The following is a 57,671-nucleotide window of genomic DNA, read 5'->3' as shown; positions in this document are numbered from 1 at the left end:
TTACGAATATCAGTGAAAATATCCTCTAGTGTTGGCTTTGTCATATTGGAAGCCGTATGTAAATACGTATGAATGCCTAACTCCTCAAGCTCTTCCGGTGTTCCAACACCCTTTTCACCAAAGCCACTCTTCCAGCCTGCATATAAGAAATCAGCCTCGGCATCAATTACTTGCTCCTTCGTTGGGTATTGATCAGAAAGCACAGGCACTTTATCGTATGCTTCTTGTAGGGGCTCGTAGATTTTATCATCTAAGTAAGCTGTGCCTACCATGGAATCCTCTAAGCCTAGCGCTAGCATAATCTCTGTCACATGCTGATTTAAACTAATCGCTTTTGTAGGTGCTTCCTTATATGTTTGAGTTGTTTCATTATTGTCAATGGTTACTTCCGTTGCTGCCTCAGATGGCTCAACCTTCTCATCTTGCGCTGCTGATTCAGATTTGTCCTTTGCATTACAAGCCCCTAAAACAGCGACCAAGGCAATGACCATCACCAGCCATAAACTTTTCCATTTCTTCATGTCCTTTTCTCCTTTGTTGTTCATCTATAGAAAGAAATCAAAGACTTCTTTGCTACCAGGATTCGTGGGAAGGGCATAAAAAAACCCTCTTGTCGCCAAGAGAGTAGCATAGTGAAAAAACGGTACATTACCTTTATCACTATCCCCATCCTCGTGGTTCTTAGTCAAAAAACACATACTGGCAGGTATCCTGGCTTAGGTTCATCATCTATACGCCTTCCCATAGTTAAACTACAGTGGCATGCTGTACAGACTCCCCATTTACAGTTGCGGGACAGCATCGGAATTGCACCGATTTCCCTTTTAAGCAAATGACAAATGCCATTTGCACCAATACGTTCTATAATGGTTAATACTATTGATAGACTAGCAGAAGAAAATTTGTAGCTCAATCAGTAGTATGTTGCTAAATATATAATCATCATTATATTAGCACTATTTCGACAAAAATACGAACTATTTTACAAGAAATATATAGGCTAGTATTCTGTTACAATGAAAAGATAGCTATAGATAGAAACGAGGATATGTTATGTACAAAACAATTGGTGTACTTGCGCATGTGGATGCAGGTAAAACAACCTTCTCTGAGCAAGTACTTTTTCATACACAAAGCATTCAAGCTCGTGGTCGAGTGGATCATCAGGATACCTTTCTCGATCATCATGAGCTAGAGCGCAAGCGTGGTATTACCATTTTTGCCGAGCAAGGTCGCATGAACATAGTCGACGATACATACACGTTGATTGATACACCAGGGCATGTCGACTTCTCCCCTGAGATGGAGCGCGCCATTCGTGTGATGGATTATGCCATTATTATCATTAGTGCGGTCGAGGGCGTACAGGGTCATACGGAAACCGTGTGGCAGCTTTTACGCAAATACCATGTCCCAACATTCTTCTTTATCAATAAAATTGATCGCGAAGGAGCCAATGTGGAGGCCGTTATGACACAGCTCCGCAAGGATTGTTCCCAGCAGGTGCTGTTCGTCGATGAACCGCTTCGTACTGATTATGTTTCAAGCAGCATCATGGAATGGTTGGCTGAGCGTAATGAAGAGCTGCTCGATGCCTTTTTGAATGAGTCATTGGAGCATGAGCAATGTCTTACTCAGCTACAGACCATGATTCAAAAGGAATGTGCCTTCCTCTGCTTTACAGGGTCTGCCCTAAAGGATGAGGGCATCAAGGAATTGCTTGCCCAGCTCCCTCTATTAACAGACACCCATTTTGAAGTGAATGCACCGTTTGAGGGGGAGGTTTTTAAAATTCGTCATGACGGCCACCAGCGTTTAACATTTATGAAGGCTATCAAGGGCGTTTTACATGTTCGGGATGAATTTTCGTTTGAAGAAGTGACAGAAAAAGTGACTGAAATTCGCCTCTATAATGGCAGTCGCTTTGATACCGTCCAAAAGGTTGAAGCGGGAGAGATTTTTGCTGTTAAAGGACTTAGTCAGGCCAATATTGGAGACCGCATCGGCACTACTATGCTGTCACAGCCCTATGAGCTTGTCCCAACGCTACAGGCAAAGGTTCAATATGAGGGCCATCAGCATATCAAGGAAGTGTTACAAATTTTCCGTTTACTAGAAGCAGAGGAGCCTTCCTTACGTGTGGTTTGGCAGGAAAAGTTCCAGGAAATCCATGTGCACATTATGGGCGTTATTCAGTTGGAGGTACTGACAGAGGTGTTAATGAAGCGTTTTTCATTAACGGTCTCCTTTGGCGAGCCCCAAATTTTATATATGGAAACCATTGTGACGACGGTGACAGGCTATGGTCATTTTGAGCCCCTCAAGCATTATGCAGAAGTTCATTTACTAATGGAGCCCAATCCGCGAGGAGTAGGTAATACATTTAGCAATGCCTGCCATGCGGATCATTTATCGGTAGGCAACCAACGCCTTGTTGAAAAGCACCTGTTTGAGCGTGATCACCATGGCTTACTCACAGGCTTCCCTCTGACAGATGTTCATTTTACACTGCTAACAGGTCGCGGACATAATGAACATACATCGGGCGGCGATTTCCGAGAAGCTAGTTTCCGTGCGCTACGTCAAGGACTTGAGCAAGCACAGAACATCCTGCTTGAACCTTATTATCGCTTTAAAATGAAGGCTTCGAACGACTTTATCGGCCGCATGATGAGCGACATACAGCAAGCTGCTGGTACATTCGATGACCCCATCTTATCCGAAACAGATGTTGTGCTAACGGGACGAGCGCCCGTCGCCACCCTAATGAGCTATAGCACAACCTTTGCGGCCTATACCAATGGTAAGGGCGCACTCACACTCCAATTTGATGGCTATGATGTATGCCATAATGCAGAGGAAATTATTTCGCACATGGGCTACGATAAAAATGCCGACCCAGAATACAGCTCCTCCAGCATCTTTTGTGCGAAGGGCAAAGGATATTCTGTTCCTTGGCACGAAGCACAAGCAGCCATGCATTGTCTGTAAGTAGGTGATCCTGCCCGCGCGAAGCCGTTTGCTTGCGCGGGTGTTTACTTGCTTTGAGCGAGAATATTTACCCTGTTTGCGCGAGTATTCCTTGCTGGAGCGAGAGTATTTCATCTCCTTCCGCGAGTATTCCCCGCTCGAACGAGAGTATTTCATCTCCTTCCGCGAGTATTCGCTGCTCGAACGAGAGTATTTACCCCCTCCCTTCAAATAAATAAAAACAAGCCCTCCGTTTGATGGAGGGCTTGAGTTTATAATGCACCTACTGCTTTCTTTGTAGGACTGTGCACAAGGTATGCAGGCTCGACAATCACGTAGTCATGCGTGTTTGTGAAATCAACTAGCACTTTACCAGGATAACTTTTTAAAATTTGCAGTTGATCAATTAATTGCAGCAATAGCTCGTGACCGTTGCCGCGTGGATGCCAGTTGAAATGGTAATCATTTAATGCCTGAACCGCTTCAATAAATTGGGCATATTCCTGCTGCACAAAGGCTATTAACTTATCATGTTGAGGCGCTAAATCGTGGATATATGTTTCATAAAAACGCATCACAATCGAGCATAATACATCATTGACACGCGCTGCACTTAAAACAGGCTTTGGCTCCAGTGACAGGCGGTCAAGGTTGGGCTTGGCACGTGTGGAATCAATGCGTGTAATTAAATGGTATGACTCCCCGTTAACCTCATAGACAATCGGGTTAGTCGGCATATACATCATAAAGCTATTGGTCTTCGTTTTCAGTTGATCGGTTACCGCTGCCTTCGCGAAAAGATGCCCGTCCACATCCCCATTTTGTATCCAAATAATTTCTTTATTATATAAAATTTGGTCAAAGAAGCGATCATTGCGGATCAGCTTCGTTGCTAATAATTGGTCAATCAATGATTCGACCGCCATTCTTGTTTTCGCTTTCTTGGCAACTTCTGTGCGTGGCTGCTTACAAATGTTCATATCTAAAGAAGTCATACATGCATCCCCTTTGCGTACATAATGTCAAAACAAAAAGGACTTCCTACCATTTTTGAGGAAATCCTTCGCTTATCTTCGTTCATCACCCAATGCCAAACAAACCCTAAGTATGTGTAAATGAGCCCGATTGCGAACCCCTTCATTTACTTTGGGCGTTTGACGTACCGTGACGAACAGAGCATTCTGTTTTGTCAACATGCCACCTCCTATTCCTCGTAGGTTACTGGTGTGTACTCGTAACAGGCAGGTATCCTGACTCATGGTCATTGCCACTTTTCTCCTTCCCATCATTTGACAGTGGTTGCTGAAAAGTCGCTCACATTTACAGTTGCGGGACAGTGTCGGATTCGCACCGACTTCCCTTTTAAGCAAATTGCACGCAATTTACACCTATTACTACACGCTATTCAGTTGGTAAGGAAATTTGCGAAAATTCTCTATTCCTTAGCTAATCATTGTAAAGTATTGTATGTCCAAAGTCAATTTATGCTAAAAAATACTAATTATTTCAAAATAATTCCATGTAAAATGGATGCATAGAATACTAGGTTTTCCTCATGTCACACTGAGCATCACTTTAATTGCTTTCTGTAAAATGATAATAAAGTTATTTCTAATCAAAAAATACAAAAATTATATTATAAGAAGGCTCTTTAAAGTTGTTTAAATCTTGTTCAACTAGCCCCGTTATTTCAACAACTTCTTGAAATCAATTCTTGTGTAGGTTTTATTATAGGTAAGAGATAGGTTCGTAACCGTGTTTGCTAATTAACTTTATCATGTTGGAATTTTCTATCGGGTCAACACTCACAAATATTTCAGAATGTCCTAAACTCTTTGCAATATTTTCTCTATACCTCATTAAGTCTGAACCTATACCATTACCACGATAATCCTCTTTTACATATAGGTCACTTAATTTAGGAAGCAAAGTACCTTTTAATTTAAGAACTCCAAAACCTAATATAAGTGCGTCTTGTTCAGCAATTACCAAATATAATTCCTTTTTTGCAAATTGCTTTAAATAATTCGTGAATAGATCTTTATTATTTCTACTATCATAAACCCGATAAGTCGTTTTCATTCGCTAATCTGATTATGTAGTTCATGGTTACTGCCACTTCCCTATTCTTTAATAAATCACTATTATAAAATTTCTTCTTCAACAATATGCACCGTTCGTTAAATAAACAAAAGGACGGTCAAGCACCTTTTATTTTAGAATTTTCTCTAGCTATTCTTAATCCCTCTCTACCATTTAGATATTGAAAGTTAAACTATTTAACAAAGTGGGTAAATTTAAGCCCCATTATTTATTCTTCACATATATATGTATTGAACTGACCTCGATGTTATTGAAAAGCGACTGCTCTATTGAACGATTGCCCCCTGTCAGTCCAATAACAAGTTTTAGGTGTGACGTATAGTAACTTTCCCTTCTTTATTTTCTTCGTGGTTCCATTCAACTTGAATCTCAAATGTTCCATCTTGAAAAAATAAAGGAAATCTTCTCCGTATCGATGGCTGCATAGGAAGTTTATATGCGTTCTCTATATCTACCCAAACCGCTTTCCCCTCTGGAGCATCTTTCAAGAGTTCACCCTCGAAATCCTTTGTTATGTAATTAAATATCATATATCTATCTTTTGCGACTGGATTAACATATTCATAAAGCCCTTTATAAATAAGGTTTCTAACTTCTAACCCCGTTTCTTCTTTTACTTCTCTGATAGCACTTTCTACAATACTTTCAGGAAATTCAACTTTACCACCCGGTGGAATAAAACCTTTGAAATGGTCGTGCTGTCTATCCAGAAGTAAAACCTTCTCTTCACTTTGAATCATACACACCGTCCATATTTTATAATTAATAGAATTACTCATAATTCACTCCATCTTTTTTAAATAAATATTACCATATATGTGTCCTTCTTAGTTAAACAACTTCATTATCTCTTAACACCTTCTCTACATTATGTGCCTGTTTCGTAATCGGAACTGGAATCCCTTACACCCTTCACAAGGTAATTTCCTCATCTATATCATCCTTTCTTTGCACAACAAAAAAGCCTCGCATAAATGCGGGCTTTTAGTACCATACATTACGTCCCCAAAACATACTGCGCTAAAACACTTTGCACTTTGTAAATATTCGTCGCCTTGTTGAAGTTTTTTTGAATCGGTAACGAACTGCCTGACACCCATATTTTGAGCTCTGCATCTAAATCAAATGTCCCGGCTGTTTCTACTGAAAAATGAACGATATTTTTATAGGGGATGGAATGATATTCGGTTTTCTTGCCAGTCACCCCTTGCTTATCGATAAGGATTAATCGTTTATTCGTAAAAATAAACGTGTCTCTTATAATTTTATAGGCATTTTTGATTGTTTCGTTTGGAATCAATAAATCACGGACCTCCTCCTGTAATTTTTCTAAATTCACCTCGCTCGCATTGCCGATTAATCCATCAAATAAGCCCATCTCCTGGCCCCTTTCATTGTCATTTATTTAATGTATTACAAAGAAGATAGCGCTACGACAGGAAATAATGGTTTTATTGAGTCTATAGAGGCGAAGCATTGCACGTAATCATAGGCTCTCTACTAGCATTTGTTTAGGCTGTGATGAAGATAGGAAGCTGATTAAGGTTAGCATCTCTTTTGGTAAGGTAAATAGCGATTTTTTTAAAGAGTATGGGAATGAAGAATCACTCAAATTATTCCAAGAAGCGATGGCAACAGCTGCCAAAATGAAGGTGTTGTCAATATGGTGTAAATAGAGGATACGGCTAGAAACAAATATGGCTATCACCTTTGGTAAGGTGAAAAAGGACAAATCAGTAGCTGAATGTAGGTTAAGGTTACGCATACAATCTACGTGATCTCTAAGGATTTCACTAAGAAATTAATTACGTTGGTCCGCCAATAAAAAACACTTCCCATTCTAATGACAGGAAGTGCATTTCAAATTACTTATCTATCGCCTGAAACCACCTTTGTGCATAGCTATCTGTGGAGGCAAAATCATCTTGTTCTTAGATAACTATTCAGGGCTAAAAAACCTTGAAAATATGTTTTTCTTGCTTAAACCTGAAATTGATTTGTTAGCTTTTGTAAATTATCAGCTTGTACGCTTAAATCCTGTGTCACATGATTGACAGCTTGCATTGAGGCTGTTTGCTCATCCATTGAATGTAAAACAGCCTCTGTATAATGCGATAGCTTACCCATACCATTAGCAATCGTTGTCACAGTGGAAGCTACTTCATTGGCACTGCTAGAAAGCTGTTCAGCTGTTGTTGAAATATCCTCAAGCTGGCTCGTCATTTGACTAACATGCTGTGAAATCGTGCCAAAGGATTTTGTTGCTTCATCAATGACATAGACACCCTGCTGAACATTTTTTAAATCCTCCTCCACTGAGGATGCTACCTGTTTCGTGTCAGTTTCAATGCCCACTACTAAGTCCACGATTTGTGTAGCAGAATGCTTGGATTGCTCTGCTAATTGACGCACTTCCTCTGCCACAACTGCGAAGCCTTTCCCATGTTCTCCAGCTCGAGCTGCTTCAATGGCGGCATTCAATGCCAATAAATTCGTTTGGTCCGTAATAGCTGTAATCATCTCAGTCATCGATTTAATATCTGTCATTTTATTGGATAATTGCTGCATGAGTCCGCTCGTTTTTTCGGTTGAAGAAGAAATAAATTTCATTTGTTCCTTCGCCACATGTAAAATATTCGCTCCATTTCCTGCAATCTCATTGGCATCTTTTGCATGATCAAACACATCCTGAGTGGCTTCCGTAATTCGTCCGATTCCATCGACAGTTTCTTGCATAGCATTAGCACTATCATTGGCAGATTGTGCCGCTTGCTTCAAGCCCTCTGACGTTTTCTCCATTTGTTGATCGACTTCTTCCACAGCTACCGTAATTTCATTCGTACTTGCGGATAATTCTTCGATGCTTGCTGATAAATCTGTAGAGCTGTGCGCAATTTTTTGTGTCATTGTGCGTAATTGTTCCTGCATCTCTAAAAAGGATTGCGCTAGCTGAGAAATCTCACTCTTGTCACGAACCTCGATGACAACTGTATCTAATTGGCCTGCCGTAATACCCTGTGCAGCCTCTGTTAATTGTTTGATAGGCTGTATCACTTTGTAATGAACATATACGGTGTAAGCTAATGTAATGGCTATTCCTACGATGGTTAATACAGTCGAAAGCCATTCTAATGTCGTTACATTGGCTAAATCAATAAAGAGAATAATAATCATTAAGACATTTAAAACTGCAAAGCCAAGTAAACTCTTTTTTCGTAAACTCATTCCAAATTCCCCCAACTAAAATATGTCTTCCATACCATTATTATAGTTGAAAAATCCTAAAAATCATAAGGATACGCTCTCTTTTATAAGAACAAAGACACAAGCCTATTGATGACTGCATAAAAAAAGACTATAGACAGCTCGTAAAGCATGTCTACAGTCTTGATGTTGGAATTATTTTAAATTCATGATACTAGAGCCAGCAATACCTGGGTGTGTCATTTCATATGGATCTAATATTAAGTCTAATTGTTCGTTTGTTAAGACACCTTCTTCAATGCAAAGCTCACGAATAGAACGACCTGTTAGAATTGCTTCACGCGCAAGACGTGCTGCTACTTCATAGCCAATATGTGGGTTGACAGCCGTTAGTACCCCTACACTTTTCTCTACGTATTCTTTCATGCGTTCTTCATTTGCTTCGATGTCTTTTAAGCAATTTTCCGTAAACGCACGGAAAACATTATTCATAATGCTAATGGACTGAATTAAGTTAAACACTAAAACAGGCTCCATTACGTTTAATTCTAATTGTCCAGCTTCAGATGCTAGTGAAATCGTATGGTCATTACCAATCACTTGGAAGGCAACTTGGTTCAGTACCTCTGGCATAACTGGGTTGACTTTACCTGGCATAATCGAAGATCCTGGTTGACGAGCTGGTAAAAGGATTTCTCCTAAGCCTGCACGAGGACCTGAAGCCATTAAACGTAAGTCATTAGCGATTTTAGACATATTAATCATACAGATTTTTAAAGCGCCTGATACTTCTGTATAAGCATCTGTATTTTGTGTTGCATCCACTAAATGTGTCGCACCTTTTAATGGTAAACCAGAAATTTCAGCAAGATGCTCATCAACGGATTTAATGTAATCTGGGAAGGCATTTAAACCTGTTCCAACAGCCGTTGCACCCATGTTCACGTCATATAAATTTGGACGTGTTTGACGAATGCGTACGATATCACGGTTAATCACGCGGCAATATGCTTCAAACTCTTGTCCTAAGCGAATTGGCACGGCATCCTGTAAATGCGTACGACCCATTTTAATGACATGTGCAAATTGCTCTGCTTTTTGATGGAAAACCGATTGCATATAATCCATCGTTACTAATAATTCATCTATTAAATTTAAAACAGCGATATGAATAGCTGTTGGGAACGCATCATTTGTTGATTGGGACATATTAACATGACTGTTTGGGCTTACTGTGTGATAGTCACCTTTTTCTTTCCCTAAGATTTCTAGGGCACGGTTGGCGATGACTTCATTAGCATTCATATTGATGGATGTACCTGCTCCACCTTGGATTGGGTCTACAAGAAATTCTGCATCCCATTTGCCATCAATTACTTCTTGTGCTGCTTCGACAATTGCCTCACCAATTTCTTTTGATAATAGGTGTACTTCCATATTACTTAAAGCCGCTGCTTTCTTCACAATCCCCATCGCCTTAATAAGTGAAGAGTGAATTGTGTAGCCTGTAATTGGGAAGTTTTCCGTTGCACGTAATGTTTGAATTCCGTAATAAGCCTCTGCTGGTAATACGCGCTCACCTAAAAAATCTTTTTCTATACGTTGTGTTGACATCATTGTCGTCTCCTTTTATGTAATACTCACACTTGATAGTAGCTAATAAAAGTCGTATTGTAAACAGTCATTTTTCTGTAAACGAAAAAAACCCTTCAAAAAAGCAAAGAAATCGCTAAAAACCGAGCGCATTTCCTACGCTCGGTTGCCTTTATTATTTATTCGATGTCACTGTAAAACGGCTATTTACATGCTGTGGATTTTCTAATTCATCTACGACAGCAACCGCATAATCAGCATAGCTGACATAGCTTTCACCCGCGTCATTGATTAATAAATGGTCAACACCTGCTGTGTAGTGACCTGTACGTGGTCCTTCTGGATCAAAAAATGCTGATGGACTGATAAATGTCCACGTAATAGAGGATTGTTGTAAATCCTCTAGATTTTGTCCTTGATTTTGCGCTGTCGCTAAGTACATTGCTGGGAAATCTGGTGTTTCCATCACACGCACTTTTTTCTCTGGGTCCACAAATAAACTACCTGCACCACCTACAACAACTAATTTTGTAGCAATCCCTTTGAAAATCGAAATCAAATGACGGCCCACTTTTACATGTAACTGTTCTTGTCCTGCTGGCGCACCAAATGCATTCACAACGACATCAAAGCCCTTCACATCTTCTGCTGTTATATCCAAGACATCTTTTTCAAGCACTGGAATAGCGGCTGTCACTTTAGCTGCTGAACGAACGATAGCTGTTACGTCATGACCTCGTTGTAACGCTTCCTCTACTATTTTTTGTCCCGCTTTCCCTGTTGCACCAATTACGGCAATTTTCATTATTTATTCCTCCTCAAATTTAGTTGTAACTATTTTAGTTACAGGTTGGATACAAAAAGACCATCTCCGTCTAAGCACGAAGTTGATCCAGCACATCCTGTAGCGTCTGTGCTTGTAATTGCTCCTCCATTGCCTGCCAAACAGATGTATAGACACCTTCCAATGTATGTTGGATTTTCCGCCCTACTGCACACGCTGGGTTTGGCTCATCATGAATCGCAAAAAGCTGCTCTGGCCCATTCATCGCCTGATAAATAGCTAAAAGTGTTAAATCCTTTGGCTCGACTAATAGCTCATAGCCAGCCATGCCCGAATGTGATGACAGTAAGCCAGCCTTTTTTAGAACGCCAATCATACGTCTTACAACAACGGGATTAGTATTCACGCTCCCAGCCATATAGTCGGACGTGAGTAAGCTTTTATCAGATGTTGTAGCAATGAGAGAAAGAATATGGATCGCCACCGAAAATCGACTGTTCACCATATGTATCACCACCTGTTGTAACCATTATAGTTACAGGTGCAAAAAAAAGCAAGCCCTTTTTGTCACCTGTATTTATTTTCTCCGTTTTGTTACATCAAATACGCCGTCTATATTTTCTTCACATATATCACTAATTCCTGACGTATTTGTCCATTGTCATCATAAAAATCTAAGTTATGAAATTCATATTTGAAATGACCGACTGGAAATGTCACACTTTCTCCCTGAGTTGCAGCCAATATACCTGCCACATCATGTGACACCGTATGTAATAACTCTTCTCCAGAAAATGAATCGACAAAAATTACATTCATAAAAAAACACCTCCATAGCCATTATAGCTTAGAAGGCGCTTACATTTATAGTGTTTCTTTATAGCCTTTCAAACGAATTTCTTCGATGATTTGCATCATTTCGTGAATTTGCTGCTGTGATAATTTCGTCGTGTTACAAGAACACACCTGTTGTGTAGCACCCTGTTTTTGCCGTTGATGACTCGGCTGCCGCTCACATTCATCTGCTTGAAGTACTATTGTATTTTTCACAACTTTCACCTCTACACGATAATGGACTGACTCGCTCCAAATAATGCTAGTAATCCCATAATTACTATAATCAACTACTATTCGTCCAGTCATCCAACTGCTTACCTATTTAGTAAAACAAATCGTTAGACCTAGTGCTTCGTTCGAAAAAAACAGCAACCAAGACGGCTGCTGCTAGGATTATACGGCAATCGGTGCTTTAATAGCTGGATGCGGATCATATCCTTCAATGGATAAATCCTCAAGCTCTATATCAAAGATCGATGTTTTAGTTGGATTGATGTGCAATGTCGGTAGGTCCTTTGGCTCCCGTGATAGCTGTTCTTTCACTTGCTCCACATGGTTCGCATAAATATGAGCATCCCCAATGCTGTGAATAAATTCGCCAACCTCTAGTCCACACTCATGTGCAATTAAATGCGTTAATAAAGCGTAAGAAGCAATATTGAACGGACAGCCTAATAATGTATCTAAGCTTCGTTGCATTAATTGACAGCTTAATTTACCATTCGCCACATAGAACTGGAACATCACATGACATGGCGGTAATGCCGCTTTACTGCCCTTTGCCCCCGCATTGATAACATCCTCAGGATTCCACGCATTGACAATCATACGTCGTGAGTCAGGATTATGCTTAATTTGATCAATAACATCCTGTAGCTGGTCAAGGCTCTGGCCATCAGATGTAGTCCAATGACGCCATTGCTTGCCATAGACATTACCGAGATCGCCGTATTGCTGCGCAAAGTCGTCATCCGTTAAGACACGCTCACAAAATGAAGCCAGCTCTTTTTGATACAAGGCATTAAACGACTCATCCACTAAACAGCGGCGGCCAAAATCGGTCATATCAGGTCCTGTATAGGCATCTGATTCCACCCATTTTTTAAATGCCCATTCATCCCATATATGATTATTATGTTGCAATAAATAACGGATATTCGTATCCCCTTTAATGAACCACAATAATTCACTCGCTACCAGCTTAAAAGGGACACGCTTTGTCGTTAAAAGTGGGAAACCTTTGCTTAAATCAAAGCGCATTTGATAACCAAAGACACTGTATGTACCTGTCCCTGTCCGATCTTCTTTTTTCGTGCCATTTTCTAATATATGTTGTAGTAAATTTAAGTACGCCATTTCTGGATGCATCATTTTTGTTCAACAACTCCTCACTTTTGCTGTTGACCATTATACCATTACATGGCGGATTTTCGTATGTCAAATGTTGAATAAAGCTGTCATCAGCCCGAATGATAGGAATTGTTATTGAGCTCCCGTGAAATTTCACTCTCGGTTGTGACGAAAAAAGTGGGCAGTAAGATAATATTCAATAAAATCGGTCCAACGATGACTAATAAATCAATGCCAGGGCTAAAGTAAAGCCCGAATGCTGTAATCAAGCCCGATAACACGAGGAATACGATTTGGGCAACTATAATCAAAATCGGTAACAATTGATACAGATAATTAAGTTTACGGAACTGGTGCATATTGTCTGGATTTTCGATGATTTTTCTTTTTAAACGCCTAGACAAAATCATGCAAGCAAGCAGTTGGACTGCCATAAAGCAAAAATAAATGATGCTGTATAATAGCAATTGACTTTTTTGTATCGTGCCATCAAAATGACCAACCCTCTGGTTTAATAAATCATTAACTGCTCCCTCATAAACATATTCACGCTCACTTAAAACAGTAAAAGGCTCCATAAAGCCAAACGCTGTCCAGTCCTTTGTATTGACAGTCCAACTCGATAATTTACTCGCTAAAATACGCAATTGAATGGGATCTTGCTCCCCAAACATTCCTACTAAATTACGATATGGGATTGCTACTTTTAGCTGGCCATCTCGCTTTTCTTGAAATAAATCCTGAATATAAAAGGTATAGGCAACATCCGACTTATTGGCTTCGTAACGGGCCTCTTCAATGTTCCAATGACTAGCTAAGGAAGCTTGAATACCGTTTTTCATGTCTGTATAGGGCATATCCTTATGTAAATGCTTCGGAATCTTATAGACAAAATGATGATCACTACCAATGAGACCGATTTCTACCTCGACTTTATCTTGATTCACCATTTTGGCCTTCGTGGTCAATGGAATGGTAATCATAGCGATGAGGAAAAAAAGAATAAATGTACAAATGCCTTTTTTCACGCAATAGACCCCCTGTTCGTCACAATAATTAAATTCACCGTATCATAGCCATGTCCGAAAACACTATTTCGTTATTCCGAAAAGGCAATAGTGGTTTTCCGAAACACGTTATTTCGGTATTCCAAATTTATCAATAATTAGCGATAATATATAGGAGATTATTATCATACACAAATTTGAGGTTTCCCAATGAAAAAATGGACATATTTTATTTTTCTTACATATTTAATACTTGGCATTTATGTATTAGGCGTTACTATCAAAACACCCTTTATTAGCCTCACTCTCGATACGACAAACGGTCAACCAGTCATTATAGATAGCTACTATCCTCACTGGGCTGCGCAAAAAAATATTGAAAAAGGCGATATCGTTGTGGCCATTGATGGACAACCAGCCATGGAGAATCGCTTTGTTCAGTTATATGCCATCATTCGAAGTGCCAATACCTTAACGATTCAAAAGTCTGATGGGACCATTGAAAGCATTGCTGTGAAGCACAGTGATATGCCAGAAGAATTATATTTGCAAATTCTCTTTCCGATCTTTTATTTTCTTTTAGCTTTCAGCGTTGCACTTTATGTCTGGCGACGCAATCAAGATAACATCCCGACATTTTTATTGGTCTTATTTTTATTAACCTGCTCCATGGGCTATATAAGCACTGGCGCTTCGGCAAGAGGCAATCTGATTGGAATGATTACCATTGGCATTAGTATTGTGCTATGTTTAGTGCTCTTCATCCATTTTTTACAGCATTTTTTCCGTTACTTACAAATCAGATGGACCTATCCTCACAGCAAATGGCTTTATGTTCTACCGTTTATCATTCCTGGCTGTTCTCTTATTGAAAGCTACGTGCCAGCTTTACGTGAAATAATGCCTATCTTGAACTTAAGCTTATTTGCGGTTCTTGTGCTTTATGCTATTTATATTTTATTAACGAGTTATTTACGCACGAAATTGGCGAAAATTCGCTTGATTGCCATTGCTTTTATTGTACCATTTTTACCCTTTTTATTATTTTTCGTCACACCTGAAATTTTAGGGCATAGGCCATTACTACATGCCGAAATTGCTGCGTTATTTCTATTATTTATACCGTTCTCGTTTCTGTTCATTCAGGTAAACGAACGATTATTTGATATTGAATACCAATTATCACGTTTGCGCTATTATTCCACACTGGCCTTTTTCAGCGCTTTGTTATCGACTGCGGGGATTGCCCTCTTATTCTTAGGTCAATTATCCATCGTCCATGTCACAAGTATATTTTTACTAATTTTCATGGTGATCATTGCTAGCTTCTATATTAAAGAACGCATCGATTTTAAGTATAGAAAAATTATCTTTTCTTCTACTGGAAATTATGTACATAATCTATATGCAGCAGTGCAACGTATGGGCAAAGCCAAAAACCAACAAGAGTTATTGGATCGTTTTAAATATGAAATTACCGAGAAGCTAGGCACAACTGCCTTCCATATCTGTACGATAACAGAAGAAACCCCTTCTCCAAAGTTTGGTAGCAACTATACCCAATTGTTGTTGCACGATGCTGGGGATGAAAAAATTTTACTAGAAATACGACATGCCCTTCAAAAGGAAGAGCTTCTTTGGTTAGAATTGCTGGCACTGTATGTATCGATGTTTATTAATAATTTACAGCAAATTGAAGATTTAGTACGCGAAATTCAGCATATGAAAAACACCAGTGATACGCCGCTTCCTTGGCTCGATAAATTGCTATGGAATATTATTGAAAAGGAAAAGAGTATTTTAGCACAAGAATTACACGATACCATTTTGCAGGAGCAACTGCATTTAGCTAGAGAACTCGATGTTCTTGCTAGCTCTCCTACTATTCAAAAGGAGACCGTACTAGCTATTCGGGAACAGCTATTAAATGCAACAAAGGACTTACGGGAATATTGCGAGAACTTAAGTCCCCCACTCCTGGATACCTTTGGCTTACAAATGGCATTAAAAAAACTTATTCAAAAGGTAAAAATACGTGCTGACTTTTTATTAGACGCTCAAATTGACCGGGTGCACTTCCAGGATGTCACGCTCCACCTTGTGGTTTATCGCCTCGTTCAGGAGCTTTTCAATAATGCAATCAAGCATGCCGAGGCAACCGAGGTTTCACTAAAATTACAGGCGATGCCTCATGGCTTTATCCTTCAATATGATGATAATGGAATTGGCTGTGACATTGACGATTTAATTCAGTCCTCTGCTTCAATGGGCATTAATGGCATTCGTGAACGTGTCCGTGCTTTTAATGGTGACATCACCATCCAATCGAGCCACAAGGAAGGCATGCATATTTTTATACAAATACAAGAGGACGGTGATTCATATGATGAACATACTTATTATAGATGACCATCCTGTCGTTTTAGATGGTACGAAAACATTGCTACAGGATTTAGTCAATGTTCAAATCAAAACGGAGCAGGATAGTGCCGCCGTTTTACCAAGAATGGAGACGGAAAGTTTTCAATTATTTCTTATCGATATTAATATGAAGCCTATTAATGGCATTCAACTATCAGAAATGATTAGGAAAAAGCAACCTGAGGCACTTATTATTCTTTATACAGGCTACGAGCTTTCTGATTACTATGAGCTGTTAATTGAAAAAAAGATTGATGGTCTATTATCAAAATTGGCGACAAAGGAGCAGGTCATCCAAACGATTCAGGCAGCGCTAAGAGGCGAAATATTACTGGCAGCTGATTTCTTAGACTTTGTCCAGCAACGAGCCAACCTACCTAATGTTCAACAGGAGGTATTACTGAGCGACAAAGAACAGGAAATTTTACAGCTCGTTGCCCAAGGCTGTACGAATAAAGCCATCGCCTCTGCTATCGGCGTCACCCAGCGCACTGTAGAAAATTATTTATCAAAGCTATTTGTGAAACTAAGTGTAGAATCACGCGCAGAGGCTGTGATTGTTGCCAAAGAAAAAGCATGGATAGATTAGTGAGACGCTATCGTTATATTACTAATAGATGACAAATGTAAATTTTTTCTTACTAAAAACGGAATTTACTGGATATACAAACAATTCTGTACTATAATATAGTTAATAATTACATTACTTCATTGCGATGATTAAAAACGCAGATTCAACTGGTATAAAAGCTTTTGAAAACGTTTTTATATGTGATGGAAGCAATTGATTGTTGAATTTTTTTGGGAGGGTGTTTACATGACACAAGGTACAGTAAAATGGTTTAACGCAGAAAAAGGTTTTGGCTTCATCGCAGTTGAAGGTGGCAATGATGTATTCGTACATTTCTCAGCGATTCAAACAGATGGCTTCAAAACTTTAGAAGAGGGCCAAAAAGTTGAATTCGGAGTAGAAGAAGGCAGCCGCGGACCTCAAGCAACGAATGTAGTGAAACTATAATCTTCACTTAACATAGACGTGCGTATAAAAAGAGACATCCATTTTCGGATGTCTCTTTTTTGTTTGTCTTATGATTGCACAGGTACAGACATTTCTCCCTGATGGGCAATTGGAAACTGCCTAGCAAACAGCACCGTATCTACGGCAGTGCCCTAAACAAAACGACAATGCCCAACCATGAAACCACCAGTTTATAAAATAAGCACTGTTCCACCAAAAGTGCCATTCACTGAACAACAAGCAAGAAATTATCCACTATGCCTCTTGAGCAGCCGATCTAATGGAACTGTCAACTCCACGGCAATAAAAAACAGCGGACATGACATATATAACTAACCATATTCAATTTTAGAAAATAGGACACGGTTCCCTCATTAGTCTATACTTTTGGAGCAGTTCTTCTAAGCGCTTTCATACACTTTGGAGTGGCTCTGGGTACTTGATACACTCTTTAGAGCGATTCCCTCATAACTAGGATCATTTCATTCCCACAACGAGAATCATGTCACCCAAAACCCCTCCATAAAATCACATGAAAGGCTCAGCTCACCCCTGCCTACGCATAAGAATGTAAGCCGGCAATCACTAAATTGACAAACACTTGGTTGAACACAATAATGCCGAAGCCGATAATGGCTAACCAAGCCGTTTTCTCCCCTTCCCAGCCTTTGGATAGGCGGAAATGAAGAAAGGCTGCGTAGAACAAAAATGTAATCAATGCCCAAACCTCTTTAGGGTCCCAGCCCCAATAGCGACTCCAGGCAATTTGGGCCCAGATCATGGCGAATAAAAGACCACCTAATGCAAATAATGGGAAGCCGATGACGACAGCGCGATAGGATATTTCGTCCATCAATTGTGGCTGTACACGGCTTGTCCATGGTTTTAATACGGCACTGATCGATTTTCTTGTAATCAATCGAATCACACCATATAAAATCGTGCCGACGATAAATGCCCAGACAATTGAATTTAATTTCTTGGCATCTATTTTATTCGTTATTTCTACTATGCCTATTCCTTCACCATTTTTTGTGACCGCACCCTTGTTAACAATCAAGGGCATCATGGAGTAGGTGGCTTTTTCTTGCTGTCCTTGTGAATTGTCAAATTGAACTTGCACCTCTTCTGCGGCAACGCTGAAAACCGTTGATACACCAATAAAGCCAATTACGACAACTAAACAATACAAGACAAATTCTAGACTATATGTACTGATGGATTTTTTGGAAACATCCAACGTTCTTAGTAAATAAATCAAACCTGTGGCAAAGGATACCGATAAAATGGCACTGGAAAAAGCTACCGTCATAACATGAATGGTTAACCAGTGACTTTGTAGGGATGGCACAAGCGGTGATACCTCTTTTGCGAAAACGCTTCCATAGCCAAGGATGATTAATGACACAGGAATGGTAAATAAGCCGACGACGAGCTGCTTATATAAAAAGTGGATAATCAAATAACTTCCTGTGAGCATAATGCCAAAGAATGTCATAAATTCATACATATTACTCACGGGTGCGTGGTCCACCGCCACCCACCTCACAACAAAGTACACAAGCTGTAAGGCAAAGGCTACAGAAGTGAGAAGCAGACCTAGCCTGCCGAACATTTTCCTCTTTGATTTGACAGCAAGCCCTAATGGCACAATTGCTATAAGCAAGAGAATAAAGGCAATAAATAAGGCATTGCTACTAATGGATAATAAGCTTTCTTGATTCAATCGAATCCCTCCAACGTCTCTATTTCGGAATTTGCTTCCAACTATTAAGAACGTTATAGATTGCAAGAAGTGTCATCTTTTCCCTTTAAATCATTTTTTTGAATTGTTACATTTTTATGACATTAAAGGAAAACAAATCTATCCATAGAAGGTATGAAATCAGCCTGTCATATGCTGGACTTCACTCCCATTCGCAAATGGACATTGGTGGATACTATAAACAGAAGTAGTGACTCGGTTGCTGCAAAGAATAGTGATAGTGAAGAAAAAAATGATGTAGGAAGCTTGGAGAAACTGCTCGACTTAGTTAGACTGGAAATCAATTAATTTTCATTAGTGCTCTCTAAAAAAATAAACCATCTAATTTGTAAATAGATGGGAATTAACTGTTATCAAAAAATGATATGTCTCTATCTACATCTTACAAAAAATTGTAATAAAAGTCTATATCTTTTTATTGCCACATGAGACAATTATAATGCGCACACTTGACATAACGTTATGTTTCACAAAATGGAGGTTATTAATGAAACAAAATATCTATGATAATCCTATTTTTTTCAACCAATACAAGGCTTTACGAGAAAAAACGTATAACTATAATGGTCTTTTGGAACAACCCACTATGAAGTCCTTACTACCACCATTAACGAATTTACAAATACTTGATATTGGCTGTGGTATGGGTGAATTCGCACAATATTGTCTGGAGCATCACGCTAAGCATGTGACAGCCTTAGACGTTTCGAGCAATATGTTAGCTATTGCCAAACAGAAGCATGCTCATCCACACATTGACTATCAGCTGCAAGCCATAGAGGATTATGAAGCGCCTTCAAATAGCTTTGATTGTATAACCAGCTCCCTTTCTCTTCATTATGTCCAAGATTTCGATAAGGTAATTAGTCAAATTGCGCAAATGCTTCGGCCAAATGGGGTATTTATTTTCTCTGTGGAGCATCCTATTGCTACGGCTCGTCACACTATGGAAGATAATTGGATTTATGACGAAAGCCATAACCGTTTGCATTACGCAGTGGATCATTACCATGAAGAGGGCTTACGTCAGCAAACATGGTTGGTGGATGGCGTTGTCAAATATCATCGCACGATAGCAACGATGATGAATACCTTAATTACGCACGGGTTATCCATTGACAAAATCGTTGAACCTATCCCAAGCAAAGAGGCCATTCAACAGCTTCCTTCTATTGAAAAGGAGCTACGCAGACCATCCTTTTTATTTATTAAAGTCAAAAAATAAACAAAAGCCTCACCCTATGCTTGTGGTGAGGCTTGTTTCATATAAATAATTTCTGGGTCTCCCTCATCCAAGTTGTCGATAACACCACTTTTGACAAAGCCTAAATTGTGAAAAAGTTGTTGCATCCGCTTATTGGACTGATTTGTAGAGGAGAAAACTTTTGACGTTTTAGCCATTTGCATATAAGCCTTCATTAAGGCAGACGCGACGCCTTTTCTACGCTCTGACGGCTTAACAATGACTAAGGAAATAAAGCTATAGCCAAAAAAGTCATTGGTGAATAGCAGAAACCCCGCAATATTATCGGTGGATTGGTATAGCAGACAGCGTTTCTCTTCGATTGCTTGCTGAATTTCTTCCGTTCTGGATGCATCTCCAATCACTTCTTGATCGATTGTGCAAAGTACTTGTAAATGCTCCATTCTTGCCTCTTTTATATGGCTCAATTTTGAGTCTCCTTCATATAATAGCTCATTACTTTTAGCTCCTCTCGAATCCCCTTTGCCTGTCTGCCTTCATCCACAAAACCACACCTCTTATAAAGTTTCTGAGCTGCTATATTTGGCACATTTACACCTAGTACTAGCTCATTGATATGTGGAAAATGCTTGCGAACAAAATCAGGTAATAATTGGAGTGCCCTCTTAGCATAGCCTTTGCCCTGCTCATAATAATCCGTAGAAAAGGAGCGAATTAACAACGCCTGTTCATTGGAGGAATAAGGCTTCACTCCTTCTTTTTCATGTAAGACAAAAAAAGTGACTAGCTTGTTACTGACCAGCGCTAAAATGGCATGTCGACTATTATCCTGCTTCGCAAGTTCAATGCTATCTTTTGGGGAATTTGTATAACGCAGCTGTTCTTCTGTTAGGGTGTATTGTTCTACTAAAGTTTGTGCTTTGTCCTCATGGAACATGAGCAGCATGGTCATTCGAATTCCTCCTCGTAAATAGCAGTGAATTCATAACCTCCCTCTACAAGTTGCTGTAAATAATCTTCAAAGGAAGCGGCAATTACCTCAAAACTATCAGGATCATGCACATAACGGACCACTTGCCCAACTTGTCCGCCTTCCTTTGGTGAAAAATCAATATACAGGCTAGAGGTTCCACCATTATTCATGCAATCAGCAAAGCATAAACGTTCATTTATCGGCACATGCATATTAATCTTGTCATTCACTTCGACATAATCTAAAAAATCTTGATAACGTTCATAAATCGTTTCACGCTTGTCATGATAGTCTGCCACGATTTGCTCCACTGACTTTAAATAATACGGATAATCCCCTAAATCAGAGCCTAGCACAAGGGCACAGATTGTTTCTTGACCATGCCGACAATAATAAGTACCATTGACATCCCGTAATAGCTCCAGCAATGATTGCGGGCAAAGCGGAAATATCTCTAGCAATGATTCAATATGGGCGTCAGTTGCACCATTTGCCTGTTGCAATTGTTGTTGTTCTTCTTCAGGTAAGTGCTGTAATAAATTTTTAAAATAAGTGGTACGCATGGTAATCCCTCTCTCTCGTAATCTATGACATATTTTAGCATAAACATTTACCATTCTCTAAACGCTACCTGCTATTATGTAAGTATTCATGAAGAAGGCATTGTGCCGATGAGTGCAAAAACGCAGTAGACGGGAAGTTACCAACACGAGGTTCTTCCACAAACTCGAACATTATTAGCAATATTTCCTCTGGTGAAAAGGTTTACTCTCCCATCATTTAGAAACCCATCATAGCGCTCCCTATTGTCCAAGGATACATCCGCTACACAGCTATATCTTCTGAATGCCATACACAATGATCGGTTCCTGTGAAGGCTCCTCTCTTTTACATACGGCTAGTAAACTTGAAAAAATACGATATAAACGTGTTTTTCACCATACTCCTCATCACCTCAAGCCTCTCATTTATTATTCCATTAATTTCAAAAATTCTCAACATTTCACCATACAAAATGAAATGTCCACATTTCTAAACAACATCAAAGGGAATTTGCTAAAATGTGACAAGATATGAATAACACGCTGAATTATCGGAAAATTCGATCTCTAACAGCAACTTTTTGCATAGTATAAAAGGTTTAAAGTTTCTCATTTTTTCTCTTAATACTTTCTAAATTACAGCAAGCTAAAAACCCCACCATTTTCCGCCGATAGGGTTTTAAGTCTCATATTCAATTCAATAAAGGGAGGAATTATTAGTATATTTTATCTATTATAGATAAATTTTTTCTTTAAAATCAAATAGGATGAAGGTTCTTATCTATGACTAAATTACGAATTTGAGAAATGATACACAATATGACATTTTTTTTAATATAAGTGATATACAATGAGAAAGTTGAATCGAGGTCATAAAAAATGTATTTCAAGAATATGGATAAAAAAATTAGGAGGAAAATATCTTGGTAAACTTATTACTTAAACAATTCTTGAAGGCGGAAATTGAGATCAAACGTAGAATTATGTATAAAAAAGCAAAGGATCTTGGTTTCACCCACCCTACCGTAGTAGATTACAGTCAAGAATTGGATGTCCTACTTAATAGATATTTAAAACAAGCACAAGCTTCCTAATCATAACGAGGCATATATATAGAAGAAAGAATAGATAGTGATAAAGCCAGACCAACTTTCTTTGGCTGGTTTTATCCAGGATGATACATGCATTCCCTCTAGCCAGCGTTTTTATGTATAGAGTAAGAAAAACTAGGCGATGTTTTTGATAAGAAAACATTTGGAGGTTGAACGATGCACGTATTTTTCTTAACTTTTATGGTTGTTTCCAAAATAATATTGCCACCTCAACATTCAGTAGACCATACAACACCCACACTTTGCACACCAACTGAAATAAACACACTATATCAATATCCAAACAACCAATTTCAATCGTTTCGTGATGAGGACGAATTTTATCAGCAGCTTAATCGTGCAATTTATGAGGAATATACCAATGCTTCATTGAATATTCGTCAAAAGATGGCTTTTAAAGATGTAGCAAATGCGACACAGAGCTTTTATTTACAAACAGATGGTAAACAGGAAACAATAGACCTCTCTCAACATACTTTTATTCATCCCAATCGACAAGTTTATTTTTTAGCATCCTTTCAGCACAATACCGATGAGACCTATCGCAAATTTCTTGTCATCGACGCTGAAACCCAGGAAATTTTACTGGGACATTCGCATTTTCAAGAAAGTACCAAGCACCTTTAATTCATTGTATGCACATCATGTAGATTCTAGTAGTCATTTCAAAAAATAGAAATAAATAATTTTAATAATTGAAAAGCTTGCTTCGAATGTTCTTCATTCAAAGCAAGCTTTCTTTTCTATAGCTGACTATTAAGATAAACTTTTTTGTTGGATGGCTGTCTTTATTTCATCTCGTAACTGCTGTAGTGTTTTGTCAGTGGAATCTTGCTGACCATGTCTACGTACAGCTACACTTTGATTGGCAACCTCTCGATCACCAATAACAATAATATACGGTATTTTTTGCAATTGGGCTTCGCGTATCTTTTTACCGAGCTTTTCTTGACGATCATCTAATTGCACACGAATTTGTTCCTGTTGTAAAGCTTCTACTACTTGCTTAGCATAAGCTTGATGCACGTCTGCTACACCAATCACTAGTACTTGCTGTGGTGCAAGCCAAGTCGGAAATGCTCCGCTGAAATGTTCAATTAAAATACCTAAGAAGCGGTCAATCGAGCCAAACACTGCCCGATGAATAACAACAGGTCTTACTTTTTCATTATTTTCATTAATATACGTTAAATCAAATTTCTCCGGTAGCTGGAAATCAAGCTGAACCGTTGCACACTGATGACTGCGCTGGATGGCATCCTTAATATGGATGTCAATCTTCGGTCCATAGAATGCCCCATCGCCCTCATTAATCGTATAGGCAATACCTAAATTCTTGAGGACATTTTCCAGTGCCCCCTCCGCTTGATCCCACAAAGCCAAATCACCCATATAATCATCTGGTCGTGTCGATAATTCAATCGTATACTCGAAGCCAAAGACGTTGTACACTTCATCAATAATGTTTAATGCCAAGGCAATTTCATCTTCAATTTGCTGTGGTGTTACGAAAATATGGGCATCATCCTGACAAAATGAACGTACACGTAATAGACCATTCAAGGCTCCACTAAATTCATGTCGGTGCACTTGCCCAAATTCCGCCATACGAATGGGTAAATCTCTATAAGAGTGTAAGGAATTTTTAAAAATCAGCATATGACCAGGGCAGTTCATAGGCTTTAAGGCAAAGCTCTGATCATCGACCTGTGTAAAATACATATTATCCTTATAGTGGTCCCAATGTCCCGACTGCTCCCAAAGACGTTGGTTCATCATCAGTGGAGTCCGTACTTCTCTATAGTCATACTTCGCTTGTAGATTGCGCAAATACGATTCCAGCTCATTGCGTAAAATTTGACCGTTTGCTAAATAAAAAGGCATGCCAGGTGCTTCCTCTGAAAACATAAATAACGATAGTTCTTTGCCTAGCTTGCGATGATTCCGTTTTTCCGCTTCCTCCAAAAATACAAAATGATTGTGCAATTCTTCTTTTGTGGCAAAAGCTACTCCATAAATACGCTGGAGCATTTGATTGTTGCTATCGCCACGCCAATACGCACCTGACACCTGCATTAATTTAAAGTGCTGCAACTTACCTGTGGCTGAAACATGAGGGCCGCGACATAAATCGTAAAACTCTCCTTGCTCATAAATCGTTACTGTCTCATTCGCAGGTATTGCCTCCAACAGTTCTAGCTTTAACGCATCATGCACAAATAATTGTTTGGCTTCTTGTCGTGACACTTCGCGCCTGTGAATCGGGACATTTTCCTGCACAATTTGTTTCATCTTTTTCTCAATTCGCTGCAAATCACTCGGTGTTAGCGTATCTGCAATCTCTATATCATAATAAAAACCATTTTCAATCACTGGTCCTACCCCAAATTGGGCATGGGGGTAAAGTCGTTTAATCGCCTGAGCTAATAGATGAGCTGTTGAATGGCGAATAACCTCGATCCCTTCCTTCGAGCTTGCATCGTACAATGAAATTTGAGCATCTGCTGTAATCGGGTGCGTCAAATCAACGATGGTTCCATTAACACTTCCTGCTACTGCCTTTTTGCGAAGCTCAGGACGAATAGCTTGCGCAATATCGGTTAGTGTCACGCCTTTTGTAAAAGTTTGCTGTTGACCATCTGGAAATTGAATGTGAATATCTTGATTTGACATGTTCTCTACTCCTTTTTTGTTATAAAATCATTTACGCCTCGGGGTAATTGTGTCCTGATTTTTTTCAAGCAAGCTCGAAAAGCTACTCTTCAAAATCTAGGACATCCGCCAGAGGCTTTTATCTTGATTCCGTTCCCCTTCGGAAAGGGCCTTCTATATCTGCCGCTATGCTTTCGATACAAAAAATATTTGCTGAATCAAAATAAAAAAAACACATAACCGCCCCTAAGAAGGGACGAGTATGTGTTATTACCCGTGGTTCCACCCAAATTCCCACTAGTTTATGTGCTAGTGGCTCATTGACTTTGCTGTAACGTAGCAAAAGACGGTGCAAGTTTCCAAGCACAGCTCCAAGGTAGTAAGATGGGATCACAACATTAGGAAGCTTGCAGCCAGTACTTCCCTCTCTGAAAATGGTTAATCGAATCTCTTATCCTTATCATTGCTTATTTCATTTTTGTATGAAATTGTTAATTACTATAACGAATCATGGATTTTTTGTCAAACATGAAAATAAAAAAATTTAGCGATTGTCTGACAATGGGGAGTCTGGTCGTTGGACGCAGTAGGTGCAATGCGGATCTTCACATGCCTCCTCAAGCCACTCATTACAGCTTGCACAAAAATAACTATCGAACGTGTCATCATAAATAATCTGACTTTGGCATGTGGTGCATTTTTTGTTTTTTTGAATAGATCCACTAATCTCCAATCCATTTATGATGACTACATCCTCGCGTTGTTCAATTCGCATATTTTTATTATCTCCTAATGATTTTTCACTTCTAAAGTCTCGCTATCAGATTGCCATTGCACATGAACCATTGGCTTTGTCTCTCGTTTAAAAATTTTCTCACTTTCTTTCTTTGTGAAGGAATAATAGCCATCTTTATTTAACTGAACATCGCTTAAACTTTGGGATTCTTTTGTCCCCTCAATCGTGATTTCTAAGGGTCCTAGATCATCATGATTCCCTAGATAAAATAAGCGTAAACCCTCATCACCATTACTGTGATAGATCGCTTTCCAATGCTCACTTTTGGCAATATAGTGCACCTCTTGCTCAGGGCTTTGACAGGCCGCTACTAGAATGACTACGATGACCAATGGAAAAAGCCATTTTTTCATTGAACATTCCTCCTAACCATGTATGGTGACAGCCCATCCTGTAGGTTTTTCCTCAAAAACATCTTCGTATTGTGTAAAAACAAAATCAAATCCTTGGATATCTTCTGGCAAGGGTGGTGTCACAATAAATGTACTGCTTTCATGCCCATTCGAGCCTCTTGTACCTCTAATTTGGCATTCATAGGACTCATCAATGAGTTGAATCGTTTGCTCTGGTTCTTGCTGCTCATCCCAATCAACTAATAACTGCACAATACTGGCATTTTCATATTGACGAATAGAAGAAAGCGTATACAATCGCCCTCCCTTTTCTACCGTTTGTAACACAGGGATATAGTGACGGAAGCCTGCTGGTTCTACTTTTGGATTATAGTATTTTTCTCTTCTCATTAAGTGAAAGAACATAGCTAAAAAAAGTGTGATCGAAACCCTATTGCTGTGCCCATTCCGAAATGATTTCATCTGAGGGAAAATCTGAGGTATGACTGCATACCTCTTTACGTTGCTGTAAAAGTGCATATATTTGCTCATCGATTGCGACTAGCTTTAAGTCATAGCTATTGCTTGAACATTTGGACATCCATATCCTCCTTCACCCTACAAGTCCTTCCTCTTTCTATACGATATTCCCACCATTTGGTTCCATAAACGGCCTAAATTTACTTTTAAGCACCAAAAAAGCTATCCAATAAATTGGATAGCTAATGGACCACCACATCATTGTGCCAGCTGGTTGAGTCTGCTAATTGATAGGTAACCATATTGGCAGTGACAGCTAGTACAACACCTGCTCTGGACATATGAGAAGGATTCGGCTTTTCCAGTACAAGGACAACATAGCCCTCTCCTCGACCTTGTTCATCAATAGCATTCATCGCATTGATTTCAAAGGTAGAATAAGACTGCTCGTTCGTTGCATAGAGAAGTTTTTCCTCACGATAAACACCATGCTCTTTTAAGTTATAGCTGACAGGCATCCACCCTTCAGACCACTCAATACTACCTATGATATCTCGTTTCCTTGTGACAAGACGGCCAATGGAATACGTAAAATATATTTTCATAATTGCTTGATTGTCTTCATTTCTCCCTTCACAGGTGGCTGTCACGTCAAGCATAATATCATTTTTTGAAAACTTTTTCCTAAACACTAAAGCCACAGTGATAACACAGATAAATAGTACTATACTACAAATGATAAATGCCATTAGGTCCCTCCTAGTATCACAATTGCTGTTACTATAAGATTACCATGATTTAGGAGGGATAGGTGCTTTTCATCAAACAATCTTAGGAATTGACACAGGCATAAAGGATAAGACAAAATTTGCTCTGCAATTGGTTATTTGTTTGCTTGTAGCTCGGCAGTTAGCGTAAAGGGTATTTTTAAATATTCATATTGAATCGTTATTTTCCTGATATCAGGAGCTTGGACTTGAACCGCATAATGCTGAGGCTCCTTGCCAATGGCTTGTGGATCTATGTATTGCCGAGGTAAAATCGTACGCTGTGATAACTTATGAAAGGATAGATGCTCATTTCCCTCTAGCTTAGTTTCCGCCTCGAATGGTTCTGACTTACTAATGACAAGCTCTGTACTCTCAGGAAGCCGGTCATTGACAAGTAGCTGTGTTAGCTTGATATCACGCAAGCCCTTATTCTCAAGTGCAATGATTTTGACTGCCTCATTCCCCTGCTTACTTGTATAGCTTTCGATGGCGAGTGGTGGATTACTTTTGAGATAAATCATAAAAACAGCTCCGACCACAAGCACACTCAGTACTAAAATAAATAGTATTTTTTTCATGCTTTCCCTCTCTTTCCTCATCCACAGTATAACAAAAAACAACCTGACTTATTGGAAGTCAAGTTGTTTTTGTAAACGTATTTCATCTCGTATCGGAATGCCGTCATCGCCGAGTAATGGGATAGAAGGCTTATAGACCCTCGCTTTTTCAACTGCATTACGCAGTATTTCTATTAAACAATACCCTCGTTTTTGATAGAACTTTAAGGCATGCAAATTATCATTTGTGGTAATTAAAGAAATGCTTGCACAGTTTTGTTCCACCGCTGTCTGTTCGACGGCTTTCACAAGAGCTGTCCCAATGCCTTTGCCCTCGACTGTACTATCTAATGAAATGATTTCACAGTCCCTTTCTCGTATAATGTAGGTGATCAAACCAATCATTGCTTGTTGCTCATTTACAAAAACAAAGCCATCTAATTCACTACAGTTATAGATACCACTGGAAATGACCATCTCGGTCGAACCCCAATGCTCCTGAAAAAATTGGTTTACCTCTTGTTTTGGCACTTGATGAATCGCCATAATTGTCATATAAAATTCCCCCTTTTACATTGAAATATGAAAAACACCTGCAATGGCCTTTTGTATGCTTAGGAACACAGCCCATGACAGCACACCGAGACCAATCGCGAGTACAATATGCATCGAGGATTTCATCGCCATATAAATAACAAAAAGCATACACATCGTTGCTGGTAAACCAACGATGACACCCACTGTAAAGCGCTGAATATGCTCACTTGGCTCACTTTGCACCGTTAGCCAAATAATACTTAAAATACTGACCAATGGTAATGCGGCAATAATTCCGCCATAGGTAGGAAACCTTCGTGCCACCTCTGTCACAATACCAATGATGGCTGCTGAGCTCAGGATTTTAAAAAATGTATACATTATTTTGCCACCTCACTTAGACGTCGAAATGCCTGGAGGATGGCTTGCTGTTCTTGTTCAGTTAGCTGATGAAGGGCTTGCTGTAGCTTAGCATCATCTAACTCCGAGTTTTTCTTCAGCACCTGTAGACCTTGTGCTGTTAAATGAAGTATCACTTTACGCTGATCGTCACGCCCCCGTTCTTTCGTCACCCAGCCATGACGCTCTAGCTTTTTCACATGCTCTGATGCTGTATTATGAGAAATATTTAATAATCCTGCAATATCACGCACCGTGACTTCCTCTTCCTTTTGAATCATCTGTAAAATACGTACGCTTTGATGGGAAATAACATCCTCATGTGTTGTATGTAGATGATAGAATATCGTTGTAAAATAGTCATTTATCTCTTTAATCATCATGCTAACTCCTTTGATATATCGCTTTATGCGATTATATCGTATAAAGCGATATATTAAAAGATAGCTTATTAAAGTTTATATTTTCAGATATTTCTTTTGAATAGATTGAGTGAGACACGCCTTCTCAGAAATAGTCTCTCTATTTTTTGTCCCCACCTATCTTTCTGCATATTTTGCTAAATAGGATGAAGAGGTAATTGTACACAAGCATTTTCCACAGTATCATTACTTTCTTCTGATTCTATTCTTTAGTAGGTGTCACCATTATGGTGTTAGCGCTACTACTAAGCCAATCTAAGTTTTGATTTTGTCAGGCATCATTACAGCCTTGCCCATTCTCATGCTTATTAATATGGGCATGCAAATGAAAAATGGGAAGGAAGATACCTTTCATATCATCTTACAAAACACCGTTTTTGGAGCGGTGGGTATGCTGTTATTTACTATGCTAGCCTTTCTCTTAACAAGCTGGTTTAAACCAAGCATTTTCTGTCATGAGCGCCCCCGCTGTCTATGCTATCTGGCAAATATATTTTGTCGATGTTTGCTTAACAGATAAAAGGAGCTATCCATTCGATAGCTCCTTTTATGTGGAGAAGAACTGTCATTTTATCTCGTAATAGCTTTTATCACAAAAACCCCACCACAATGCGATAGCGGATAAAATCTAAGCTGACAAATATCCTGTAACGAGGCTTTTAGCTCCTCATGGACAAAATAAAATTCATCATCATCCCAGTAACCTTTGCTGTCTTGACGGCATTGTTCCAGCTGCGCTCTTGTTTCAAAGGCAACATCGCCAATTAATATTTTACCAGTTGGCGTTAGCTGCCGTAGTAATTGTGTGATATACGTAATCTTCTGCTCATCTGTAAAATGATGAAGCGCATACGTACTAACAATGGCATCGTATGATTGCTGTAATAGCGCTGGTGGCAAGCCTTTCGTTAAGTCCCACTCGATTAAGTTGGCCTGTGGCATTTTTTCCTTCGCAATGGCGATCATATTGGATGAGAAATCGAGGCCATTGATGGCGTGCCCATGTTCATAAAGCTTCGCTGTTAATACACCTGTCCCAAAGCCAATATCTAAAACCGTGGAAGCAGGAACCTCCATTACTTCATTAAAAATTTTATTTAAAATCACTTTATAGCCTGCAAATGGATATTGATTATTTTCTTCACTTAGTTGCACGGTTTGATCATACCCGTCCGCCCATAAATCAAAGCCTTGTTTATTGAGTATCATAATGCCTCCTACAATTGATAAATTCTCCAAGTAAGCGTTGTTTTCCATGCAGTCATCTGTTTCATAAAAAGTCCCCCTCTGTCAACCAATTTAGACCATTATACCAATTTTCCACCTATCAAACAATTCAGAAAATAAGTAGAGCTTTAGCATTTATCAAAATGTCAAAAGATGTTATAATAATCGTAGTTTTCTTTCAAGGAGGAATCGACATGAACGCATTCACTTGTAATGCTTGCTCTAGAACGTCTTCTTTAGGTCAAAGAGGTCTAGATTAAGTTATACAAATAACCTAAAATTGAATGATCTCTTTAGGCCAAAAGTTTATAAAATAGCCTACTAAACAGGAGAGATTTCAAATGGAACAACAAACAATTCAGCCGTTTTTAACGGTCGCTAATTATCATTTACTAGAACAGCAATTAAATAAAATTTTACATGCTCTTACGACAACGAACGATAAAAACGTCATCCTAGCCGTTCGGGGCCTTGTGGATACAGAGGTAACGACAAAATTAGAGTTATCAGCAACGGAAACAAAGCTGATTGAACAACTTTTTGCTATAACAGATCGGGCGCAAGGGGATGCCTTTTTAGAACAATTAAAGCCATATGTCATCCCGTTCAAGCCAGTGACAGCCAGTACGCTTAAAACCTTATTTAAAAAGGAGAAAAAGCTAAAGCTACCAAATCTAGAAGCACTCGATTTCCAGCGAATTTGTTATCTTGCATGGGATGACCCTGGCACACATCGAAAATACGTTGTCCTTGATCAAAATGGACAGTTAGCAGGTATTAAAGGCACATTTGCCAACAGCACTGTACGCGGCATTTGCGCCATCTGTAATCGCCATGCAGATGTTGGCTTGTTTACTACCTCGATCAAAGGACAGGTCGTTGGCACATTTACCTCCCATAGCAATTACATTTGTGCGGATAGTAAGACGTGCAATGAACATGTTACAGATATGAATAAAACCGTCGAATTTTTTGAGCGCATTACGAAAAAATAGCGATTGATTAAGGGCAGAAGTGTTGTGCCAGCAACATTTCTGCCCTTCCTTATGCCACAAGATAGCTATGAGTCTACACTCACATTCACCTGAAAATCCACCTTCAAGTAAGGATAAAAGCCTTCTCTCCAGTTCCTTAGTTCTTGATAGGAGAGCTGATCACGAAAGAGTTGTCCAAATCCGAAAATCTCCACCCCATTTGCTTGGGCTTGTTCAAACATATCATAAAACCGTTTTTCCATAAGCTTTGTTAGCTCTTTCATAATTTGGTCATTTGACACATCTTTTTTTCTCTCTAAAATATCGATTTTTAATTTTAAATGACTTGCCACAACGGGTTTATTGTTCTTCAAAGAGGCTTTATTTTTAAGGGAACTGTTGACCACCATAATACTCGCTAAATCAAGGCTTTCGATTTTCCCCTTTGCATTCGCGTTTTGAAATAGCTTACTTAGCTGGCTTTCATCTGAATTAATTCTTGCCATTAATTCACCATTTTTCAACACCATAGAGCCTTCATAGACTAACACTGTATCATTTCCAGCACGAACAACTGGAACTGTAATATCTTTTGTATAAGAAAATAGACTTCGGTATACTTCCCAAATATGAATGCTTGTTATCTCAGGTGCCCACCCTGCCCCTTTGTTAAAGTAATTGTAAATGGAAGTCGCATTCACCCCTAATTTATCGTTAATGTTGGAAAGGACTTTGTCGATTTTATCATCAGTTATGGTTAACAATGCTCTCGAAGGGATTTCTTCCGAATCCATTAAAAATTTTATGAGCTCCCTTAATTCCGCTTGATCGGCCGCCAAGTTGCTTTGAATGACAATTAATTCTATATGGGAGTAATCCACTGCTTCTTCAGAGTTTGTACGAACTTCCCCTAGCACCTTTAAAACCGTATCTGCTTTGCCTGTTACAATTCTTGATACTTCATTTTCCTTTTGTGTAATGGGGATTTGCAGCGTCACATGATAGTCCTCATTCTCCTTAGCAATACCTATAACCAAAGGTAATAATCTTTTATCGATATCTTTCACATCCCAGCATCCGCCAAGAAAAGGTAATAGCAAAAACATACATATAATGAGCATGCTACAAGGATGATTTTCTTTCATCGTTCGTCACCTTTCTCTTTATCACAATGCCATAGATATATACCGTTACAGGGATCATAAGCATAAAATAAACTTGAGCCCCTCTATTCAACAAAATCAATGTATTTGTCCAAACTTGATTCGGAATAAATAATCCTGCAGTATATCCAATAAGTGAAAAGATCATAATCCACCATGCTGATTTTACGTGAAGCCTGCTGAATAATTTCTGCATAATTTGACTAATCATCCAAAGCATCACAGCATTAAAAATTAACATAAAGCCAATTGAAGAAATACCAAAGAACATCGTTTGGCGGTTAAAAGCTAGCCAACGAATATCAACTGAGTCCACCGCTACTACAAAGGGTAAGGACATGGTAACAACTGTTTCTTGTCCAAAAATAAAAAGTGGTATATAAACAAAGGCTAAGTAAACCATGATGACAGAAAACCAGGCTATAAAAATATCTCGAAATACCAATGGTTTTTTAGAAACCATAAATCCTAAAAATAAAAATGCTGAAAATCCAATGAGATAGTAAAAATGGATATCTAGTAAGAACTCAAACGATGAATTTCGTATTGGGAATCCATTATGAAAATCAAAATTTACTATGGAAGAGACAATGATAAACAGTATGAAAGGAGTAATCATAAAAAAAATAAATACGGAAGATCGCAATATTGTCCCTAAGCCTTTTGTTGCCGTATAAGCCGATATAAAATAAAGCAATAAGGCTATTGGCCAATGCGGTGTTCGTAATAAAAATAAAGAATTAATTACCTCTGTATAGGTACGGATATTAAGCGCAACAAGTACCGTTAAATTCAGGACAAATGGTAGCAGGATGATGAATGCAACCAACCGTCCCATTTTTAAATAAATATCAATAATATCTTGATTAGGAAAAAAATTCAAACCTTTAATGTAGAGTGAAATTAACATTAATTGCAATACACCCTGACACAAAATGACTAACCAATGCCCCGCATCTGTCAACGAATAGATGAGATCAGGGTAAAGCAGAAAACCAAAGCTTAAATGGATAATAAAAAAAACTATACCAATTTGAAACCTATGGGTCACTTAGTATCTCCTTCTCTTTTCAAGCGAAATGTCGTATACGGAATATTAAATGAAGTTAAACTCGCCAAATAAATGCCAGTAAGTGCTAAACCAGTAAATATACCAAGAATGCCGAAAATAGATGCTAAAATTAAAATAGGATATTTTAATAAACGAATGTATAACGAATTTTGAATACCTGCTACGACCGAGCTTGAAATAACAATGGCTGTAATGACAATTACTAATAAGGTACTGACTAATTTCGCTTCAACCATTGCTTGGCCTAATATAACGCCTCCTACCATTGAAATGGTCGGTCCAATACTTTTCGGCAGTCTTACAATCGCTTCTAATATTAAATCAATTAATACGACCATGATGATCGTTTCAAGCAAAGCAGGAACAGGAATCCCTTCTCTGCTTTTTGCCACAAATAATGCAAGATCAAATTTGAATATCTCAGGATTGACAGATACTAACGCGACATACAATGCAGGCAGAATGAGTGTCAGTATAGCGCCTACGACCCGAAGAACGCGAAGCATAACTGATAGCACATACGGGAAGTTTCGATCATTCACAATACTAAACATATCTGGCAATAGATGTGGAAAAACTAGGGCGAAAGGGTAATTGTCTAAGAAAAGGACAATTCTATTCTTTTTTAATGCATGAATGGCTTGTATCGGCACTTCTGTCGGGAAAAAATGACTAACAGGACTCCCTCTCCGAACACCAAAATACTTGTTCAAATCATCAATGGATTCAATATCCGTGTCAATTTCTTTTAACTGCTGATTGACTTTTTCAATAAGATCACTTGATGCTCTTCCATTGATATATAACATGGACAAATTACGTTTTTCTAGCTCGCCCACTTGAAAGGTACAATGAGAGAGCCTTGCCGTTTTTAGCCTTTTTCGAATAAGTCCAACATTTACATGAATCTCTTCAACAAATGCATCCATAGAAGCTTGAATAGGGCTTTCATTTTTCGGTTCTTCAATACTTCTTGTTAAATTGATGGAAATAGGATCAACTATCGCATTTTGGCGTCCTCCTTGAGATAAGACGATCAATTTCCCCTCCAAAACAGCATTGACAATTTGTTCAATATCCATATCAAGTTGATCACTAAGGTTTGTAAAAAGCTCTCCTACTGAGGCAGATGAAGCAGCCATTTGCCGAATGTATAGATTGGACTTGGCAAAATCAATCAATGTTTTAAATCCCATAAGATAGATGGTTGTTTGATCTATTAGCTCCTCCTCCACGAAAAAATCATCATGATCTGCAAACTTAGAGCTCAGTTCCATCATCATATTCTCCATTAGAGTACCCCACGATCAATCAAATTTTCTTTTATTTTGAGAGTTAAACGATATTTTTATACAAAAACTTATTTCTACATTCAATATACAGAAAGCGCCTATTAGGTCGGAAACAACAAAAAACCACTCTTCAAGGAGTGGTTGTCATCGCGAGACTAACGGTTAGGATTTCAATCTATAAATTCCTTAATATCATCCGCTAATCTGTATACAAAGTTTGTCTGTCAATACACCATTTTGCATTTCGTCATAATGAAATGGATAATAATATCCTTCTATATCTCTTCTGGCAATTCCCGTGTAAAGGCGATGTGGGCTTATTAGTTATGTAAAACAAAATGTAGCAGAATCACATTCACACATATTTTCAATTCTGCCTCTCTATCCATTACTTGTGCTTGTCTAAAATCGTTGAGTTCCTTTTCTTCTACATGAATTATTTTTGCGATACTTGCTGTTGAAAACATGTAATCCTTAACGAGATCATTCAAGAGCAATGTTGCTCTTTCTTTTGCATCAAAACCTTGAAAACCAAAACATAACTTGGCTAATTTATGCTCTATTATTTCCTGCTGGTCAGTCGTAATATTCCCCTTACCATTTAGCAAACTTTCCAGCTCATTTATCGGTAAATCAACTATTTTGGAAAGCTGAAGATGATTGAAATTAAATTTTCCAGCTACTTCTTGTAGTTGTTCTTTCAGGTAATCAAATCGGGATATATTCGTGATAAAAGATACTTCTGCCCTCTTCTTAAATTCTGGCATCGTCCTAACTCCTTTACTTTTAGTCATATCCATTATATACCACGTAAAAGTGGGGCAATGCATAAAATCAAGACGCTATTTAATCGAGAGCAACAGCGGAAGTATTAATAGAAAAATAGAGCCAGTAACTAAAATGTAAGTTATTTTTCTAGGTAGTTTTTGTTGCTTTGGGCCATCATAAAAACCTGAAAATTGTAGTTTATTACGATAGAGGACAAACAATAAAAAATATATGGCGATTCCTCCTAGCCAGCCTCCGTAAGTACCATCGACATTTATTCGTAAAGTAGTATAAATAAGCCTTACGCCTCCCCACAGCAAGCATCCAAAAATGAGAAAAATCAAAACAATTCTTATTAATTCTAACAATACTTTTATTGTGGTTAACCATAATCCCCTTACTTTCATCACGACCTTTCTACATAAAGCTGTAATGTAAAATGCAAATAATATTTCCTGAATTAGTAATTGCAACGCCCTATTAATTTGGCCATGGATAGACGAAAAAGACCAACTTTATGAGAAAAAGCTGGTCTGGTCATTATGCTTTGTTTGGACTTTTCATATAAAGCCAGCAAAGATTAGCGATTTCTTCCGCTTCATATTTATAAATTGTGTCAGAAAAAGAACTACGAAATGGTTGGATAATGAGTTCTAAAACGCTTATGCGCGGCTTTTCTCTACTCATTTCATCCAAAAGCAACGTCGTTAGTTCCGTTGATTTTGGATGAAGCTCAACCGTCGATATTTTTTTATAAAACAGTTCTAGTTTCTTTTGAATTTGATCGTTTGTGATCGGCTTGTACGCTGAATCCATTTCAAGCAAATACATATCATTTGGCTCTAATAATATTTCTCCACTCTCAATCATTTCTGGAAGAAAACTTTCTACATACTTTATCGATCTGTAGACTACCTTTTTTATATCAATTGTTGTCTTAGTTGCTAAATTCCAATAAAAGGATATATACTGGAACGTACCAAAAAATATGATTGCACACTCATAATAATAAGGCTTTCCATCCTCCCCATAAATATCATAAAATCTATTTTTTAGCCATGTGATTTCATAAAAACGGTGTTCAGCAAGAATTTTTTGCAACTCTTCATCATGCAAAAAAGAGATTTCTCGAAATAAAGGCATTAAGTTATATTTTTCTTTAATCCTTAAGGAAGCGATTAATTGTTCAACTAAAACTTCTATATCATCTATTTTCTTGCCGACTAGAATTTCCTCTTTTAAAACATTTCTTTCTAGACGATTTTGTTCGAGCACAGCTGAAAGACATTCATTTTTGGATGAAAAATAGTTATAAAATGTCCCCTTTGAAATATTGGCTTTATCTAAAATATCTTGAACTGATGTGTGCTGATACCCTTTTTCAGTAAATAATTGCAATGTTGCTTCGATGACCACTTGCTTACGATCTTTCATACATTTCTCCCATCTCAAAACACAATAACGAATATATTCCAATTATACTAGTAAAACAAAATTTCTCAAAATCTAGCATAAGCTCTAACATGAATGCTACTAGGAGACAATCTGCGAAATCAAGGAACTGACTAACAGTATGAGTTGCATAAGTGGGATCATGGATGCATCTTTTGTACTCTGCAATCGCTTGCTCGTATGCCTTCATTTTATAATTTTGACCACTAAATAAGCTGCTGTAATTAACACTTGATTACTTGCATCCCTCTTGATTTCGTACATGGCTATCTTTGCATGAATATAGCTACTATTATCACCCATAAATGATCTGTAGTAGCTACCTGTTATCCTTTTAACACCATTTTGCTCTCCAGTATGTTATAATGCTATATGACTAAACCAACAAAGAGCATTAACCGATTTGAGCTGTAGCGTGTAACAACGCTACAGCTTTTTAATTTTAGACAGATTTTTTACTCATCATTGGCTCACCACCTGTAATACTAAATACTTTTAAATGCACATTCTGTTCAAAGTAGTTCACTCAATCATTTCTTTCAACTTCCTCTCTAAACAAGAATCATCAAGGACAGTGAAGAAGTAATAAACGAATAAAAAATTCATAGTATAGTAATAATGCCAAAATATAACAAGGGGTAAGGCTATGAGTATTGAATTCATCACACTAGCACCAACATTATTGCATGTGTTTAAAGCGGGAGAGTCGAATCCCAAAAAAGAAAGGCGCATTGTTTATGGGCAAGCTACATCAGACGCAAATGGTATAGCTACGTTTTATTTTACAGACAATGCATTAGCTAATGGCAATCCACTATTATCAACGATTGACTATGCCGTGGCAAGCGTATATTCTACAAATTCATCGATCAATGCAAGACCAAGAGTACAAATGAGAGAAAAGAATAGTACTGGAAAATATGTCTCTGCTAATATTACAAATATTAGTGGTGTCACAGTATTAGGAATTAGTGTATTAGGTTCAGAAAATCCAGTAAGTGGCGTTATTGTAGATTTTATGGTTTTAGGTAGTTTTGAAAGTTAGGAGAATGCGATGAGTTTGTAAGACTTCAAGCTGTAGCCTTTGCAAAAGCTATAGCTTTTTTCACGTTATTATTTACATCTACTACACAATGAGATGATATTATGGAAAATAATAAATTAGTCTGTAGAGCTTGTAGTAGTAACTCTTTTGCAACTGGTCAGCTTGGTCATGAAAATTATCTTGCGATAGAAATGTTAGACCTGTAAGATCTTTAATTGCTTCAGGCTCCCCACTTATTTTGTTGTTTTGCAAAAATTGTGGTGAAGTGTCTTGATTTAAAGTAGCCAAACCTGAAATTCAGCTAGCAAACCTTAAGCATTAGCAATTCCAACAGAGGCAGCTTCAACCGAATTTAAACATTAGGTATGATGCAGCATTTAAAGTAAACCTCCCTCCCCCTCCGTTTACACTAATTCTCAAACCAGATGAAGACTAAGTATACTGTTATTACAAATTAGACGCTCAAAATTCATATAGTAGTTTAATCCATTACTGAACATTTGGAGGACTATCAAGAATTAATTTTCAAAAGATAGAAAAATTAGTGGATGGAAAAAATATGAATGTTTTGATTCAAGGACAAGGCACAGAAACAGTCGTGCTACTACCAGGTTTTGGGACAGGAACACCAGCACTTGATTTTAAGCCGCTAGTAGAAGAGTTATCGCCATTTTACAAAGTTGTAATGATTGAGCCTTTTGGTTCTACTTAAAACGAATAGTTTTATACCAAAAATAACCAAATGAAGTAATGTTATGTTTGATAATAAACGATGTAGATATTCCTCAAAAAACCAGGTACACAAGTAGTCCCTGGTTTTTATTTAAAGCTAAATTGAATTTGCCATTTCAACAAGTAACTCTGGTTTGATGGAATCGGCACCTTTTTTATGAATGCCAAACATATACTGCAAATTATTTTTTTCAAAGACAAAGAACTTATATATTTGATGTTCAAAATAAACTCCTTTACTACCATCTTTGAGTGGATAACTTTCACCTTCAAAGTCCAATTTATGTTTTAAAGACCGAATATCAATTTTAAATATATTCTCTTTTATATGTTCATTTACAAAAATTAAGTTTAAAGTGGTATTCAGATTATATTCAGAATCTACATAAAATTTACCAAATTTGTGTGTAAATGAAATGGTAGAAGGAATTGTTGGTAACTTTACTTCAGTTTTGTAGTATTTTTCAAACGCATGAACAGCACTGTCAAGGGATTTATATCCTCCTTCAGAATATTTATCCACTAAAGAGGACGATTGAGTATTTGCATAAACATTAACACTAAAGGTAAAAATAAAAATGCAACTAATTATAAATAAAATATTACAAACTATTTTAACCATTTTGCTACACCCCAATCAATAAAATAAAGCATTAATCTCTGAACTGTTTTCAATAAACCTCCCTTCGATATTTAGTATTTCAATAAAAGTATGAATTATTTAGCTGTATTACAAAATATAATTGAAAAAGGATCTAAGTTCACTAACACTCGAACTTAGATCCTTACTCTTTATATTTATTGGGAGACTGAACCTCTTCCAGTACATCTTTCCTTAATTGATGTATCACTACAATATACTTTCACCCTGTAATTACCAGAACTTGGTACAGTCCTATATTGAGTATCAGTGAAATATACTTCATCTCCTATATTATTATTATTAGAATCTACCAATTGAGTAATAAAGTTAAATTGACCTGTAGATTCATTATTAACTGCTAATTTTTGTCCTTTCTGAGCATAAACATACTCTGAAAAGTCAACTGCTTTAATTTTTCAAATTGGTATGTATGCTCTTTTTTCTACTTTTTTTCAGAGATGTTTACACATGTAGAAACAAGCTACTTTATTTTAATAATCCTTTGACATCTATCACTCTATTAAATCTTAAATTCTAATAAAAACACTCCTTTTCTCAAAAAACTAGACTTTGACTCTTCTTGTCTACTTTTAATTTTACTACCTGCTTATGTAAAACAGAAACTTTATGTTACACATATTTAATAGAAGAGAATAAACTTCATAATATAAAAGAAAAACATTTGGAATTTATATAGAAAACATTCATTTTAATGTTAAAATTTTCTATGAATGGTTTATGTGTATAAACTGTTCCCGAAATATCAGAAAAGAATGGGGGTCTTAAATGAAAAAATCAGTCCTACTTAGAGTATTGGCATTGATAGCCGTATTACTAATCCTTTTTTCAGATGGGATACAAACCTATGATTTTCTCATCCTATTGTTTGCTGTTTTCTTTATAGGTATGCCGTGGTACAAATTTTTCAAAAAGTAAATTTAAAGTTAGAAGGAGTAGTAAATGAAGTAAAAATTAATCCTTTTTGTAATGATTATACTTTTAGCATTTCAACCCCTATCTGTAAATTTAGGTGCTTTGGCTAAAGAAACAAATGAACATAATGATTGTAAGTTGTTCACAACAAGCACCTTTGCAAATTGAAAAGAATGGTTTTCTTAATAACTTAGTAGTCGTAAATGAAGTAAAAGAGGATTTAGATATTGCAGAGAAGTTCACACATAGTGAATACAGTAGAGAAGACTTTGATTGGCAAAATATTGAATATATGGATTACGGTAAGAATAAAGATGGTTTGATGATTCCTTATAAAAAGAACAATGAAAGTTTTGATATACGATTACTGACTACTTATGATAAAACAACTGGTGAAGTCGGTGAATTTATCATAATGAAATCAACTCTAGATGTAGAGAATGATGAAATCAATGTTACTTATGCAACATTAAATAACGAAGACATGCTTGGTATGACTCTTGAAGCAAGTACAAATAAGGTAATTGATAAACATGTTTATTTCGATGAAAATTCAGAAGTTTCCCTTTTATCAACTAATAGTGCTAAAGCAGGTTATTGGAGTGATTCATGGGAATGCTTAAAAAACTATTGGTATGATGCTCCTGAACTAACAAAACAAATATGTAGTGCTGCATGTGCGTCAGTAATATTTGGTGGAAATGTTGTAGGTGCTGTTGCTTGTGCTAGTTGTTTAGGTTCTCATGTTATGGTATGTCTAATCCACTAATAATTTAATAAATGTAAAATCCCTTCTAAGGACGTTTAAAACGTATTAGTGGGGATTTTTTTATATAGAGTTCTAAATAGTGCCAATAAAACAGAGTGCTGGTTTTTATAATAATGTTCCATTTGCTATCCTTCATCCTCAAAGTGCGACATTAAACTATTCAAATTCATTTACTCCTATTGGCAACACAATTCTCCTAGAATGCGTAACTTAATTAGAGACGTCGCTGTCTAAAGGTGTTCTACCATACGGTGGTTCTACTATAGGGAAACTCCACCAGAGACACCTCCATCATCTTTGCACCATTCTTTATTTAGTTTTGACTCATTTGCACCTTCTAATTCTCCCAACCTTTTAACAGCTTTGCAATAAGCAAAGAAAGTATTATAATCATTGAATTCATTCGATTTATGTTTAGAGTTTTTCAGTCGTATTTAAAATTACCTACTGATTTCTCAGTCAATCTTTCGTCCAATTATTTACACCTCACTATGTCACATTTTCTTTCGATTGATCATTCCAAATATTTAATTCTCCAGCCATATACTTCTTGAACTATGAAATAAAGTATTTTTATAATTTCTAAAAAGCCTTCTTATCAATTCATTTATAATAAACATATTAATAAGTGAAAGGATGTATTTATTTGCTGCTTCCATATCGTAATGATCTTAGAAAAATTTTGATACCTTACCTAAACAATCTTGATGAGGAATTTTGGTTTAAGAAACCAGATTTCTATCCAAATAATCTAGCTTGGTTAATTTCTCATATATCAAGTAGTGAAGACTATTGGGTGAATGAAATTGGACTTAAAAAAAGTTGTATTTTAAATCTTAACGATGCTTGTTCACCTAAAGATATATTAGATAGCTATATTCAAATTAGAGACATACTGATGACATATTACATATATTAGGAGATTTGCAACTCAATAAATTAGTCGAAATTCCTAAATTTTCAGATGGATGGATGCCACCTTCAGTACCTACACTAAATTGGCTGTTTAATCATGTGTATACGCATGAAGCATATCATGTTGGACAAATCTCGCTTATCGCCCGCATTAATGGATTTCAAAAGGCATTATTTTAACGATGAAATCATCACTTTAGATTTCATTTAAATCTAAGGAAATCAAAAAATGATGATTTTAGGGTACATATATTTCATTACCTCCCCCACTCTGTATATCTCTAAAAGACTATGACAAAAACATTTACTACAAACGTTGATATATCAATGTTTCCAAATAAAAAAAACACTCGCATTGTAAACGAGTGTTTCACATCTTCTATGACAACCACTTTGGTGGTGTGTTTTTTTCCCAATAGATATCGCCAAGGTTGTGGTGTACCATGAATTCGTCCTCGGCACTGTGATAGTGGAAGTTATAGTAGTAGCCTTCCTGTGGTCTTTTTTCTGTACGCACATGGAAACGGATTACATCTGCTCCGGTTTCATTGTTAATGACATTGAAAATTTTTTCACCATAATGACCACTTGGCTTTTCAGAGATTGTTAATGATGCAGCGCTTTGATCGCCAAGATTAGCCACTGTCATCGCAATTGCTTCCTCCATTTTTGGGAAGATGATGCTGTCGAATTCATTGCTAATTTTCGGACCGACTTTTGTGCCAAATTTTATGTACGATTGCTCTCTTGCTGCATCTAGGAGTAAGGCATTATAATCGATCTCTTCTTCTTGAATTTGTATCTGTTCGTCTTGATAATCATCATGCTCAGCAGCAACAGCAGTGCTTGTCCTCGGTTCAGGGCCGATGGATGCACGGTTCGAAGGATTGTGATCAAATGCTTCCCAAATTTCATGTGTAGGCGTTATTAAACCAAATGTTAAAAACGCAACCATGATAACTATACTTTTTTTAACCCACGTTTTCATTTTTTGTCACCTACTCTTTATGTACAAATTGGTAATTCTCCTATTATTATATACGTTCTCGCCATTAAAAGGTTTCATATTTCTATAATTCATTGTACAATATTTATGAATAATGTGTCGGTTTTTTAAAGGAGGTACAAATCATGAGCATCGTAATGGGTATTGGTCTTTTATTAATGTTAGGTTACTTATCATCTTTATGCTTCACGGACTAATTTTTTTATTTTGTAATATGTACCCTACAAAGCCCTAAAAGCCTGTTATATGCAGTCTTTTGGGGTTTTTCATTTTTCTTTACTAGGTATGGCCCTTAAATAGCACCCATCTGATCATTCATTCTTTCAACCATCCTAAAAAATATCAGTTCCTAATCAATCTTAAATTAAATATAATGATGTTGAAGCGAAGTCACGCTAAAAATGAAGGTATTTTGGACATTCTCATTGACTTCTTTACTTGGACCTTTGAAGGGCATCACAATGTTCTAAGTTAGTATATTCTCCACTAGCAGTTAAATTATATATAATTGCCAATAAACCAATTACTGAACATGCAGAAAACATCATTGGATATGAACCAAATTGTACGATAATACCCATTACCATCCCACCTAAAGAAAAACCTAAGTCATACGATGCTAAAAATAACCCTAATAATACATGTTTATGTGACTCCGGAATTGCAAAAGAAATGTATGTGGTTAATGTAGGATATAACATCGCTGCTGCTATTCCATTAAATAAAACACTAATATAGACAAACGATCCGATAAGAGGAAGTGCCGCTAGCATCGTTGTCCCAATAATAGAGCTACTCAATATAAGGGTTATGAAACCTGGATGCCACTTTCCATCAGATGGAATATATTTTCTAAAAATAAATCTACTCCCTACAACAACTAGAGCCTGCAGAAATAAATAAAGCCCAACATTCCCTGTATTTGTAGTTAAAAAGTACAGAGGTAAAAATGTCGAGATTGCCCCAAATATACTTGCACCTATAAGCATTACCCCCGAAGAAACGATTAACCCTTTATGCGCACGAGCTAATTTCATTCCTTTTCTCATATCCTCCAAGGTGAACGATACATTTTCTTTTTTTACTTTCGGTAATGGTGATCTAATGAAAAACATAAGAGGTGCAAAAGCTAAGCAGGTAATAAAAATTAATAGCCAAGATACATCTCCTTGAACCCAGATAACCATTGCTAATGCTGGTCCATATAACCCTGGCATGACACTTGATAAAGAATACATTGCCATACCTTGTCCTCTATCTTCATCTCGTAAAGTCTCCGTGATACCCATTTGCATCGACATGGAGAAAAATGCCGTCACGATTCCTTGCAAAATGCGCACAACATAAAGACTTTCAACACCAAGCGATACATACAAAAGGAGTGCTGCTACATGCCCTAGTAATAAATATTTCATTACTGTATGGACACTGTATTTTGATACCATTTGACCAGCCCATGGACGTAACACCATACAAACAAACATATAGATTCCCATCATCAGACCGATTTCTGCCTCTTTCATTCCGTGATTAGCTGCCTGCAAAGGGAATATGACAGTTAATACAGAATTAGCCGTAAAATAAAAAATTGCCAAGCCGTAGTTTTGTAGCATGCTAAAAGATAATGGACTTACTTTCATAATTCCAACTCCTCTTTTAGGTCCAATTGGTGGTGAATAGAATCGATTTTAAGTTGTGAATCCAATAATACTTTTGTGGCCACATGTTTTGCATTCTCTAACTCATCTATCAGTAGTTGTTCCACAATTCTTCCTTTATGCATAATCGCGATTTCATCTGCCAAAAGTCGAGCTACATGTATGTCATGGGTGATAAAAAAGTAAGTTAGTTTTAACTCGTGCTGTAATCGTTTGAGTAGTTTTAAAATACTAATTTGCACCAAGACATCCAAACTATTTACTGATTCATCTAAAACAATCAATCGAGGTTGTGTGGAAATCGCACGTGCAATTGTAATTCGCTGTAATTGTCCGCCACTGAATTGCTGAGGATATTTCATCATATCCTCTTCTGACAGACCAACCATTTTTAGTAACTTTCCTACACGATCCTCTATTTGATTTATATCTAGCTTTTCATATACTAGTATTGGTTCCACAATAATGTCTCTGATTTTAAGCTTAGGATTTACTGCACTATGACAATCTTGAAATACCACTTGTAACGATTGTTGCAATCGTTTTCGTTCATTTATAGTTGTTTTATGTACATTTATCCCATTAAATAAAATCACACCATCATCTGGCTTTTCAATTCCAAGTATCATTTTACCAAGCGTACTTTTTCCAGAACCGCTTTGTCCTAGCAACGTAAAGCAACTGCCTTCTTTTATATTAAGCGACACATTTTCTACTGCCTTTACCATCGAATTTTTCTTCCTAAAAAATCGTGATTGACTATAGCTTTTAGATACTTGCTGTACTTGGATCATCTGTATGTCCCCTCCATTCTCACCCAGTGGTTCTGATCATATAAGACAAGCTCTCCTGATACTGAACCTTCATACTTATCAGCAAGCTCTTCTAACTTACTATGCTCATCTCGTGCTGCAACAAGCGTTTGAGTGTAAGGATGAATCGGGTGCAATAAAATATGGGAAGTGGGACCTTGCTCAACTACAATCCCTCTTCTCATTACAACTATTTCTTCTGCTAAATTTGCAATAACACCTAAATCGTGCGATACAATCAACATCGACATTGCCGTTTTCTCATGAAGTTTTTTTAATTCCTTTAATATTTCAAGTTGTGTCATAGTATCTAGTGCTGTGGTAGGTTCATCAGCAAGTAATAGCTTTGGCTCAAGGCTTGCTGCAATGGCAATCATGATACGCTGAAGCATTCCTCCGCTTAGTTCATTTGGATATTTGTTTAAGATCTCTACATTACCTAATTGAAAAAGTGCGAGCTGCTCCTTTGCTTTCTCAATTGCTTCCTTTTTAGACATTTTTGTATGTGCTTGAAGCGTTTCAATGAAATGTCCACCAATCGACACAATTGGATTAAACATGGACATTGGATTTTGCATAATGAGCCCAATTTCCTTTCCTCGCACCTCACGCATTTTTCTCTCCTCTATCGAAAGCAAACTCTTTCCATCAAATTCAATACTTCCCTTTGCAGATCGCTCTTTACGGTAAAGATTTAAAATCGTCGAACATAATACAGATTTTCCGCTACCACTCTCCCCAATAATTCCAACAACCTTGCCTTTCAGAACTGATAAGCTCACTTGATTTAGCACCTGTTTATTATGGATAAATACAGTTAAATTTCTAATCTCTAACATATTATTTCACCTCTTCTCACACTGATTTTGGATTAAGTAAATCTCTTAACGAATCACCAAATGCATTAAAAGTTAATACAGTTATTGAAAGCATTACACCTGGAATGATCATTAACTCAGGTTTTATCATTAAGTATGTTTTACTCTCACTAATCATCATGCCCCATTCAGCTGTTGGAGGCGTTATCCCAAGTCCTAAAAAAGACAACTCTGAAATCATTAATATCGTTGAACCTAAACCGATTAGCTTTAGTAGAAGCATTTGCGGAAATACAAACGGTACGATATGACGCCACATAATTTTCAAAGTCGGGACACCGCAAATTTTGGCATAAACCACATAATTCGTTTCTTTTAAACTCACAACCATATTCCGTATAACTCGTGCAAAGCCGACCCAAATTACAATGACAATTGCAATTACTAGATTTCCCATCCCTGCTCCAAGTGCACCAACAATAATAAGCGCAAAAATAAAATTTGGAATTGCGAGCAAAATATCGCATAGACGCATTAAGACTAAATCAATCCAACCTCCAACATAGCCTGCAGTTATACCAACGACCATACTAATTAGTAGCGTGACTAGTAGTACAATGAGTGCAACAAATAACGACACTCTCGCACCTTCGATTAACCTTGATAAAACGCAACGTCCTAAATGATCTGTCCCAAGAGGATATTGTATTGAAAAACCTTGTAGCTTCATGGCCATATTCGGTAAATGAGGATCATTTGGCATAAGCAATGGTCCAAATATCGCAACAAAAAATAGGATGCTTACAAGAAACGTACTACAGTAAAATGCCCATTTTTTTCTCATCACAATTCCTCCTTTAATCGAATTCTCGGATCAATAAACGCACATATTATATCCGCTAAAAAATTAATGATAATGTAGAAGAAACCAATAATCATAATGAAACCTTGCATTACGTTATAATCTCTCGCTGTTATTGCAGTAACAATATAACGGCCTATGCCGGGTATAGAAAAAATAATTTCAACTATTGCAGCCCCACCAATAAGTACCCCTAATGTCATCGCAAGTGAAGTTATAAATGGTGTCAATGTAGCTTTAAAAATATGCTTACGAATAATGACTGACTCACTTATACCTCTAGCACGTGCAAACGTTATAAAAGGCTTATCCATTTGCTCAATCATATTTGTACGAATCATACGAATGTAAAATGGTACATTGGCCAAAGCTAAAGTTAATGCTGGTAAAATGATTGCATCTAAATTTCCCCATCCCATAAGTGGAAGAAGATTAAGCTTAAAAGCTACAACATAAATCAGAACGAAACCTAGCCAAAAACTAGGCATCGAGGCAATGAAAAATATAGTCATTCTTGTTAGATTATCAAAAGCAGAGCCCTTTTTTACTGCACTAAAAATCCCAAGTGGAATAGAAATAACTAATATTAATAGAAAAGCTACGAGCGCCAACTGAGTTGTAACACCAAAATAGGACAATAATTCCTCACTAACTGCGTTTCCATTCATATATGAAGTTCCAAAGTCGAATTTTAATACTCCACCAAGCCATGTTACATATTGTGTGAGCAAGGGCTTATCCAACCCTTGCTCCTCTCTTGCTTGCTCTAGTATTTCATCTGTTACTGGAATATGGTTTGCCATATAATATGACTCTATCGGATCACCAGGCATAATACGCATGAGTGAAAATGCAATTAACGTTAAACCAATCATTGCTATAGTCATACTAAAAAAGCGGTTTAAAAAGTACTTTGCCATTATTATCACTTCATCTCATATAAATTAATTGGTACCTCAAATTGTTGAGGAGAGAATTTGATTTTTTTGAATACATCATTTGCCACAAGATAATTTTGCTTATATGAAATTGGTATAAAGATAGCCTCTTGCTGAATTGTTTGGATTATACTTTCATATAATGAAGCCCGCTCAGTTACATCTGTAGATCTAATAACACGTGTAATTTCCTCTATAAGTTTGTCACTCGAATCTGTTCCCATAATGGAATAGTTACCAATTTGTTGCTCTCCTGTCATAGTACGTATATACATATGAGGATCATAAGGTGCGCCCCAAGTATCATTCATTACTATGTTGTATTCACCTGCTTTTGTTCGCGCATAATACACTTGATTATCCTCGGCTACCAATTTCACATCCGCACCAACTTCTTTCCAAGCTCCTTGTAAATACTCGTATATTGCTTTATGAATTTGGTCGCTTGAATTGTAAGCCATTAGTAATTCAAGCTTTTCACCATTCTTTGAACGAATCCCAGTTTTTCCATCAACTATCCAGCCAGCTTTATCTAGAATTTTTTTAGATTTTTCTACATCAAAATTATATTCTTCAATTTCAATATCACTATATGGGAATCCTGGTGAAAATAAAGAGTGTGCCTCTTGCTCCATACCACTTAAAATATGATCAATAATAGTTTGTCGATCTAGTGCATGTTGAAGCGCCAATCGTACCTCTTTATATTTAGTTACACCAAAAGTGGTATTAAGAGATAATATACGAGTTGATAGAGGGTCTGAAACTTCAGTCAAATACTCGTCATTCTGTCTCAATGTGGTAAACTCAATTGGAGTAAGTTGGGAACTTCCGAAAATTAAATCAATTTCACCATTTTCTAAAGCCATCATACGCATCTGTGAATCAGCAATATATTTCACTTCTACTTTTTCAATCGAGGGTTTTTCTCCCCAATAATTTTCATTTCTCGTAAATACAGCATGATTTTCATCTGCTTCATTTAAAATCCATGGCCCTGTACCAATTGGTTTCTTGATTCCATCTGCTGTATTGCCACTGTCTGGAAATCCAGCGTCACCTAACATACGTAATGGACGAATTAAAGCCAACTCCTGTAAAAACGGATAATATGATTCTTTTAATGAGACCTTTATTGTTAACTCATCAATTACTTCAACTTCATCAATAACTGTTACTACCTCTAACCAACTATGCGCTAAACTATTTCCGATAACTGTCTCAAAATTACGTTTAACGTTATCTGCTGTTAACATAGAACCATCAGAATATACTACTCCTTCTCGCAAATGAAATGTATATTCCTTACCATCCTCAGAAATATCCCAATTCTCAGCTAATCCTGGAGATATTGTCCCATCATTTCCATAAGCAACTAATGGATCATATAGCAGCGCCTGTGCAAACATTTCGTTTGGTGAATATAAATGAGGGTTCGCCTCTCCTATATCTGACGGCCAAGACATTTTCAATGTATTTTTATTAACACTACTTTCTTCACCAGCATTGGGTGCTGTATCATCGCTACAAGCTACTAAAAAAAGTAAAACAAATAATGGGATAAATAAAAAATATTTTCTCTTTAACATGTTTAGTCTCCTTAAATTCATCGTTATTCCATTTAATTGATGCTAAAATCAATCCACACAAAAAGAAGTAATTTCTAATCTGATTTCTTTTTATAAATAATGTTATTTATTCCTCCCTCCTTCAAATTCACAAAAAGTAATGATTACGCTTTGAACAGGTCGCTCCACCATTATAAATAGTAATGATTACTATTATCAATATTTTTTTATTTATTTTCATTCTACTCCAAACACCCAAAGTCTTTATGTTTCTGTATTTCATTTATTAATCTTCCAAAAAACAAACAAATAGGCCCATTAGACATTTCAATTAGTATCTTCTATTCATGATTTGACTGCCTCTTTTCAATAAGTATTACCTTTAGGTCAAATTCCTTCATAACATTTCTCGCAATACTACTGGGAACTTTATTTTATTTCTATTTCATAATCTTTTTATGTACCTCTCTTAGACTGTTATTTCACTATTAAGCTAAATGTAAATATAGAAAAATTACTCTATTTTAAAATGGGTATTTTACAATGGGAAGCAGTTCATAGTCTTAATAACAGAGGATTCTACATGGATCTCACACGATTCCAAAGCTTAATGATATGAGGGGTATAAAAGTAAGATGAATGCTATCTAAAAGTAATCGGCATCAATGTTAATTTCACTCATATCATTTACAATGACTGCCATTTTTAAATCTTTTGTATTCGATAACAAATTATTAAGTATTGTTGTTTTACCAGCCCCTAAATAACCACTTAATGATGTAACTGTGATTTTATCCATGTTAAAACTAATAAATAGTAATCATTACGATTTGAAACATATTTTAGTTAATCATATTTCTAATCATATTGCAAGTATTTTTTTAAATTAAAAACACTTTTAGAAGACTCGAAAATTACTGACGAATCTTTCTAAAAGCGTTTTTACTTTATTATTTAGTTTCTCGGCGAAACGTACACGTTTTAGTCGGGGAGAATACTTTTTTAATTCTAATCGTTCTGGGTTATTTCGTTTATTTTTAGTCGTAATACAATTTTTATCACCTGTTTCTGTACATGCTAAAGTAATATTGACTCTCATTTCTAACACTTCATAATTAGTAATGATTACGCTTTGAATGGCAGTTCATTATAATTACTTCGTCAAGGGATCTAATTTCATATTTCATAAAATTTATCAATTCTTATTGGAATTGATAGATGTTTCTTATTAATTTTAGATCAGTCACTTATTTGAATGATAAGCTAACAATCCATATAGATTTTGATAAATCCCTTAAAATAACCTCATAAATAAAAAGGTTATTTTATTAACTTACGCTTTTCTCATCATAAATACACAAAAATATTAGAATTGTTTACGTTATTTGAGAAAGGAGTTTTCTTATTTCAGAAAAGCGCCCTAGTTGTTTTATCGCCTCCTCTTTCGTTAATGTCTCTGCTTCTGCTTAGTTAAAAATGACTTGTACCTTCTCTTTTGAAATCTCATTAGCGTTAGCTGGTTACTCACTTGATCTACCACAAATTCACTACTTCCAATAATTTGAGTTGGGGACTTTGCTGCAAATGCAGAAAATATAGTATCAAAAGTAGTAGCAACCAATCTCATGTTCTTTTTATAATATTTCATTTCCTTTTAAGGTGTATTTTGTCTTACAAGTTAATCCTATATGTGCAGTTACACTGGAGTTCCCTTTTTGCTTCATTGTCTATCTAGTAAGCATTCATAAATAGCATCAATTCATTTATAGTGAGGGGTTTAGATACGTAATAGCCCTGTATTGAATCATATTCGGCCTCTGATATGGAATTAAGCTGCTCAACGCTTTCTACTCCTTCTATAATCACTTTTAAATCTAGTGTTTTGATAAATTTTGTAAGCAATGCAACTACCTTTTTATTTGAGTTGCCCTCAATAAACAATCTATCTAATTTCACCCCATCTAGAGGAAACAGCGAAATATATTGAAAATTGGAATAGCCAGAACCAAAATCATCAATTAATAAAATATGACCACGTTCACGAATAATTTTTAAATTTTCTCTCGCCTCGATTCCCATTAGGGTTTCCTCCGTTAATTCAAAAGCAATTCGTTTATTGTTCGTAAAATTAATGTCATCCAAATGCTCCATTAGCCAAGTGATATCATTGATTAATGAAGCGGTTAAATTAATCGAGACATAAACTATCTCATTATATCTTTTCAACAAATCAACAGCTTTATTAATAATATTCTTAGTTAACTTTATCAAACTCTCATTATCTAACATCGGAATAAAAACACCTGGTGATATCGAACCTAGTTCTTCGCATTTCCACCTGCTTAGTGCTTCAAAGGATAATTGCCCACCATTGTGCAATATGGGTTGGAAAACGATTTCAAACTCTTTCGATAGTAAACATTCCTGTGAAATGGGTGCTTTTACAGCATTACTATCCTTATTTTGCGAATAGACTTGTCTAACGTAATTTAACGCTGGAAGCCTTCTATCTTGTACATATAGATAGTGTGTCCTTACATAATCAATATGTGATAAATCATTAATAATGGAAAGAGCCTGCGACTGAACATTACAGACTACTATATATTCCTTATCAAATACTCTGTAACATTCAACCTCTGTTTGATACATTGCTAATTCTCTCTTAACCTCATCTATACAATTAAAAGTATCTACATTATGCCAACTTATGATTGTAATATATACTAATGCGAAAGATTTTTTATTTTCAATACTCGTCAATACAAACTTACGATTTGATTCAAATTTTGTTATCCCAGTCTCCATCCTAATTCCTCCAATTATTATCAAAAAATTACTATACATATAATATATTTTATAAAGTGAATCTGTAGTTGGCGTGTATTGAATGTGAAGTTTATGTGGAGCACTAATAACTGGTTAAAAGTGGATAATTCAGCTCTTTTACTTGCACAAAAAAAGAGCTAACAAATCACCACTTCAAGAAATTTGCTAGCTCACTATATTTAGTTTAAATGGCTGCCTTTACAACCTTTATTTATTCATCCGTTTTAAAGTTCGATACTAAATTTTGAAGCTCTTGCGACATCTCTGCTAAAGAACGGGATGCAAATGTCATCTCAATCATCGTAGCAGATTGTTCTTCCGCTGCCGCTACGACTTGTTGTGTATAGCTTGATGACTGATTGCTAACATCTTTTACTTTCCATATTTCATTTACAAGAATGTCTGTATTCCCACTAATATCTTGAATTTCTGTAGAGACAGATGCTAGTTTATTGTTAATCAGGTCTACATCAAATGCGATTTCTTCAAATGTTTTCCCCGCATTCGCAACATAATTTATCCCCTTTTCCACTACCATTTTTCCTTCATTGACAGTTTGTACTGTATTTTGTGTATTCATTTGAATATCACCTATTAAAGCAGAAATGTTGTTAGCTGCATTGCCTGATTCCTCTGCTAATTTCCTCACTTCATCTGCAACAACAGCAAATCCTTTCCCTTGTTCTCCTGCTCGTGCTGCTTCAATTGCTGCGTTTAAAGCTAGTAAATTGGTTTGAGCTGCAATGCTAGTAATGACATTAATAATCTCACCAATCTCTTGTGATTTACTTTCAAGCAATTGCATTGCTTCAGTCGTCACGATGTTCTGGCTATTAATTTGATTCATTTGTTCCACTGTCTGTGTAATGACTTCATTACCATAAAGAGAAACCTTAGAAGTTTCAATGGATAGATCGCTTAATTCTTTAATATTTTTCGTAATTTCTGTGATGCTTGATGATATCTGTAAAACTGAATGATTTGCTTCCTCCATACCAGCCAGTTGCTTTTCTTGCCCTGTAGAAATTTCTTGAATAGCCTTAGTAATTTCATCTGAGGCCATGCTTGTTTGTTCACTACTCGCAGTGAGTTGTTCAGATGTAGCTGCCACATGTTCGGCTGAACTTGAAACGGATTCAATCATACCTCTTAAATTTGTAGTCATCGTATTAATTCCTGTCGCTAAATGACCTAACTCATCTTTATTTTGAACTTTTAGATGCTTAAAGGTTAAATCTTGATTAGCAATCTTTTGAACACTATCAGTGACCATCTGAACTGGAATTGCTAAATGTCTTGAAAATAAAAATATAACGATTAAACCTATAACAACACTACTAGCAAGTGTAATCATAATCGTATGTTGAATTAACTGAACGCCATGATTAAATGATGCCATGAAGCTACTAGCACTTACCACCCAACCCCAGTTCGGATCTAAAGCGCTATAGGCTATTTTGTCTTCTTCTGTATCAGGTTGGTTCGGTAATGCTCTAGCGTAATATGTAAAACCCCCACCCTTTTCTGCTGCTTTTATCATATCTTGTATCATATAAATTCCGTTACTATCAACGCTCTCCCAAGCATTTTTCCCTTCTGAGAAAGGATGGGCTATTCTTTGACCATCTAATCCGTAAATAGCAAAATAGCCGTCCTCACCTAAATCAACATGAGTAGTTATTTTACGGGTACCATCACTATGTAAATCGCCAATTAAATGTTGTTTTACTTTTTCTTGAGCATCCTCTAACGATATTTCTCCCGTTTGAACGGCATAATTCATTGCATCAATTAACTGAAGTGCCATTTCAACATTATTTTTTAGCATTTTTTCTCCCATATCATCCAAGTGCTCTTTAGCAGAATAATAACTGCTTACGCCGATAATTAAGCTTGGAATGAATAAGAGGCTTAATGTAATCACAATTAACTTTGCCCTGATCTTCATTATCTATCTATCTCCTATCTTCAAGTGAATCAAGATTCCTGTTTCATTCGGTTCTAAAATTTGAGCTGCCCTTCGTAACAATTATTTACCTTTCAGGAAATGTCACTAAAAATTGAATACCATTCTCCATATTATCCACTGAATAATTAATAGAGAGTGATTGAAATATTTGTTTGACAATATATAAGCCTAAGCCACTGCCACCAGTGTTCCTATTTCTTGATTTTTCGATTCTATAAAAAGGCTGAAACAATTGTTGTAGTTCGTCTGCTTTTATTTGTATACCTGTATTAATGATTTGGATTTGAATCTGGTTTTGTTTTGAATCCTCCGTCAATGCTAAATATACAGTTTCTCCCTGTGGTGAATACATAATTGCATTATGGATAATATTTTTTAATGCTTTTTCTAATAAATCACTGTCTGTAAATACGTAATTATCTGGTGGGATTTTGTTAATGATTCTAATATTTTTCTGAGATGCAAAAAAAGCGAGGTCCTTCGTAATAGTCTCAATTAAATCTAGGAGATTTATTTCTCTTGCTTGGATTTTAAATGTATCTTGTTCTAGTTTGGACATACTTAAAATTTCACGGACGAGTTGTTCTGTTCTTTCAATAATTTTACGGTTTTTTTCTAAATAGTAGTCACGATTTTGATAAGGTCCGATATTATAAATCATCCCTTCTATATAACCTTTCATGACAGTGAGTGGCGTTTTTAATTCATGTGCAACTGTAGTGAAAAACTCCCTACGTTTTGTTTCGATTTTTCTTTCTCTTTCAATATCATCTTTTAATTGCTCATTTGCTATTTGTAAATCATTCATTGTCTTTTGCAAGTTATTCGACATTTCATTTAAGCTATTAGATAATTCCTCTAACTCATCATTGGAACGAACTACTATATTTTCGGAAAAATCAAGGTTTGCCATCTTTTGCGCACGCTCATTTATATAAAGGAGTGGTTTTGTAATAAATCTTGAATATAGATAGGCACTGCCCAATCCAATACCCACTACTATGATGCTAATATAAGGGAGAAAACGTACTAAGACCTGTGAAGCTTCATCGATAGGTTGAAATGTAGCAAATACATTCACGATTAAATTACCTTCATCTAGAAATTGAATGGGGAAAGATTTATGAAATGCATTTACTGTTTCTTCATTTTGTAATGGTGTTGTTTTTCCAGTAATAATTGGTGGCGGCGAATTTCCCTGAATCATGAACGAAGGTGAGTAGATAATATTTCCGTCCTTTTCTTGTAGGTAAATGATGGCATTATTTTCTTTGGAGTACTCGTCCAAAAGATTTTTTGCATGTTCTAATTTTATTTTTTCTGATTTTTTAATGATGTCGACCATACCTGATTGGAGTTGGTTTGTTTTATATTGTTCGTAAAATGTCGGAAGGAAGAAGTATAATGTTAAATAAATTAATACTGCAAAAGATAGCAATATAAGAGAAGTAATCATAAAAAGTTTATAGGTTATTTTTTTCATCTTCATGATGTCTACAATCCTACTCATCAATTTTATATCCAATACCCTTGACTGTTTTAATATAGGGTATATTTAATTTTTTTCTTAAATTTTTTATATGTGTATCAATCATCCGTGTTTCTCCTGAATAATCATATCCCCAAACTTTTTCTACAATGATTTCTCTAGTAAGTACTTTTTTTTCGTTATGAAGTAATAGTTGTAAAATCTCGAATTCCTTTGTCGTTAAAGATATTTCCTCTTTATTTACATAAGCTTTGTATCCGTCACAATCAACATTAAGTTCATTAAAATGTAAATCGTTACCCCGATTTTTATAATTGCTTCTTCTGAGAATGGCTTGTACACGTCTAATCAACACATGAAATGAGAATGGCTTCGTTATATAATCGTCAATACCAAGATCAAAGCCCTTCATTTGATCTTGTTCTTCTTCTAATGCCGTTAGGAAAATAATCGGTATATTAGATTGACTACGAATCATTTTGGCTACTTCAAATCCATTTAGATTTGGCATCATCACATCAAGAAGAATTAAATCAAAGGGTTGAGTATTTAATTTCTTTATTCCCTCTACTCCATCTGACGCCACCGCTAAAGTATAATTTTGTGTCTTCAAAAACTGCTTAATTAATTCTTGAATTTCTAAATCATCTTCTATTACAAGAATCTTGTAGTTCATTAAGATCTCCCCCTAGTTAGCCATTATAACCACGCAATCTGTAGTTTATGTGAAGATACCTCGTTTTTTCTAAAAAAATATAAATGAACCCTACGATTATAGTCATACTTAGATTTCATAAAAATAAGTTCCATCATAGAATAAAATTCCCCCAAATATCCACAGGCTTAATCTTGAATCTGCTGATTTTTTTGGAGGAATGTATTCTTCATCATGACATGGAATTTTTATAA

At 36.6% G+C, this 57,671-nt stretch carries 58 protein-coding genes, 3 pseudogenes and 2 riboswitches (1 of these 63 running past the window's edge); of the genes and pseudogenes, 13 read left to right on the top strand and 48 right to left on the bottom strand.

Annotation, left to right across the window (positions count from 1 at the left end):
* On the bottom strand, window positions 1-521 hold the 5' portion of the coding sequence (locus CRI88_RS11570; RefSeq protein ID WP_089932185.1) for an ABC transporter substrate-binding protein. 472 nt of this gene lie to the left of the window's left edge; 521 of the gene's 993 nt are visible here — the first part of the coding sequence; the start codon lies at window positions 519-521; the stop codon falls past the left edge of the window.
* Window positions 522-684: 163 nt separating this feature from the next.
* Window positions 685-871: riboswitch (cobalamin riboswitch) on the bottom strand.
* Between the two features lie 182 nt (window positions 872-1,053).
* Here CRI88_RS11570 and CRI88_RS11565 point away from each other — a divergent pair.
* Window positions 1,054-2,991: an elongation factor G gene (locus CRI88_RS11565; protein ID WP_101966630.1), complete on the top strand. Its 1,938-nt coding sequence runs from the start codon at window positions 1,054-1,056 to the stop codon at window positions 2,989-2,991.
* Window positions 2,992-3,242: 251 nt separating this feature from the next.
* Here CRI88_RS11565 and CRI88_RS11560 read toward each other — a convergent pair whose 3' ends face one another.
* From CRI88_RS11560 to CRI88_RS11500, 13 genes are all read right to left on the bottom strand, one after another.
* Complete coding sequence (locus CRI88_RS11560; protein ID WP_036122392.1) at window positions 3,243-3,965, bottom strand: hypothetical protein; 723 nt, start codon at window positions 3,963-3,965, stop codon at window positions 3,243-3,245.
* Window positions 3,966-4,193: 228 nt separating this feature from the next.
* Window positions 4,194-4,377: riboswitch (cobalamin riboswitch) on the bottom strand.
* 321 nt (window positions 4,378-4,698) lie between these two features.
* Window positions 4,699-5,052, bottom strand: coding sequence for a GNAT family N-acetyltransferase (locus tag CRI88_RS11555; protein ID WP_230593807.1), 354 nt, complete (start codon window positions 5,050-5,052; stop codon window positions 4,699-4,701).
* Window positions 5,053-5,378: 326 nt separating this feature from the next.
* Window positions 5,379-5,852: an 8-oxo-dGTP diphosphatase gene (locus CRI88_RS11550; protein WP_051891649.1), complete on the bottom strand. Its 474-nt coding sequence runs from the start codon at window positions 5,850-5,852 to the stop codon at window positions 5,379-5,381.
* A gap of 218 nt (window positions 5,853-6,070) precedes the next feature.
* Window positions 6,071-6,451: a PH domain-containing protein gene (locus tag CRI88_RS11545; protein WP_036122398.1), complete on the bottom strand. Its 381-nt coding sequence runs from the start codon at window positions 6,449-6,451 to the stop codon at window positions 6,071-6,073.
* Between the two features lie 108 nt (window positions 6,452-6,559).
* Window positions 6,560-6,838: a hypothetical protein gene (locus CRI88_RS22490; protein WP_180957797.1), complete on the bottom strand. Its 279-nt coding sequence runs from the start codon at window positions 6,836-6,838 to the stop codon at window positions 6,560-6,562.
* Window positions 6,839-7,053: 215 nt separating this feature from the next.
* Window positions 7,054-8,298 (bottom strand): methyl-accepting chemotaxis protein, encoded by a 1,245-nt coding sequence (locus tag CRI88_RS11535; RefSeq protein WP_101966629.1) that lies wholly within the window; start codon window positions 8,296-8,298, stop codon window positions 7,054-7,056.
* Window positions 8,299-8,472: 174 nt separating this feature from the next.
* Window positions 8,473-9,894 (bottom strand): aspartate ammonia-lyase, encoded by a 1,422-nt coding sequence (aspA, locus tag CRI88_RS11530; RefSeq protein ID WP_369802710.1) that lies wholly within the window; start codon window positions 9,892-9,894, stop codon window positions 8,473-8,475.
* Window positions 9,895-10,045: 151 nt separating this feature from the next.
* On the bottom strand, window positions 10,046-10,675 hold the full coding sequence (locus tag CRI88_RS11525) for an NAD(P)-dependent oxidoreductase (protein WP_101966628.1): 630 nt from the start codon (window positions 10,673-10,675) through the stop codon (window positions 10,046-10,048).
* A 70-nt stretch (window positions 10,676-10,745) separates the two neighbouring features.
* On the bottom strand, window positions 10,746-11,159 hold the full coding sequence (locus CRI88_RS11520; protein WP_101966627.1) for an Rrf2 family transcriptional regulator: 414 nt from the start codon (window positions 11,157-11,159) through the stop codon (window positions 10,746-10,748).
* A gap of 107 nt (window positions 11,160-11,266) precedes the next feature.
* Window positions 11,267-11,473: a hypothetical protein gene (locus CRI88_RS11515; protein WP_036122432.1), complete on the bottom strand. Its 207-nt coding sequence runs from the start codon at window positions 11,471-11,473 to the stop codon at window positions 11,267-11,269.
* Window positions 11,474-11,518: 45 nt separating this feature from the next.
* A complete protein-coding gene (locus CRI88_RS11510; RefSeq protein ID WP_244504823.1) occupies window positions 11,519-11,797 on the bottom strand; it encodes a hypothetical protein in 279 nt (92 codons plus the stop codon).
* Between the two features lie 87 nt (window positions 11,798-11,884).
* The gene (locus CRI88_RS11505) at window positions 11,885-12,862 is read right to left on the bottom strand and encodes a thymidylate synthase (RefSeq protein WP_036122437.1); all 978 of its coding nucleotides are present in this window, start codon (window positions 12,860-12,862) and stop codon (window positions 11,885-11,887) included.
* 89 nt (window positions 12,863-12,951) lie between these two features.
* Window positions 12,952-13,869 carry a hypothetical protein gene (locus tag CRI88_RS11500; RefSeq protein ID WP_101966626.1) on the bottom strand — a complete coding sequence of 306 codons (918 nt, stop codon included), beginning with the start codon at window positions 13,867-13,869 and terminating at the stop codon, window positions 12,952-12,954.
* A gap of 189 nt (window positions 13,870-14,058) precedes the next feature.
* On the opposite strand from CRI88_RS11500, the gene CRI88_RS11495 reads away from it, so the two are divergent.
* From CRI88_RS11495 to CRI88_RS11485, 3 genes are all read left to right on the top strand, one after another.
* A complete protein-coding gene (locus tag CRI88_RS11495) occupies window positions 14,059-16,257 on the top strand; it encodes an ATP-binding protein (RefSeq protein WP_101966625.1) in 2,199 nt (732 codons plus the stop codon).
* Window positions 16,232-16,858 (top strand): response regulator transcription factor, encoded by a 627-nt coding sequence (locus CRI88_RS11490; protein ID WP_101966624.1) that lies wholly within the window; start codon window positions 16,232-16,234, stop codon window positions 16,856-16,858. Before CRI88_RS11495 ends, CRI88_RS11490 begins: the two co-directional genes overlap by 26 nt.
* Before the next feature lie 228 nt (window positions 16,859-17,086).
* Window positions 17,087-17,287: a cold-shock protein gene (locus CRI88_RS11485; protein WP_036122451.1), complete on the top strand. Its 201-nt coding sequence runs from the start codon at window positions 17,087-17,089 to the stop codon at window positions 17,285-17,287.
* Between the two features lie 556 nt (window positions 17,288-17,843).
* Here the strand turns inward: CRI88_RS11485 and ccsB are convergent.
* Window positions 17,844-19,013 carry a c-type cytochrome biogenesis protein CcsB gene (gene ccsB / locus CRI88_RS11480; RefSeq protein WP_058843189.1) on the bottom strand — a complete coding sequence of 390 codons (1,170 nt, stop codon included), beginning with the start codon at window positions 19,011-19,013 and terminating at the stop codon, window positions 17,844-17,846.
* A 526-nt stretch (window positions 19,014-19,539) separates the two neighbouring features.
* Between ccsB and CRI88_RS11475 the strand changes: the two genes are divergently transcribed.
* Window positions 19,540-20,277 (top strand): class I SAM-dependent DNA methyltransferase, encoded by a 738-nt coding sequence (locus CRI88_RS11475; protein ID WP_036122460.1) that lies wholly within the window; start codon window positions 19,540-19,542, stop codon window positions 20,275-20,277.
* 14 nt (window positions 20,278-20,291) lie between these two features.
* On the opposite strand, the gene CRI88_RS11470 is transcribed toward CRI88_RS11475, so the two are convergent.
* The 3 genes from CRI88_RS11470 to CRI88_RS11460 are packed head-to-tail and all read right to left on the bottom strand — an operon-like array spanning window position 20,292 to window position 21,792.
* Window positions 20,292-20,723: a GNAT family N-acetyltransferase gene (locus CRI88_RS11470; RefSeq protein WP_036122463.1), complete on the bottom strand. Its 432-nt coding sequence runs from the start codon at window positions 20,721-20,723 to the stop codon at window positions 20,292-20,294.
* On the bottom strand, window positions 20,720-21,208 hold the full coding sequence (locus CRI88_RS11465) for a GNAT family N-acetyltransferase (protein ID WP_051891650.1): 489 nt from the start codon (window positions 21,206-21,208) through the stop codon (window positions 20,720-20,722). The genes CRI88_RS11470 and CRI88_RS11465 overlap by 4 nt, the downstream gene beginning before the upstream one ends.
* Window positions 21,205-21,792, bottom strand: coding sequence for an SMI1/KNR4 family protein (locus tag CRI88_RS11460; RefSeq protein ID WP_036122466.1), 588 nt, complete (start codon window positions 21,790-21,792; stop codon window positions 21,205-21,207). Before CRI88_RS11460 ends, CRI88_RS11465 begins: the two co-directional genes overlap by 4 nt.
* A gap of 902 nt (window positions 21,793-22,694) precedes the next feature.
* Between CRI88_RS11460 and CRI88_RS11455 the strand changes: the two genes are divergently transcribed.
* Window positions 22,695-22,865 carry an aspartyl-phosphate phosphatase Spo0E family protein gene (locus CRI88_RS11455; RefSeq protein ID WP_036122469.1) on the top strand — a complete coding sequence of 57 codons (171 nt, stop codon included), beginning with the start codon at window positions 22,695-22,697 and terminating at the stop codon, window positions 22,863-22,865.
* 174 nt (window positions 22,866-23,039) lie between these two features.
* A complete protein-coding gene (locus CRI88_RS11450; protein WP_058843184.1) occupies window positions 23,040-23,510 on the top strand; it encodes a hypothetical protein in 471 nt (156 codons plus the stop codon).
* A 129-nt stretch (window positions 23,511-23,639) separates the two neighbouring features.
* On the opposite strand, the gene thrS is transcribed toward CRI88_RS11450, so the two are convergent.
* From thrS to CRI88_RS11395, 10 genes are all read right to left on the bottom strand, one after another.
* Window positions 23,640-25,556 (bottom strand): threonine--tRNA ligase, encoded by a 1,917-nt coding sequence (gene thrS / locus CRI88_RS11445; protein WP_058843183.1) that lies wholly within the window; start codon window positions 25,554-25,556, stop codon window positions 23,640-23,642.
* A gap of 768 nt (window positions 25,557-26,324) precedes the next feature.
* Complete coding sequence (locus CRI88_RS11435; RefSeq protein WP_058843181.1) at window positions 26,325-26,684, bottom strand: hypothetical protein; 360 nt, start codon at window positions 26,682-26,684, stop codon at window positions 26,325-26,327.
* A 12-nt stretch (window positions 26,685-26,696) separates the two neighbouring features.
* Window positions 26,697-27,074: a hypothetical protein gene (locus CRI88_RS11430; protein WP_231744949.1), complete on the bottom strand. Its 378-nt coding sequence runs from the start codon at window positions 27,072-27,074 to the stop codon at window positions 26,697-26,699.
* A gap of 40 nt (window positions 27,075-27,114) precedes the next feature.
* Window positions 27,115-27,264: a hypothetical protein gene (locus CRI88_RS22855; protein ID WP_231744948.1), complete on the bottom strand. Its 150-nt coding sequence runs from the start codon at window positions 27,262-27,264 to the stop codon at window positions 27,115-27,117.
* A 121-nt stretch (window positions 27,265-27,385) separates the two neighbouring features.
* Complete coding sequence (locus tag CRI88_RS11425; protein WP_058843180.1) at window positions 27,386-27,892, bottom strand: hypothetical protein; 507 nt, start codon at window positions 27,890-27,892, stop codon at window positions 27,386-27,388.
* Between the two features lie 134 nt (window positions 27,893-28,026).
* Window positions 28,027-28,491 (bottom strand): hypothetical protein, encoded by a 465-nt coding sequence (locus CRI88_RS11420; protein ID WP_058843179.1) that lies wholly within the window; start codon window positions 28,489-28,491, stop codon window positions 28,027-28,029.
* A 48-nt stretch (window positions 28,492-28,539) separates the two neighbouring features.
* Entirely contained in the window at window positions 28,540-29,025 is a 486-nt protein-coding gene (locus CRI88_RS11415; protein ID WP_058843178.1) for a GNAT family N-acetyltransferase, read from the bottom strand.
* Window positions 29,026-29,040: 15 nt separating this feature from the next.
* On the bottom strand, window positions 29,041-29,388 hold the full coding sequence (locus CRI88_RS11410) for a DUF3147 family protein (protein ID WP_036122492.1): 348 nt from the start codon (window positions 29,386-29,388) through the stop codon (window positions 29,041-29,043).
* Window positions 29,388-29,786 carry a MarR family winged helix-turn-helix transcriptional regulator gene (locus tag CRI88_RS11405; RefSeq protein WP_082673673.1) on the bottom strand — a complete coding sequence of 133 codons (399 nt, stop codon included), beginning with the start codon at window positions 29,784-29,786 and terminating at the stop codon, window positions 29,388-29,390. Before CRI88_RS11405 ends, CRI88_RS11410 begins: the two co-directional genes overlap by 1 nt.
* A 612-nt stretch (window positions 29,787-30,398) precedes the next feature.
* The gene (locus CRI88_RS11395; protein WP_257982895.1) at window positions 30,399-31,085 is read right to left on the bottom strand and encodes a class I SAM-dependent methyltransferase; all 687 of its coding nucleotides are present in this window, start codon (window positions 31,083-31,085) and stop codon (window positions 30,399-30,401) included.
* A 311-nt stretch (window positions 31,086-31,396) separates the two neighbouring features.
* On the opposite strand from CRI88_RS11395, the gene CRI88_RS11390 reads away from it, so the two are divergent.
* Window positions 31,397-32,050, top strand: a complete 654-nt coding sequence (locus CRI88_RS11390) for a FusB/FusC family EF-G-binding protein (RefSeq protein WP_036122498.1) — start codon at window positions 31,397-31,399, stop codon at window positions 32,048-32,050.
* A gap of 65 nt (window positions 32,051-32,115) precedes the next feature.
* Here CRI88_RS11390 and CRI88_RS11385 read toward each other — a convergent pair whose 3' ends face one another.
* The 6 genes from CRI88_RS11385 to CRI88_RS11360 form a co-directional block, all read right to left on the bottom strand.
* Window positions 32,116-33,135 carry a Ger(x)C family spore germination protein gene (locus CRI88_RS11385; protein WP_170832559.1) on the bottom strand — a complete coding sequence of 340 codons (1,020 nt, stop codon included), beginning with the start codon at window positions 33,133-33,135 and terminating at the stop codon, window positions 32,116-32,118.
* A gap of 16 nt (window positions 33,136-33,151) precedes the next feature.
* Window positions 33,152-34,243, bottom strand: coding sequence for a GerAB/ArcD/ProY family transporter (locus tag CRI88_RS11380; protein WP_058843117.1), 1,092 nt, complete (start codon window positions 34,241-34,243; stop codon window positions 33,152-33,154).
* Window positions 34,240-35,556 carry a spore germination protein gene (locus CRI88_RS11375; protein WP_101966623.1) on the bottom strand — a complete coding sequence of 439 codons (1,317 nt, stop codon included), beginning with the start codon at window positions 35,554-35,556 and terminating at the stop codon, window positions 34,240-34,242. Before CRI88_RS11375 ends, CRI88_RS11380 begins: the two co-directional genes overlap by 4 nt.
* A gap of 320 nt (window positions 35,557-35,876) precedes the next feature.
* A complete protein-coding gene (locus CRI88_RS11370; protein WP_101966622.1) occupies window positions 35,877-36,323 on the bottom strand; it encodes an HTH domain-containing protein in 447 nt (148 codons plus the stop codon).
* Between the two features lie 75 nt (window positions 36,324-36,398).
* Complete coding sequence (locus CRI88_RS11365) at window positions 36,399-36,692, bottom strand: hypothetical protein (RefSeq protein ID WP_231744946.1); 294 nt, start codon at window positions 36,690-36,692, stop codon at window positions 36,399-36,401.
* A gap of 172 nt (window positions 36,693-36,864) precedes the next feature.
* On the bottom strand, window positions 36,865-37,758 hold the full coding sequence (locus tag CRI88_RS11360) for a TetR/AcrR family transcriptional regulator (RefSeq protein ID WP_058843115.1): 894 nt from the start codon (window positions 37,756-37,758) through the stop codon (window positions 36,865-36,867).
* A gap of 664 nt (window positions 37,759-38,422) precedes the next feature.
* On the opposite strand from CRI88_RS11360, the gene CRI88_RS11350 reads away from it, so the two are divergent.
* Entirely contained in the window at window positions 38,423-38,821 is a 399-nt protein-coding gene (locus CRI88_RS11350) for a hypothetical protein (protein ID WP_036122512.1), read from the top strand.
* A 544-nt stretch (window positions 38,822-39,365) separates the two neighbouring features.
* A pseudogene (locus tag CRI88_RS11345) lies at window positions 39,366-39,524 on the top strand (alpha/beta fold hydrolase); the annotation flags it as partial.
* A gap of 126 nt (window positions 39,525-39,650) precedes the next feature.
* Here CRI88_RS11345 and CRI88_RS11340 read toward each other — a convergent pair.
* Entirely contained in the window at window positions 39,651-40,175 is a 525-nt protein-coding gene (locus CRI88_RS11340; protein ID WP_089932221.1) for a hypothetical protein, read from the bottom strand.
* Between the two features lie 1,072 nt (window positions 40,176-41,247).
* On the opposite strand from CRI88_RS11340, the gene CRI88_RS22850 reads away from it, so the two are divergent.
* From CRI88_RS22850 to CRI88_RS22840, 3 genes are all read left to right on the top strand, one after another.
* A complete protein-coding gene (locus tag CRI88_RS22850) occupies window positions 41,248-41,898 on the top strand; it encodes a hypothetical protein (protein WP_244504819.1) in 651 nt (216 codons plus the stop codon).
* A 628-nt stretch (window positions 41,899-42,526) separates the two neighbouring features.
* On the top strand, window positions 42,527-42,817 hold the full coding sequence (locus tag CRI88_RS22845) for a DinB family protein (RefSeq protein ID WP_249645746.1): 291 nt from the start codon (window positions 42,527-42,529) through the stop codon (window positions 42,815-42,817).
* A gap of 5 nt (window positions 42,818-42,822) precedes the next feature.
* A complete protein-coding gene (locus CRI88_RS22840; RefSeq protein WP_249649163.1) occupies window positions 42,823-42,993 on the top strand; it encodes a hypothetical protein in 171 nt (56 codons plus the stop codon).
* Between the two features lie 199 nt (window positions 42,994-43,192).
* Here CRI88_RS22840 and CRI88_RS11320 read toward each other — a convergent pair whose 3' ends face one another.
* From CRI88_RS11320 to CRI88_RS11260, 13 genes and pseudogenes are all read right to left on the bottom strand, one after another.
* Window positions 43,193-43,801: a YpjP family protein gene (locus tag CRI88_RS11320; protein WP_036122522.1), complete on the bottom strand. Its 609-nt coding sequence runs from the start codon at window positions 43,799-43,801 to the stop codon at window positions 43,193-43,195.
* Between the two features lie 452 nt (window positions 43,802-44,253).
* Window positions 44,254-45,459: a staphylopine family metallophore export MFS transporter CntE gene (cntE, locus tag CRI88_RS11315; protein WP_051891652.1), complete on the bottom strand. Its 1,206-nt coding sequence runs from the start codon at window positions 45,457-45,459 to the stop codon at window positions 44,254-44,256.
* Entirely contained in the window at window positions 45,456-46,271 is an 816-nt protein-coding gene (locus CRI88_RS11310; RefSeq protein ID WP_051891653.1) for an ABC transporter ATP-binding protein, read from the bottom strand. The genes cntE and CRI88_RS11310 overlap by 4 nt, the downstream gene beginning before the upstream one ends.
* Window positions 46,268-47,128 carry an ABC transporter ATP-binding protein gene (locus CRI88_RS11305; protein WP_101966621.1) on the bottom strand — a complete coding sequence of 287 codons (861 nt, stop codon included), beginning with the start codon at window positions 47,126-47,128 and terminating at the stop codon, window positions 46,268-46,270. The genes CRI88_RS11310 and CRI88_RS11305 overlap by 4 nt, the downstream gene beginning before the upstream one ends.
* A gap of 16 nt (window positions 47,129-47,144) precedes the next feature.
* The gene (locus CRI88_RS11300) at window positions 47,145-47,951 is read right to left on the bottom strand and encodes an ABC transporter permease (protein ID WP_036122528.1); all 807 of its coding nucleotides are present in this window, start codon (window positions 47,949-47,951) and stop codon (window positions 47,145-47,147) included.
* Window positions 47,951-48,889 carry a nickel ABC transporter permease gene (gene nikB / locus CRI88_RS11295; RefSeq protein ID WP_101966620.1) on the bottom strand — a complete coding sequence of 313 codons (939 nt, stop codon included), beginning with the start codon at window positions 48,887-48,889 and terminating at the stop codon, window positions 47,951-47,953. Before nikB ends, CRI88_RS11300 begins: the two co-directional genes overlap by 1 nt.
* A gap of 5 nt (window positions 48,890-48,894) precedes the next feature.
* On the bottom strand, window positions 48,895-50,496 hold the full coding sequence (gene nikA / locus CRI88_RS11290; protein ID WP_101966619.1) for a nickel ABC transporter substrate-binding protein: 1,602 nt from the start codon (window positions 50,494-50,496) through the stop codon (window positions 48,895-48,897).
* 634 nt (window positions 50,497-51,130) lie between these two features.
* Window positions 51,131-51,274, bottom strand: a pseudogene (locus CRI88_RS11285) (GTP-binding protein); the annotation flags it as partial.
* A gap of 151 nt (window positions 51,275-51,425) precedes the next feature.
* Window positions 51,426-51,574 (bottom strand): annotated as a pseudogene (gene rpmG / locus CRI88_RS22835) (50S ribosomal protein L33).
* A gap of 632 nt (window positions 51,575-52,206) precedes the next feature.
* Window positions 52,207-53,283 carry an EAL domain-containing protein gene (locus CRI88_RS11275; protein ID WP_089932228.1) on the bottom strand — a complete coding sequence of 359 codons (1,077 nt, stop codon included), beginning with the start codon at window positions 53,281-53,283 and terminating at the stop codon, window positions 52,207-52,209.
* A gap of 232 nt (window positions 53,284-53,515) precedes the next feature.
* Window positions 53,516-55,252, bottom strand: a complete 1,737-nt coding sequence (locus CRI88_RS11270) for a methyl-accepting chemotaxis protein (RefSeq protein ID WP_089932230.1) — start codon at window positions 55,250-55,252, stop codon at window positions 53,516-53,518.
* Window positions 55,253-55,337: 85 nt separating this feature from the next.
* Window positions 55,338-56,783 carry a sensor histidine kinase gene (locus CRI88_RS11265; protein WP_089932231.1) on the bottom strand — a complete coding sequence of 482 codons (1,446 nt, stop codon included), beginning with the start codon at window positions 56,781-56,783 and terminating at the stop codon, window positions 55,338-55,340.
* Window positions 56,776-57,438 carry a response regulator transcription factor gene (locus CRI88_RS11260; RefSeq protein ID WP_058843104.1) on the bottom strand — a complete coding sequence of 221 codons (663 nt, stop codon included), beginning with the start codon at window positions 57,436-57,438 and terminating at the stop codon, window positions 56,776-56,778. Before CRI88_RS11260 ends, CRI88_RS11265 begins: the two co-directional genes overlap by 8 nt.
* Window positions 57,439-57,671 lie beyond the last annotated feature (233 nt).

This window comes from Lysinibacillus fusiformis (assembly GCF_002845985.1).
GTDB lineage: Bacteria > Bacillota > Bacilli > Bacillales_A > Planococcaceae > Lysinibacillus > Lysinibacillus fusiformis_D.
This window is presented reverse-complemented; position numbering and strand designations above follow the sequence as displayed.

Coding starts and splice junctions, on each gene's coding strand:
- CRI88_RS11415 (WP_058843178.1), bottom strand. CDS start 29,025: ATGACAATTATGGCGATTCATCAAGTGCCAAAACAAGAGGTAAACCAA.
- CRI88_RS11360 (WP_058843115.1), bottom strand. CDS start 37,758: ATGAAAGATCGTAAGCAAGTGGTCATCGAAGCAACATTGCAATTATTT.
- CRI88_RS11520 (WP_101966627.1), bottom strand. CDS start 11,159: ATGGTGAACAGTCGATTTTCGGTGGCGATCCATATTCTTTCTCTCATT.
- CRI88_RS11465 (WP_051891650.1), bottom strand. CDS start 21,208: ATGACCATGCTGCTCATGTTCCATGAGGACAAAGCACAAACTTTAGTA.
- CRI88_RS11450 (WP_058843184.1), top strand. CDS start 23,040: ATGCACGTATTTTTCTTAACTTTTATGGTTGTTTCCAAAATAATATTG.
- CRI88_RS11510 (WP_244504823.1), bottom strand. CDS start 11,797: ATGACTGGACGAATAGTAGTTGATTATAGTAATTATGGGATTACTAGC.
- CRI88_RS11265 (WP_089932231.1), bottom strand. CDS start 56,783: ATGAGTAGGATTGTAGACATCATGAAGATGAAAAAAATAACCTATAAA.
- nikB (WP_101966620.1), bottom strand. CDS start 48,889: ATGGCAAAGTACTTTTTAAACCGCTTTTTTAGTATGACTATAGCAATG.
- CRI88_RS11305 (WP_101966621.1), bottom strand. CDS start 47,128: ATGTTAGAGATTAGAAATTTAACTGTATTTATCCATAATAAACAGGTG.
- CRI88_RS11395 (WP_257982895.1), bottom strand. CDS start 31,085: ATGGAAAACAACGCTTACTTGGAGAATTTATCAATTGTAGGAGGCATT.
- CRI88_RS22850 (WP_244504819.1), top strand. CDS start 41,248: ATGAACATAATGATTGTAAGTTGTTCACAACAAGCACCTTTGCAAATT.
- CRI88_RS11410 (WP_036122492.1), bottom strand. CDS start 29,388: ATGTATACATTTTTTAAAATCCTGAGCTCAGCAGCCATCATTGGTATT.
- CRI88_RS11535 (WP_101966629.1), bottom strand. CDS start 8,298: ATGAGTTTACGAAAAAAGAGTTTACTTGGCTTTGCAGTTTTAAATGTC.
- CRI88_RS11275 (WP_089932228.1), bottom strand. CDS start 53,283: ATGGAGACTGGGATAACAAAATTTGAATCAAATCGTAAGTTTGTATTG.
- CRI88_RS11460 (WP_036122466.1), bottom strand. CDS start 21,792: ATGCGTACCACTTATTTTAAAAATTTATTACAGCACTTACCTGAAGAA.
- CRI88_RS11560 (WP_036122392.1), bottom strand. CDS start 3,965: ATGACTTCTTTAGATATGAACATTTGTAAGCAGCCACGCACAGAAGTT.
- CRI88_RS11340 (WP_089932221.1), bottom strand. CDS start 40,175: ATGGTTAAAATAGTTTGTAATATTTTATTTATAATTAGTTGCATTTTT.
- CRI88_RS11435 (WP_058843181.1), bottom strand. CDS start 26,684: ATGAAAAAATGGCTTTTTCCATTGGTCATCGTAGTCATTCTAGTAGCG.
- CRI88_RS11505 (WP_036122437.1), bottom strand. CDS start 12,862: ATGATGCATCCAGAAATGGCGTACTTAAATTTACTACAACATATATTA.
- CRI88_RS11430 (WP_231744949.1), bottom strand. CDS start 27,074: ATGAGAAGAGAAAAATACTATAATCCAAAAGTAGAACCAGCAGGCTTC.
- CRI88_RS11385 (WP_170832559.1), bottom strand. CDS start 33,135: ATGTTTTTGCTATTACCTTTTCTTGGCGGATGCTGGGATGTGAAAGAT.
- CRI88_RS11475 (WP_036122460.1), top strand. CDS start 19,540: ATGAAACAAAATATCTATGATAATCCTATTTTTTTCAACCAATACAAG.
- CRI88_RS11555 (WP_230593807.1), bottom strand. CDS start 5,052: ATGAAAACGACTTATCGGGTTTATGATAGTAGAAATAATAAAGATCTA.
- CRI88_RS11260 (WP_058843104.1), bottom strand. CDS start 57,438: ATGAACTACAAGATTCTTGTAATAGAAGATGATTTAGAAATTCAAGAA.
- CRI88_RS11405 (WP_082673673.1), bottom strand. CDS start 29,786: ATGATTAAAGAGATAAATGACTATTTTACAACGATATTCTATCATCTA.
- CRI88_RS11390 (WP_036122498.1), top strand. CDS start 31,397: ATGGAACAACAAACAATTCAGCCGTTTTTAACGGTCGCTAATTATCAT.
- CRI88_RS11490 (WP_101966624.1), top strand. CDS start 16,232: ATGATGAACATACTTATTATAGATGACCATCCTGTCGTTTTAGATGGT.
- aspA (WP_369802710.1), bottom strand. CDS start 9,894: ATGATGTCAACACAACGTATAGAAAAAGATTTTTTAGGTGAGCGCGTA.
- CRI88_RS11495 (WP_101966625.1), top strand. CDS start 14,059: ATGAAAAAATGGACATATTTTATTTTTCTTACATATTTAATACTTGGC.
- CRI88_RS11565 (WP_101966630.1), top strand. CDS start 1,054: ATGTACAAAACAATTGGTGTACTTGCGCATGTGGATGCAGGTAAAACA.
- CRI88_RS11425 (WP_058843180.1), bottom strand. CDS start 27,892: ATGGCATTTATCATTTGTAGTATAGTACTATTTATCTGTGTTATCACT.
- CRI88_RS11350 (WP_036122512.1), top strand. CDS start 38,423: ATGAGTATTGAATTCATCACACTAGCACCAACATTATTGCATGTGTTT.
- CRI88_RS11270 (WP_089932230.1), bottom strand. CDS start 55,252: ATGAAGATCAGGGCAAAGTTAATTGTGATTACATTAAGCCTCTTATTC.
- CRI88_RS11550 (WP_051891649.1), bottom strand. CDS start 5,852: ATGAGTAATTCTATTAATTATAAAATATGGACGGTGTGTATGATTCAA.
- nikA (WP_101966619.1), bottom strand. CDS start 50,496: ATGTTAAAGAGAAAATATTTTTTATTTATCCCATTATTTGTTTTACTT.
- cntE (WP_051891652.1), bottom strand. CDS start 45,459: ATGAAAGTAAGTCCATTATCTTTTAGCATGCTACAAAACTACGGCTTG.
- CRI88_RS11525 (WP_101966628.1), bottom strand. CDS start 10,675: ATGAAAATTGCCGTAATTGGTGCAACAGGGAAAGCGGGACAAAAAATA.
- CRI88_RS11375 (WP_101966623.1), bottom strand. CDS start 35,556: ATGGAGAATATGATGATGGAACTGAGCTCTAAGTTTGCAGATCATGAT.
- CRI88_RS22855 (WP_231744948.1), bottom strand. CDS start 27,264: ATGTCCAAATGTTCAAGCAATAGCTATGACTTAAAGCTAGTCGCAATC.
- CRI88_RS11370 (WP_101966622.1), bottom strand. CDS start 36,323: ATGCCAGAATTTAAGAAGAGGGCAGAAGTATCTTTTATCACGAATATA.
- thrS (WP_058843183.1), bottom strand. CDS start 25,556: ATGTCAAATCAAGATATTCACATTCAATTTCCAGATGGTCAACAGCAA.
- CRI88_RS22490 (WP_180957797.1), bottom strand. CDS start 6,838: ATGCGTAACCTTAACCTACATTCAGCTACTGATTTGTCCTTTTTCACC.
- CRI88_RS11300 (WP_036122528.1), bottom strand. CDS start 47,951: ATGAGAAAAAAATGGGCATTTTACTGTAGTACGTTTCTTGTAAGCATC.
- CRI88_RS11485 (WP_036122451.1), top strand. CDS start 17,087: ATGACACAAGGTACAGTAAAATGGTTTAACGCAGAAAAAGGTTTTGGC.
- CRI88_RS11320 (WP_036122522.1), bottom strand. CDS start 43,801: ATGAAAACGTGGGTTAAAAAAAGTATAGTTATCATGGTTGCGTTTTTA.
- CRI88_RS11515 (WP_036122432.1), bottom strand. CDS start 11,473: ATGAATGTAATTTTTGTCGATTCATTTTCTGGAGAAGAGTTATTACAT.
- CRI88_RS11420 (WP_058843179.1), bottom strand. CDS start 28,491: ATGAAAAAAATACTATTTATTTTAGTACTGAGTGTGCTTGTGGTCGGA.
- CRI88_RS11310 (WP_051891653.1), bottom strand. CDS start 46,271: ATGATCCAAGTACAGCAAGTATCTAAAAGCTATAGTCAATCACGATTT.
- CRI88_RS11545 (WP_036122398.1), bottom strand. CDS start 6,451: ATGGGCTTATTTGATGGATTAATCGGCAATGCGAGCGAGGTGAATTTA.